General features: G+C 62.8%; 53 protein-coding genes (1 of these 53 only partly in view). 37 read left to right on the top strand and 16 right to left on the bottom strand.

The window, feature by feature from the left end; genetic code table 11:
- From AC0ZT5_RS09200 to AC0ZT5_RS09215, 4 genes are all read left to right on the top strand, one after another.
- Positions 1 to 1,339 carry the 3' portion of an ABC transporter substrate-binding protein gene (locus AC0ZT5_RS09200; protein ID WP_488496193.1) on the top strand. Its footprint begins 314 nt before the window's first position, so the window shows 1,339 of its 1,653 coding nt (coding positions 315–1,653); its start codon lies off the left edge, out of view; the stop codon is at positions 1,337 to 1,339.
- Positions 1,340 to 1,565: 226 nt separating this feature from the next.
- Positions 1,566 to 2,600 (top strand): ABC transporter permease, encoded by a 1,035-nt coding sequence (locus tag AC0ZT5_RS09205; protein WP_477226940.1) that lies wholly within the window; start codon positions 1,566 to 1,568, stop codon positions 2,598 to 2,600.
- Between the two features lie 12 nt (positions 2,601 to 2,612).
- Positions 2,613 to 3,770: an ABC transporter permease gene (locus tag AC0ZT5_RS09210; protein WP_184874997.1), complete on the top strand. Its 1,158-nt coding sequence runs from the start codon at positions 2,613 to 2,615 to the stop codon at positions 3,768 to 3,770.
- Between the two features lie 60 nt (positions 3,771 to 3,830).
- The gene (locus tag AC0ZT5_RS09215) at positions 3,831 to 6,023 is read left to right on the top strand and encodes a dipeptide ABC transporter ATP-binding protein (RefSeq protein ID WP_488496194.1); all 2,193 of its coding nucleotides are present in this window, start codon (positions 3,831 to 3,833) and stop codon (positions 6,021 to 6,023) included.
- 36 nt (positions 6,024 to 6,059) lie between these two features.
- Here AC0ZT5_RS09215 and AC0ZT5_RS09220 read toward each other — a convergent pair whose 3' ends face one another.
- Together AC0ZT5_RS09220 and AC0ZT5_RS09225 are read right to left on the bottom strand one after the other, a co-directional pair.
- On the bottom strand, positions 6,060 to 6,521 hold the full coding sequence (locus AC0ZT5_RS09220) for a T6SS immunity protein Tdi1 domain-containing protein (protein WP_488496195.1): 462 nt from the start codon (positions 6,519 to 6,521) through the stop codon (positions 6,060 to 6,062).
- Between the two features lie 75 nt (positions 6,522 to 6,596).
- Complete coding sequence (locus tag AC0ZT5_RS09225; RefSeq protein WP_477286740.1) at positions 6,597 to 7,187, bottom strand: transglycosylase SLT domain-containing protein; 591 nt, start codon at positions 7,185 to 7,187, stop codon at positions 6,597 to 6,599.
- 217 nt (positions 7,188 to 7,404) lie between these two features.
- Here AC0ZT5_RS09225 and AC0ZT5_RS09230 point away from each other — a divergent pair, with 217 nt between their 5' ends.
- Together AC0ZT5_RS09230 and AC0ZT5_RS09235 are read left to right on the top strand one after the other, a co-directional pair.
- Complete coding sequence (locus tag AC0ZT5_RS09230; RefSeq protein ID WP_488496196.1) at positions 7,405 to 8,943, top strand: trimethylamine methyltransferase family protein; 1,539 nt, start codon at positions 7,405 to 7,407, stop codon at positions 8,941 to 8,943.
- Positions 8,944 to 9,000: 57 nt separating this feature from the next.
- A complete protein-coding gene (locus tag AC0ZT5_RS09235; RefSeq protein WP_488496197.1) occupies positions 9,001 to 11,427 on the top strand; it encodes a GcvT family protein in 2,427 nt (808 codons plus the stop codon).
- 102 nt (positions 11,428 to 11,529) lie between these two features.
- On the opposite strand, the gene AC0ZT5_RS09240 is transcribed toward AC0ZT5_RS09235, so the two are convergent.
- A complete protein-coding gene (locus tag AC0ZT5_RS09240; protein ID WP_477227089.1) occupies positions 11,530 to 11,922 on the bottom strand; it encodes a DoxX family protein in 393 nt (130 codons plus the stop codon).
- A 204-nt stretch (positions 11,923 to 12,126) separates the two neighbouring features.
- On the opposite strand from AC0ZT5_RS09240, the gene AC0ZT5_RS09245 reads away from it, so the two are divergent.
- Positions 12,127 to 12,615 (top strand): hypothetical protein, encoded by a 489-nt coding sequence (locus AC0ZT5_RS09245; RefSeq protein ID WP_488496440.1) that lies wholly within the window; start codon positions 12,127 to 12,129, stop codon positions 12,613 to 12,615.
- An 85-nt stretch (positions 12,616 to 12,700) separates the two neighbouring features.
- Here the strand turns inward: AC0ZT5_RS09245 and AC0ZT5_RS09250 are convergent, their stop codons facing one another.
- Complete coding sequence (locus AC0ZT5_RS09250; RefSeq protein ID WP_488496198.1) at positions 12,701 to 13,477, bottom strand: VOC family protein; 777 nt, start codon at positions 13,475 to 13,477, stop codon at positions 12,701 to 12,703.
- Positions 13,478 to 13,645: 168 nt separating this feature from the next.
- On the opposite strand from AC0ZT5_RS09250, the gene AC0ZT5_RS09255 reads away from it, so the two are divergent.
- From AC0ZT5_RS09255 to otsB, 12 genes are all read left to right on the top strand, one after another.
- Positions 13,646 to 14,371, top strand: a complete 726-nt coding sequence (locus AC0ZT5_RS09255; protein WP_488496199.1) for a gamma-glutamylcyclotransferase — start codon at positions 13,646 to 13,648, stop codon at positions 14,369 to 14,371.
- A gap of 119 nt (positions 14,372 to 14,490) precedes the next feature.
- The gene (locus tag AC0ZT5_RS09260) at positions 14,491 to 15,846 is read left to right on the top strand and encodes an NAD(P)-dependent oxidoreductase (RefSeq protein WP_488496200.1); all 1,356 of its coding nucleotides are present in this window, start codon (positions 14,491 to 14,493) and stop codon (positions 15,844 to 15,846) included.
- Between the two features lie 4 nt (positions 15,847 to 15,850).
- Positions 15,851 to 16,693 carry a class I SAM-dependent methyltransferase gene (locus AC0ZT5_RS09265; protein ID WP_488496201.1) on the top strand — a complete coding sequence of 281 codons (843 nt, stop codon included), beginning with the start codon at positions 15,851 to 15,853 and terminating at the stop codon, positions 16,691 to 16,693.
- 12 nt (positions 16,694 to 16,705) lie between these two features.
- The gene (gene preA, locus AC0ZT5_RS09270) at positions 16,706 to 18,019 is read left to right on the top strand and encodes an NAD-dependent dihydropyrimidine dehydrogenase subunit PreA (RefSeq protein WP_457151189.1); all 1,314 of its coding nucleotides are present in this window, start codon (positions 16,706 to 16,708) and stop codon (positions 18,017 to 18,019) included.
- A gap of 113 nt (positions 18,020 to 18,132) precedes the next feature.
- Complete coding sequence (locus AC0ZT5_RS09275; protein WP_488496202.1) at positions 18,133 to 18,651, top strand: RrF2 family transcriptional regulator; 519 nt, start codon at positions 18,133 to 18,135, stop codon at positions 18,649 to 18,651.
- 11 nt (positions 18,652 to 18,662) lie between these two features.
- A complete protein-coding gene (locus tag AC0ZT5_RS09280; protein WP_488496203.1) occupies positions 18,663 to 19,121 on the top strand; it encodes a carboxymuconolactone decarboxylase family protein in 459 nt (152 codons plus the stop codon).
- A 70-nt stretch (positions 19,122 to 19,191) separates the two neighbouring features.
- Positions 19,192 to 19,569 (top strand): DoxX family protein, encoded by a 378-nt coding sequence (locus AC0ZT5_RS09285; protein ID WP_488496204.1) that lies wholly within the window; start codon positions 19,192 to 19,194, stop codon positions 19,567 to 19,569.
- Positions 19,570 to 19,779: 210 nt separating this feature from the next.
- Positions 19,780 to 20,604, top strand: coding sequence for a GNAT family N-acetyltransferase (locus tag AC0ZT5_RS09290; RefSeq protein ID WP_488496205.1), 825 nt, complete (start codon positions 19,780 to 19,782; stop codon positions 20,602 to 20,604).
- A 135-nt stretch (positions 20,605 to 20,739) separates the two neighbouring features.
- Positions 20,740 to 21,801 (top strand): glycosyltransferase family 4 protein, encoded by a 1,062-nt coding sequence (locus AC0ZT5_RS09295; RefSeq protein ID WP_488496206.1) that lies wholly within the window; start codon positions 20,740 to 20,742, stop codon positions 21,799 to 21,801.
- A 47-nt stretch (positions 21,802 to 21,848) separates the two neighbouring features.
- Complete coding sequence (locus tag AC0ZT5_RS09300) at positions 21,849 to 24,011, top strand: amylo-alpha-1,6-glucosidase (RefSeq protein ID WP_488496207.1); 2,163 nt, start codon at positions 21,849 to 21,851, stop codon at positions 24,009 to 24,011.
- Between the two features lie 145 nt (positions 24,012 to 24,156).
- Positions 24,157 to 25,941 (top strand): alpha,alpha-trehalose-phosphate synthase (UDP-forming), encoded by a 1,785-nt coding sequence (locus tag AC0ZT5_RS09305; protein WP_488496208.1) that lies wholly within the window; start codon positions 24,157 to 24,159, stop codon positions 25,939 to 25,941.
- Positions 25,941 to 26,702, top strand: coding sequence for a trehalose-phosphatase (otsB, locus tag AC0ZT5_RS09310; RefSeq protein WP_488496209.1), 762 nt, complete (start codon positions 25,941 to 25,943; stop codon positions 26,700 to 26,702). The genes AC0ZT5_RS09305 and otsB overlap by 1 nt, the downstream gene beginning before the upstream one ends.
- Before the next feature lie 41 nt (positions 26,703 to 26,743).
- Here the strand turns inward: otsB and AC0ZT5_RS09315 are convergent, their stop codons facing one another.
- Both AC0ZT5_RS09315 and AC0ZT5_RS09320 read right to left on the bottom strand, forming a co-directional pair.
- Positions 26,744 to 27,466 carry an SDR family oxidoreductase gene (locus AC0ZT5_RS09315; RefSeq protein ID WP_488496210.1) on the bottom strand — a complete coding sequence of 241 codons (723 nt, stop codon included), beginning with the start codon at positions 27,464 to 27,466 and terminating at the stop codon, positions 26,744 to 26,746.
- Positions 27,463 to 28,308, bottom strand: coding sequence for an SDR family NAD(P)-dependent oxidoreductase (locus AC0ZT5_RS09320; protein ID WP_488496211.1), 846 nt, complete (start codon positions 28,306 to 28,308; stop codon positions 27,463 to 27,465). Before AC0ZT5_RS09320 ends, AC0ZT5_RS09315 begins: the two co-directional genes overlap by 4 nt.
- A 103-nt stretch (positions 28,309 to 28,411) precedes the next feature.
- On the opposite strand from AC0ZT5_RS09320, the gene AC0ZT5_RS09325 reads away from it, so the two are divergent.
- Entirely contained in the window at positions 28,412 to 29,314 is a 903-nt protein-coding gene (locus AC0ZT5_RS09325; RefSeq protein WP_488496212.1) for a helix-turn-helix transcriptional regulator, read from the top strand.
- Between the two features lie 13 nt (positions 29,315 to 29,327).
- Here AC0ZT5_RS09325 and AC0ZT5_RS09330 read toward each other — a convergent pair whose 3' ends face one another.
- A complete protein-coding gene (locus AC0ZT5_RS09330; protein WP_478350126.1) occupies positions 29,328 to 29,963 on the bottom strand; it encodes a TetR family transcriptional regulator C-terminal domain-containing protein in 636 nt (211 codons plus the stop codon).
- Between the two features lie 242 nt (positions 29,964 to 30,205).
- On the opposite strand from AC0ZT5_RS09330, the gene aptA reads away from it, so the two are divergent.
- The 5 genes from aptA to AC0ZT5_RS09355 all read left to right on the top strand — a co-directional run bounded on the left by aptA (position 30,206) and on the right by AC0ZT5_RS09355 (position 35,145).
- On the top strand, positions 30,206 to 31,534 hold the full coding sequence (gene aptA, locus AC0ZT5_RS09335) for an omega-aminotransferase AptA (protein ID WP_488496213.1): 1,329 nt from the start codon (positions 30,206 to 30,208) through the stop codon (positions 31,532 to 31,534).
- Positions 31,535 to 31,604: 70 nt separating this feature from the next.
- A complete protein-coding gene (locus AC0ZT5_RS09340) occupies positions 31,605 to 32,855 on the top strand; it encodes a Zn-dependent hydrolase (RefSeq protein ID WP_488496214.1) in 1,251 nt (416 codons plus the stop codon).
- A 64-nt stretch (positions 32,856 to 32,919) separates the two neighbouring features.
- The gene (hydA, locus tag AC0ZT5_RS09345) at positions 32,920 to 34,371 is read left to right on the top strand and encodes a dihydropyrimidinase (RefSeq protein ID WP_488496215.1); all 1,452 of its coding nucleotides are present in this window, start codon (positions 32,920 to 32,922) and stop codon (positions 34,369 to 34,371) included.
- Between the two features lie 2 nt (positions 34,372 to 34,373).
- Positions 34,374 to 34,745, top strand: a complete 372-nt coding sequence (locus tag AC0ZT5_RS09350; protein WP_488496216.1) for a hypothetical protein — start codon at positions 34,374 to 34,376, stop codon at positions 34,743 to 34,745.
- 22 nt (positions 34,746 to 34,767) lie between these two features.
- On the top strand, positions 34,768 to 35,145 hold the full coding sequence (locus tag AC0ZT5_RS09355; RefSeq protein ID WP_488496217.1) for a hypothetical protein: 378 nt from the start codon (positions 34,768 to 34,770) through the stop codon (positions 35,143 to 35,145).
- Positions 35,146 to 35,165: 20 nt separating this feature from the next.
- On the opposite strand, the gene AC0ZT5_RS09360 is transcribed toward AC0ZT5_RS09355, so the two are convergent.
- Positions 35,166 to 35,564, bottom strand: coding sequence for a cupin domain-containing protein (locus tag AC0ZT5_RS09360; RefSeq protein ID WP_488496218.1), 399 nt, complete (start codon positions 35,562 to 35,564; stop codon positions 35,166 to 35,168).
- A gap of 146 nt (positions 35,565 to 35,710) precedes the next feature.
- Here AC0ZT5_RS09360 and AC0ZT5_RS09365 point away from each other — a divergent pair, with 146 nt between their 5' ends.
- From AC0ZT5_RS09365 to AC0ZT5_RS09380, 4 genes are read left to right on the top strand one after another with little or no spacing between them, the layout of a single operon-like run.
- Complete coding sequence (locus AC0ZT5_RS09365) at positions 35,711 to 36,502, top strand: ABC transporter ATP-binding protein (RefSeq protein WP_488496219.1); 792 nt, start codon at positions 35,711 to 35,713, stop codon at positions 36,500 to 36,502.
- Positions 36,503 to 36,515: 13 nt separating this feature from the next.
- On the top strand, positions 36,516 to 37,394 hold the full coding sequence (locus AC0ZT5_RS09370) for an ABC transporter permease (protein WP_488496220.1): 879 nt from the start codon (positions 36,516 to 36,518) through the stop codon (positions 37,392 to 37,394).
- Positions 37,391 to 38,545, top strand: coding sequence for an ABC transporter permease (locus AC0ZT5_RS09375; RefSeq protein ID WP_488496221.1), 1,155 nt, complete (start codon positions 37,391 to 37,393; stop codon positions 38,543 to 38,545). Before AC0ZT5_RS09370 ends, AC0ZT5_RS09375 begins: the two co-directional genes overlap by 4 nt.
- A gap of 41 nt (positions 38,546 to 38,586) precedes the next feature.
- The gene (locus AC0ZT5_RS09380; RefSeq protein ID WP_457152356.1) at positions 38,587 to 39,558 is read left to right on the top strand and encodes an ABC transporter substrate-binding protein; all 972 of its coding nucleotides are present in this window, start codon (positions 38,587 to 38,589) and stop codon (positions 39,556 to 39,558) included.
- A 43-nt stretch (positions 39,559 to 39,601) separates the two neighbouring features.
- Here the strand turns inward: AC0ZT5_RS09380 and AC0ZT5_RS09385 are convergent, their stop codons facing one another.
- Positions 39,602 to 40,060 (bottom strand): Lrp/AsnC family transcriptional regulator, encoded by a 459-nt coding sequence (locus tag AC0ZT5_RS09385; RefSeq protein ID WP_457152357.1) that lies wholly within the window; start codon positions 40,058 to 40,060, stop codon positions 39,602 to 39,604.
- A 124-nt stretch (positions 40,061 to 40,184) separates the two neighbouring features.
- Here AC0ZT5_RS09385 and AC0ZT5_RS09390 point away from each other — a divergent pair, with 124 nt between their 5' ends.
- Positions 40,185 to 41,468, top strand: a complete 1,284-nt coding sequence (locus AC0ZT5_RS09390; protein ID WP_488496222.1) for a cystathionine gamma-synthase family protein — start codon at positions 40,185 to 40,187, stop codon at positions 41,466 to 41,468.
- A 207-nt stretch (positions 41,469 to 41,675) separates the two neighbouring features.
- Positions 41,676 to 42,116 carry a CHRD domain-containing protein gene (locus tag AC0ZT5_RS09395; RefSeq protein WP_488496223.1) on the top strand — a complete coding sequence of 147 codons (441 nt, stop codon included), beginning with the start codon at positions 41,676 to 41,678 and terminating at the stop codon, positions 42,114 to 42,116.
- 105 nt (positions 42,117 to 42,221) lie between these two features.
- On the opposite strand, the gene AC0ZT5_RS09400 is transcribed toward AC0ZT5_RS09395, so the two are convergent.
- The 3 genes from AC0ZT5_RS09400 to AC0ZT5_RS09410 all read right to left on the bottom strand — a co-directional run bounded on the left by AC0ZT5_RS09400 (position 42,222) and on the right by AC0ZT5_RS09410 (position 46,110).
- Positions 42,222 to 43,871 carry a thiamine pyrophosphate-binding protein gene (locus tag AC0ZT5_RS09400; protein WP_488496224.1) on the bottom strand — a complete coding sequence of 550 codons (1,650 nt, stop codon included), beginning with the start codon at positions 43,869 to 43,871 and terminating at the stop codon, positions 42,222 to 42,224.
- Complete coding sequence (locus AC0ZT5_RS09405; protein WP_488496225.1) at positions 43,868 to 45,043, bottom strand: CaiB/BaiF CoA transferase family protein; 1,176 nt, start codon at positions 45,041 to 45,043, stop codon at positions 43,868 to 43,870. The genes AC0ZT5_RS09400 and AC0ZT5_RS09405 overlap by 4 nt, the downstream gene beginning before the upstream one ends.
- A gap of 134 nt (positions 45,044 to 45,177) precedes the next feature.
- Positions 45,178 to 46,110 (bottom strand): alpha/beta fold hydrolase, encoded by a 933-nt coding sequence (locus tag AC0ZT5_RS09410; protein WP_488496226.1) that lies wholly within the window; start codon positions 46,108 to 46,110, stop codon positions 45,178 to 45,180.
- Between the two features lie 188 nt (positions 46,111 to 46,298).
- On the opposite strand from AC0ZT5_RS09410, the gene AC0ZT5_RS09415 reads away from it, so the two are divergent.
- Positions 46,299 to 47,306, top strand: coding sequence for a ribonuclease T2 family protein (locus tag AC0ZT5_RS09415; protein WP_488496227.1), 1,008 nt, complete (start codon positions 46,299 to 46,301; stop codon positions 47,304 to 47,306).
- Between the two features lie 86 nt (positions 47,307 to 47,392).
- The gene (locus AC0ZT5_RS09420; protein WP_488496228.1) at positions 47,393 to 48,007 is read left to right on the top strand and encodes a hypothetical protein; all 615 of its coding nucleotides are present in this window, start codon (positions 47,393 to 47,395) and stop codon (positions 48,005 to 48,007) included.
- A 9-nt stretch (positions 48,008 to 48,016) separates the two neighbouring features.
- On the opposite strand, the gene AC0ZT5_RS09425 is transcribed toward AC0ZT5_RS09420, so the two are convergent.
- The gene (locus AC0ZT5_RS09425) at positions 48,017 to 49,303 is read right to left on the bottom strand and encodes a GGDEF domain-containing protein (RefSeq protein WP_488496441.1); all 1,287 of its coding nucleotides are present in this window, start codon (positions 49,301 to 49,303) and stop codon (positions 48,017 to 48,019) included.
- A gap of 272 nt (positions 49,304 to 49,575) precedes the next feature.
- Between AC0ZT5_RS09425 and ettA the strand changes: the two genes are divergently transcribed.
- The 4 genes from ettA (at position 49,576) to AC0ZT5_RS09445 (ending at position 53,957) form a co-directional block, all read left to right on the top strand.
- Positions 49,576 to 51,225, top strand: a complete 1,650-nt coding sequence (gene ettA / locus AC0ZT5_RS09430) for an energy-dependent translational throttle protein EttA (protein WP_477286806.1) — start codon at positions 49,576 to 49,578, stop codon at positions 51,223 to 51,225.
- Positions 51,226 to 51,270: 45 nt separating this feature from the next.
- A complete protein-coding gene (gene tam / locus AC0ZT5_RS09435) occupies positions 51,271 to 52,038 on the top strand; it encodes a trans-aconitate 2-methyltransferase (protein ID WP_488496229.1) in 768 nt (255 codons plus the stop codon).
- 136 nt (positions 52,039 to 52,174) lie between these two features.
- Positions 52,175 to 53,296 (top strand): beta-ketoacyl-ACP synthase III, encoded by a 1,122-nt coding sequence (locus tag AC0ZT5_RS09440; protein WP_488496230.1) that lies wholly within the window; start codon positions 52,175 to 52,177, stop codon positions 53,294 to 53,296.
- A 244-nt stretch (positions 53,297 to 53,540) separates the two neighbouring features.
- A complete protein-coding gene (locus tag AC0ZT5_RS09445; protein ID WP_488496231.1) occupies positions 53,541 to 53,957 on the top strand; it encodes a GFA family protein in 417 nt (138 codons plus the stop codon).
- A gap of 8 nt (positions 53,958 to 53,965) precedes the next feature.
- On the opposite strand, the gene AC0ZT5_RS09450 is transcribed toward AC0ZT5_RS09445, so the two are convergent.
- From AC0ZT5_RS09450 to AC0ZT5_RS09460, 3 genes are all read right to left on the bottom strand, one after another.
- The gene (locus AC0ZT5_RS09450) at positions 53,966 to 54,544 is read right to left on the bottom strand and encodes a methyltransferase family protein (RefSeq protein ID WP_488496232.1); all 579 of its coding nucleotides are present in this window, start codon (positions 54,542 to 54,544) and stop codon (positions 53,966 to 53,968) included.
- A gap of 114 nt (positions 54,545 to 54,658) precedes the next feature.
- Entirely contained in the window at positions 54,659 to 55,057 is a 399-nt protein-coding gene (locus AC0ZT5_RS09455) for a VOC family protein (RefSeq protein WP_488496442.1), read from the bottom strand.
- Positions 55,058 to 55,088: 31 nt separating this feature from the next.
- On the bottom strand, positions 55,089 to 55,511 hold the full coding sequence (locus AC0ZT5_RS09460; protein WP_488496233.1) for a tautomerase family protein: 423 nt from the start codon (positions 55,509 to 55,511) through the stop codon (positions 55,089 to 55,091).
- Between the last annotated feature and the right edge of the window lie 58 nt (positions 55,512 to 55,569).

A 55,569-nucleotide genomic window follows, 5' to 3' on the forward strand; every position in this document is an offset into this window, starting at 1 on the left:
CACATCCGAATATACGTTCCGCCCCTATCTGCTGGAAAGCTGGGACGTGAACGACGACGCCACGCAGTACACGCTGCATGTGCGCAAGGGCGTCACCTGGTCGAATGGCGACCCCTTCACCGCCGATGACGTCATCTTCAACCTCAAGCGCTGGGCCGACAAGAAAGCCGAAGGCAATTCCATGCCCGGCCGTCTCGGCTCGCTGGTCAAGGACGACAAGCTCGACGAAAGCGCCGTCTCCAAGTCAGACGATCACACGGTCGTGCTGAAGCTCGCCAAGCCTGACATCGCGCTGATCCCGAACATGTGCGACTATCCCGGTCTCATCGTTCACAAGAGCTTCGATGAGAAGGGCGGCGATTTCAAATCCTGCCCGATCGGCACCGGCCCGTTCGAACTCGTCTCCTATGATGTCGGCCAGAAAGTGGTCTACAAGCGCCGCACCGACGACAAGTGGTGGGACGGCGAAGTGTTCCTCGACGGCCTGGAATTCATCGACTACGGCACCGATCCGGCAGCCATGGTCAGCGCTTTCGAAGCCGGCGAAGTCCACACCAACTTCGAGACCTCGGCCGACTATGTGTCGATCCTCGACGGCATGGACCTGGTCAAGTCGGAAATCGTCACGGCGTCGACCATCGTTTGCCGCACCAATGTCAACAACAAGCCCTATGGCGATCAGAAGGTGCGCAACGCGTTGCAGCTTGCGGTCGATAACAATGTCGTTCTTCAGCTCGGCTACGGCAATGCCGGCACCGTTGCCGAAAACCACCATGTCTGCCAGATTCACCCGGAATATTACGAGCTTGCGAAGGTCGCCCGCGATCCGGCCAAGGCAAAGGCGTTGATGGCGGAGGCGGGCCAGGCCGACTTCGAGCACGAGCTGATCACCGTCGACGAGGACTGGCACAAGAACACCGGCGATGCGATCGCCGCCCAGATGCGCGACGCCGGCCTCAAGGTGAAGCGCACCGTGCTGCCTGGCTCGACGTTCTGGAACGATTGGACCAAGTATCCGCTGTCGATGACCAACTGGAACATGCGGCCGCTTGGCGTCCAGGTGCTTGCCATCGGCTATCGCACAGGCGAGGCCTGGAACGAGACGGCCTGGTCGAACCCCGACTGGGACGCCAAGCTCAATGCAGCGCTCGCCGTTGCCGACGCCGCCAAGCGCAAGGAAATGATGAAGGACATCGAGCAGATCTTGCAGGATTCCGGCATCTTGATCCAGCCATACTGGCGCAAGCTCTACAGCCACTCGGTCAAGGCGGTGCAGAACTACAAGATGCATCCGACCTTCGAGCGCGACTACGGCAAGGTCTGGCTCGACCAGGCCTGATCGCACGGATCGGGAAAGGGACGTCAGTCCCTTTCCCCTGCTCTTTGCATCATCGGTGCCTGTTGGTCCGCGCTTCTCAAAAAATGTTGCCGACTCCCAGGCAAGGTCATGCAACAAAAACAGGTTGATCGCATCCGAAGGCCTGCCTGACAGCCAGCCCCGCCGGTCACGGCAGGGTTGGCTTTCATAGCCGGCTCAAACCCCAACCCATCGGCAGGGGACCGCCATGCTTTCTTTCGTTATCAGGCGTCTTGGCACCATGGCATTGACGATGCTGTGCCTGACCATGATCGTCTTCTTCCTGATCAACCTTGAACCCAATCTGAAGAAGCTGGCGATCAGCCAGACCGAAATGCATACATCTGCCGAGCAGCTCGAGAGCTGGCTGGTCAACCATGGCTATCGGCAGAACTTCTTCGTCCGCTATGGACAGTGGCTGGGCGTCGTGCCCAAGCAGCCGGTGACCGACCCGGCGACCGGCAAGCCAGCGCAGCGTTTCTCCTTCTGCAACGATCCAGTCGTGCCGACCTTCGCTGGCGTTCTCGAGGGCGATTTCGGCTGCTCTACCAAGTTCAAGGCCAGCGTCGCCTCGAAACTGTTTCCCGCCCTTGGCGCGACCGGCACCCTGATGCTCTGCGTGCTGGCGGTGATGGTGCCAATCTCACTGCTGATCGGCATTCTGGCCGGCATGCGCGAGGGGTCGCGAACCGACCGCGTGCTATCGGTGGCCTCGATCGCCTCGACGGCGACACCCGAATATGTGTCGGGTGTCATCTTCACCGTCATCTTCGCCTCATGGCTTGGCTGGCTGAACGGCTCGGCGGCTTCGGCCAGCCAGGGCATAACCTTCTACAATTTCACTTTGCCGGTGATGACGCTGGCGATCTACGGCATCGGCTACATCGCCCGCATGACGCGGGCTTCGATGGTCGAGGTGATGACGCAGCAATATATCCGGACCGCCCGATTGAAGGGCCTCTCCTTCGGCAGCGTGGTGGTCAAACATGCGTTGCGCAACGCTCTGATCGCGCCGTTCACCGTCATCATGCTGCAGTTTCCCTGGCTGCTCACCGGCGTCGTCATCGTCGAGGTGATGTTCCGCTATCAGGGCTTCGGCTACACGCTGGTCGAAGCGGCTGGCAACAACGACATCGACCTGCTGCTCGGCTGCTCGCTGGTTTCGGTGTTCATCGTCTTGATCACGCAGCTCATTTCCGATGTCGGCTACGCGTTTCTCAACCCGCGTATCAGAGTTCAGTAGGGAGCGAAGCGGATGCCGGTCCAATACATCAGTGCCTTCACCGTCGTTCTCGAAGTGCTGTCGCGCTTCTGGCCGGTCTGGATCGCGCTTCTCATCGTCATGGGAGCGAGCTTCGCCTACAAGAAGAAGCTGGCGCTCTACGGCCAGCTGTTCGACAGCGGCGTCGGCATCGTCGGCGTCGGCATCTGCCTGTTCTGGCTGTTCACGGCGATCTTCGCCGCGACCATCTCGCCCTTCGATCCGCTTGCCCAGGTCCCCATCATGAAGGACGTGCTGCCCGGGGCCATCGAGCCACAATCGGGGCTGACCTATCTGTTCGGCGGCGACAAGCTGGCGCGCGACGTGTTTTCGCGGATGGTCTACGGCAGCCAGATCGTGCTGATCATCGCGCCTGCCGCGACGGGCTTCGCGCTGATGGTCGGCATCACACTCGGCTTGCCGGCCGGCTATTATGGCGGCAAGATCGACACTGTGCTGTCGTTCCTGGCCAATCTGGTGTTGGCCTTCCCGGTGATCCTGCTGTTCTACCTGCTGGTGACGCCGGGCATCATGGACACGCCTATCCCCTATGCGATGGCCGGGGTGTTCTTCCTGTTTCCGATCATCTTCTTCAGCGTGCTGTTCTGGACGCGCTACAAGAACCGGCCCGACCGGCTCTACATCCTGCTCGGCATCACCTTGATCGTCGGCGGCTGGATCTATGCCGGCCTGGTGTTCGACGCCGATCCGCTGAAAATCGTGCACATCGACCCCAACCAGCTCAACATCTTCGTGGCGGTGGTGTTCGCCTCCAGCCCAGGCGTGTTCCGCATCGTGCGTGGCCTGGTGATGGACATCAAGACGCGTGACTATGTGGCGGCGGCGCAGACGCGCGGTGAATCGCCCTGGTACATCATGCTCTGGGAGATTCTGCCCAATGCGCGCGGGCCGCTGATCGTCGATGCCTGCTTGCGCATCGGCTACACCACCATCCTGCTCGGCACGCTCGGTTATTTCGGCCTTGGCCTGGCGCCGGAAAGCCCGGACTGGGGTACCGCGATCAAGGACGCCAGCCGGCTGCTGCGCTCCTTCATCCATCCGGCGCTACCGCCGACGATCGCACTGATGTCGTTCGTGCTGGGCCTCAATTTGCTCGCCGATTCGCTGCGCGAACAATCGATGAAAGACTGATGGACGGATCTTCAACCCCAAGAGCGAAGAGTCGGCCTGAAACAAGGATTGGAGCGACCCATGAATGAGGCAGTTCGAAATCCCGCTAAGCCGGCCAATGGGCCGATCATCGAGATCGAGAACCTGTCGATCTCCTTCTTCACTCGCAAGGGCGAGATCCCGGCCGTCATGGATTTTTCCTGCACGGTCATGCCGGGCGAGGCGATGGGCATCGTCGGTGAATCCGGCTGCGGCAAGTCGACCGTGTCGCTCGGCATCATGCGCGACCTCTCCAACATCGGGAAGATCGTCGGCGGCAAGATCAAGTTCCAGGGCAAGGACATGGGCGAGCTGTCCGACGAGGAGCTGCGCGCCATCCGCGGCAACAAGATCGCCATGATCTACCAGGAGCCGATGGCGAGCCTCAATCCGGCGATGAAGGTCGGCCAGCAGCTGATGGAAGTGCCGCTGATCCACGACAAGGTGTCGAAGGAAGAGGCTTACAAACGGGCGCTCGAAATGGTGCGCTCGGTCAAGCTGCCCGACCCCGAGCGCATGATGCGCTCCTATCCGCACCAGCTTTCCGGCGGCCAGCAGCAGCGCATCGTCATCGCCATGGCGCTGCTGTCGAAGCCGGCACTGCTTTTGCTCGATGAGCCGACGACGGCGCTCGACGTGACGGTGGAGGCGGGCATCGTCGATCTGGTCAAGGGGCTGGGCGAGAAGTTCGGCACCTCGATGATCTTCGTGTCGCACAATCTCGGCCTGATCCTGGAGACTTGCGACCGCATCACGGTGATGTATTCGGGCGAGGCCGTGGAGACCGGCAAGATCAAGGACGTGTTCGACCGCATGCGACATCCCTACACGCAAGGGCTGTTCCGCTCGATCCCGCTGCCCGGCGCCGACAAGAACTCGCGGCCACTGATCTCCATTCCAGGGCAATTGCCGCTGCCGCATGAGCGGCCCAAGGGCTGCAATTTCGGCCCGCGCTGCCACCATTTCGTCGAGGGCGTCTGCAACGCCGCCGAAATCCCGATGATCGAGGTCGCGGGCCACGAAGGCCATTTCTCGCGCTGCGTGCGTTTCAACGAGATCGACTGGGAGACGCTGCCGCCCGGCGCCAAGAAGGTCAATGAGCGCGTCGTGCCCGGCGCGCCGGTGCTCAAGATCGAGGATCTGAGAAAATACTACAAGGTCGGCGGCAGCGAGGTGTTCGGCTCGAGCGAGGGCCGCGTCGTCAAGGCCAACGAGACGATCTCGTTCATGGCGCGTGAATCCGAGACGGTCGCCATCGTCGGCGAATCCGGCTGCGGAAAGTCGACATTGGCCAAGGTGCTGCTTGGGCTGGAGACGGCAAGTGCCGGCACGGTGACGCTGGGCAACAAGGAAATCCAGTCGACCGGCATCGAGAACCGTAGTGTCGAAACCGTGTCGTCGATCCAGATGGTGTTCCAGAACCCGTTCGACACGCTCAATCCAAGCCACTCGGTCGGTTCGCAGATCATCCGTACGCTGGAGAAGTTCAATGTCGGCAAGACGGTTGCCGACCGCCGCAAGCGGATGCTGGAACTGCTCGACCTGGTGAAGCTGCCGCGGGCGTTTGAGACCCGCAAGCCGCGCCAGCTCTCGGGCGGCCAGAAGCAACGCATCGGCGTGGCGCGCGCCTTTGCCGGCGACGCCAAGGTGGTGGTGGCCGACGAGCCGGTGTCGGCACTCGACGTGTCCGTGCAGGCGGCGGTGACCGAACTCTTGATGGATATCCAGCGCAAGAACAAGACGACGATGCTGTTCATCAGCCATGATCTGTCGGTGGTGCGCTACATCGCCGACCGCGTCGTCGTCATGTACCTCGGCTATATCGTCGAGCAAGGCACGACCGACCAGATCTTCGCGCCGCCCTATCACCCCTACACCGAGGCGCTGCTGTCGGCGATCCCGATCGCTGACACCAGCGTGGTGAAGCGGCACATCGTTCTAGAGGGCGATATCCCATCGGCGATGAACCCGCCGTCGGGATGTCCGTTCCAGACGCGCTGCGGCTACAAAAAGCTGGTGCCGGACAATCTGTGCGAGACCAAGGTGCCGCCGGTCAAGCATCTCGGCGACGGCCATATGAGCCTGTGTTGGCTGGCCGACGACGTGCTGGCCAAGATGGAGCCGGTGATCAAGTTCGACAAGGAACACGCCGCGCATGAGGGCGTGCCGGAAGATGCGCCGCATGTTTCGGAGGCGCCCACACCCAAGCCTCCACGCGGCAGAAAGCCGAACTGACGGTCATCCGGCTTGCTCTGGCCCAGCCGGCGAGCCTTAATCGGCGACGCTGATCGAAACAATTGATCCGTTCGGCAAATCCTTGGTCTGTGAGTACATTGAGGCTGTGAAGCTGACCCATTCCCTCCACGAGCACGTCCAGATGTTGCAGACCTTGTACTCACCACCAAACAGGGGAAGTGTCGTGAAAGCGTAGCACTGGGAGGGAGTGAGGTTTATTCCTGCCGACCGGCATTGATCCACCAATGGACGCAACAACCAACCATTTTCATCGTCAACGCAACGCAGGCGGAACTCCTCTTCAGAAGCAGCGATCGCGGTAATCGAGGCGGCGGACACTTCCAGCATGTAAACCGTTCCAGCGGCATCGGCCAAGAACACGTCGGCAAACAGGTTGGCTCCCAAGATGCGACAGCGCGCGGGGAGGATGTCCGCCCACGCGTCGAGGTCGATGAGGGTCACCTCATCGGAAAGTAAGTCCGAACGGTCCTGTTCCATTCCGCGATTGTGAAGGATCGGCTATTTGGCGACAAGCTACCACATTTCAGGCTGGGCTGTTTATCAGTTCATTGCCTAGTTGCCGCACTGGCTCAGCTGCTGCGCATAGTCCCGCGCCATCTTGTCGGTGGCCCGCGCGTAGCCCTGCACGCCGGCATCGCCGCGGTTGCCGCGGCCATAGGCGGTCCAGCCGAGATAGTAGGCGAGATAGAGATTGTAAGTGTCGTTGCGGGCGACGCCATAGCTGTCCGCTGTCTTGGAGTGATACCAGCCGACGAAATCGACGGCATCGGCGAATTTGGTCCGCCGCGCCGCCCAATTGCCGGTCTCCCTCTGATATTGCGACCAAGTGCCGTCCAATGCCTGCGAGAAGCCGGTGGCCGACGAGACGTGTTTCCACGGAATGAAGCCGAGCAGCTTGGTGCGCGGCGGCCGGGCATTGCTCTTGAAGCCGGATTCCTTGCGCACCGTCGCCATCAGCACGGGAACCGGCACGCCGTATTTCTCCTGCGTGCGCTCGGCGGCCGACTGCCAGTTGTCGAACCAGCCGTCATTCTGGTCGAAGACGGCGCAGACATTGTTGATATGACTGGGCGCCGTCGCGCAGGCCGAAAGCGCCAGCAGCACGCAAACCGCACCAATTTTACTAAAACTCGAACTACGCATTGGAGGAGCAATAGTCCGAAAACATAAAAGGAATCTTGCGCCGTTCGTTAATGCCTCATCGGCGCAGCCGCTCGATGACATCCAGTACTGATAAAGCGACGTATTTGGTCGTTTTTCTTAAAGGGAGATCGCAGAAATGCCGCCGTGGCTAAAATCGCGCCCGCAAACGGCGCATTTCTGACAGCTTGTCTGGTTTGCCGGGGCTTTGATATCAGGCATGAACGAACCAAGACGCAAACGCGGCGCCGAGCGCACCAGCAACAGGGGGCCGTCGGCCATCCCGCAACTGCCGCTCCGGCGCGTGACCAATCCCTATCCGCCAATGGCGATGCTCTCGCCCGACCAGATCGAGCAGATCCATCAGGCGTCGATGCACATATTGGAGAATTTCGGCATCGAGGTGATGAGCCCGCGCGCGTTATCGCTGTTCGAGAAGGCCGGCGCCACGGTCGATCATGCCTCGGCGAATGTCCGCATCGATCGCGGTCTGGTCGCCGAGGCGCTGAAGACCACGCAGTCCAGCTATGCGTTGACGCCGCGCAATCCGGCCAACGCCGTTCATCTTGGCGGCAACACCATCAACTTCACCCTCGTCGCTGGGCCGCCCAATGTGCATGACATGGAGCGCGGCCGCCGCGCCGGCAATTTGCGCGATTATTCGGATCTCACCCGGCTGGCGCAGCATTTCAATTGCATCCACATGCTCGGCAACCAGGTCTGCGCGCCGGTGGAGTTGCCGGCGAATTCCCGCCATCTTGACACCTATTTCACCAATCTGACGCTGACAGACAAGAGTTTCCATGTCTCGGCAATCGGCCGGGGCAGGGCGCTGGACGGCATCGAGATGATGGCGATTGCGCGCGGGCTGACGCTGGACCAGATGCGCGACGATCCCGGGATCACCACCATCATCTCGGTCAACTCGCCGCGTCGCTTCGACGAGATGATGGCCGAGGGGCTGATGACCATGGCCGAATTCGGCCAGTCGGTGGCGGTGACGCCGTTCACGCTGATGGGGGCGATGAGCCCGGTAACGCTGGCCGGCGCGCTTGCGCAGCAGAATGCAGAGGCGCTGTTCGGCGTAGTGTTGACGCAGTTGGTCCGTCCCGGCGCGCCGGTCATGTACGGCGCCTTCACCTCCAATGTCGACATGAAGTCGGGCGCGCCGGCCTTCGGCACGCCAGAGAATACCAAGGCCAACATCGCCTCGGGGCAATTGGCGCGGCGCTACAATCTGCCCTACCGCACCACGCCGGGTTCGGCCTCCAACGCCGCCGATGCGCAGGGTGCGTATGAGACGCTGATGGCGCTGTGGGGCGCGGTGCTCGGCCATGGCAATCTCGTCTATCATGCCGCCGGCTGGCAGGAGGGCGGACTGACGGCGTCGTTCGAGAAGCTCATCATCGATGTCGAGATGATCCAGCACATGATGGAGTTCCTGCGCCCGATCGAGGTCAACGAGGCGGAGCTTGCCGTCGAGGCTTTGGGCGCGGTGCCGACCGGCGGCCATTTCTTCGGCGAGCCGCATACGCTCGAGCGTTACGCCACCGCCTTCTACCAACCGATGCTGTCCAATTGGCAGAATTACGAAGCCTGGCAGGAGGCCGGTGGCCTCGACGCCACGGCGCGCGCGACGCGGCTGTGGAAGAAGGCGCTTGAGGACTATGTCGAGCCGGTGATGGATATCGCCGTGCGCGAAGCACTGGAGGCCTACATGGCCAAGCGGCGCGAAACGATCGGGCAAGGCGAACCGTGATGTCTCCCGTTTCGATTCATCTCACCCATCCAACTCACTGATATCAGAGAAAAATCCATGAAATCGCATGCAAAGGTCGTGGTCATTGGCGGCGGCGTCGTCGGGTGCTCCGTGCTGTTCCATCTGGCCCGCCATGGCTGGACCGACGTCGTGCTTCTGGAGCGTGACGAGCTGACCTCGGGCTCGACCTGGCACGCGGCCGGCGGCATGCACACGATCAATGGCGACCCCAACGTCGCCAAGCTGCAGAAATACACCATCAACCTCTACAAGGAGATCGAGGAGCTTTCCGGCCAGGCGACCGGCGTGCACCTGACCGGCGGTGTGCTTCTGGCGGCGACCGAGGCGCGGCTGGACTGGCTGCGCGGCGTCGTCGCCAAGGGCCGTTATCTCGGCATCGAGCTTGAGGAGATCTCGCCCAGCGAGGCGGCCGAACTGATGCCGCTGCTCGATCCCAAGCAGTTCGTCGGCGCTGTCAGAAACAAGGAGGACGGCCATCTCGATCCGTCGGGGGTGACTCACGCCTATGCCAAGGCGGCGCGCAAACTCGGCGCCGAGGTCGAGCGCTTTACCAAGGTCGAGGACATCGTGCGGCGAGCCGATGGGATGTGGCGCGTCATTACCAACAAGGGCGAGGTGGTGGCCGAGCATGTCGTCAATGCCGGCGGTCTGTGGGCGCGCGAGGTCGGCCGCATGGTCGGGCTCGAACTGCCGGTGCTGGCGATGGAGCACATGTACCTGATTACCGAGGATATGCCTGAGGTCGCCGCATGGAACGCCAAGACCGGCACGGAGATCATCCACGCGGTCGATTTCGATGGCGAGCTTTATCTGCGCCAGGAGCGCGGCGGCATGCTGATGGGTACCTACGAGAAGGCCAACAAGCCGTGGTCCGAGTTCCAGACGCCGTGGAATTTCGGCCATGAATTGCTGGCGCCGGACATAGACCGCATCGCGCCGTCGCTCGAGGTCGGCTTCCGGCATTTCCCGGCGTTCCAGAACACTGGCATCAAGCAGATCATCAACGGCCCCTTCACCTTCGCGCCGGACGGCAACCCGCTGGTCGGCCCGGTGCGCGGTCTGCCGGGTTTCTGGGTTGCTTGTGGAGTCATGGCCGGCTTCAGCCAAGGGGGCGGCGTCGGCCTGGCGCTGTCCAACTGGATGATCGAGGGCGATCCCGGCGCCGATATCTGGGCGATGGATGTCGCGCGCTATGGCGACTGGGCGACGATGGCCTACACCAACGCCAAGGTGCGCGAGAACTATTCCAGGCGCTTTTCGATCCGCTTCCCAAATGAGGAACTGCCCGCCGGGCGGCCACTGAAGACGACGCCGGTCTATGATCTGCTGTCGGCCAAGGGCGCGCAATGGGGAGTCGCCTATGGGCTGGAGGTGCCGCTGTGGTATGCGCCCGAAGGCGTCAAGGACGAGTTCTCGTGGCGCCGCTCGAGCGATTTCACCCAGGTCGCCAGGGAGGTCGCGACCGTTCGCGACGGCGTCGGCCTGTCCGAGATTTCGAGCTTCGCCAAATACAAGGTGGCGGGCGAGGGGGCGGCCGCCTGGCTCGACCGGATGCTCGCCTGCAAGCTGCCCAGGCCCGGCCGCATGACGCTGGCGCCGATGCTGAAGGAAGACGGCAAGTTGATCGGCGACTTTACGCTGGCCAATCTGGATAGCGAAGGCTGGTTCCTCGCCGGCTCAGGCATCGCCGAGCAATACCATATGCGCTGGTTCGAACGGCATCTGCCTGCCGATGGTTCGGTCCGCATCGAGGCGCTGGGATCGAAACTCAACGGCCTGGCGATCGCCGGGCCGAGAGCGCGGGAAGTGCTGGCCAAGGTTAGCCGCGCGGATGTCTCCAACGCCGCGTTTCCCTTCATGGCGGTTGCAACAATGGACATCGGGATGGCGCCTTGCCTGGTCGGCCGCGTCAGCTACACGGGCGACCTCGGCTACGAGATCTGGGTAGCGCCGGAGTACCAGCGCGCCGCTTTCCAGGCCCTGATGGCAGCCGGCGAGGAATTCGGCATCGGCCTGTTCGGCTCGCGGGCGCTGAACGCGCTGCGGCTGGAGAAGAACTACGGTTCATGGGCGCGCGAGTACCGGCCGATCTATGGGCCGCTGGAAGCCGGTCTCGACCGCTTCGTTGCCTACAGCAAGGATGCGGACTTCATCGGCAAGACCGCGGCACTGGCCGAGCGCAAGCAGGGCGGCAAGCTGCGCCTGCGCGCCTTCATCGTCGATGCCGGCGACGCCGATGTCATCGGCGACGAGCCGATCTGGTTCGACGGCGCGGTGCGTGGCTGGGTGACTTCGGGTGGCTACGCGCATCATTCGAAACAATCCGTCGCCGTCGGCTATGTGCCGAAGGAGATCGCCGACGAGAGCGACGGCTTCGAGATCGAGCTTTTGGGCAAGCGGCATGCGGCGCGCGTGCAGGCGGCGCCACTGTTCGATGCCAATTTCGAGCGCATGCGCGCCTGAAGCGCTTCGGCTTCGCCGCTACGCTTCAGATTCTATTTTATGCATGTCGTCATCCCAAAACCGCTGGGCGTGGGCGACATGCATCGGGCGGCTGGTTGAGCGTCAGGCGCTACGGCGGTTGTCCAGCGCAAAAGCGCCGGCGCCGGCAAACACCAGATAGAGGAAGATGAAGCAGAACGAGATCGCCAAATCTCCGCCGTTGTTGACGGGGAAGAAGTCGCGCGGCATGTGCGCCATGAAATAGGCGATCGCCATTTCGCCGGCCAGCAGGAACGCGACCGGGCGGGTGAACAGACCCAGCGCCAGCAGGATGCCGCCGGCGAATTCGAGAATTCCAGCGGCGAGTGTCAGCCCGGTAAGGGTATGGGGTTGGTCGCTTATGGGAAAATTGAACAATTTCTGGCTGCCGTGCTCGATGAACTGCAGCGCCGTCATGATGCGCAGCACCCCCAAGGCCTGCGGCTGATACTTGGCGAGGCTTTCGAAAAGCTTCATAAATGGCTCCATTTGTCGCTTCCCGACCGGCCATAGATCGTCGCTGGGTAACGGACCATTCACTTCCCATGGCATGCCATCAACAATCGGTGATTGGAAATGCTCCCCGGTTTGACCTTTCATATTGTTCTCGTGGGGGTTGTATTTGTAACGCTATGGTTGTATCCTAATATGGACATTCCGAACAGCTGGGTTCCCTTGGTCATGAAAAAAGTCGTCGTCAGCCTATTCGCAATCCTTGCAGGGACCAGCTTTGCCAAGGCCGAGGATGCCGGCTGCGAGGCCTTCAAATGGCCGGTGACGCGGGAACAGGCGCTGTTTGCCGCAGCGCCTGCGACGCCGTCCGGAGCGACCTTGGTGGTGGGTGCTGCCGCGGATCTGGCACTGGTGCCGGCGGAGAAAGCCGGTTTCGCGCTGCCGCCCGAACGCGCGCCCGCATCAGGCACGTTCGGTGCCGTCGCCAGCGTGGAGGTGCCGGCCGAGGGGGCCATTCAGATAAGTCTGTCAGGCGAGGCCTGGATCGATGTCATTCAGGACGGCCACGCCATGAAGTCAGTGGGCTATAGCGGCGTGAAAACCTGCCCCGGCATCCGCAAGAGCGTGCGTTTCAAGCTCGCCGCCGGACCCGCCACCGTCCAGTTCAGCGGCGCGAAAAAGGCAGACCTGAAGGTCGCGGTGCTGGTGCCGGAATAGGTCGGCGCCAGGACCGAGGAATACGGCCTTTCATCGGTGGTGCGATGAAAGGCCGTCTCTGTGCGCCAGATGGCGCTGATCGCCGTCAGCGCACCGGCGCCATCAGTGCGAAATGGGCGCCTTGCGGGTCCTGGCATTGGACGATCCAGCTGCCGCCGGGGACCTCCATCGGGCCCATCAGGATCGTGCCGCCATTGTCGGTCACGCGTTTCGCCGCCGCGTCGATGGCCGCAACGTTGAAGTAGAACTGCCAGACCGGGACTGGGATCTGCTGTGGCTTGTTCATGATGCCGCCGCCGGATTCGGGGCCGGCCGTGAAGGTCTGGTAGGTGCCCATCGGGCCCATGTCGAAATCGCCGGCATTGGCCCAGCCAAACTGGTCGGAATAGAAATCGAACGCGGCCTTCCAGTCCGATGTGTAAAGCTCGTGCCAGCCGATATGACCCGGTGTGCTGGCCGGCACGATGGGCTGGTCCGGGCCGTTCGGCTGCAGGAACATGAAGGTCGCGCCTTGCGGATCGGCGACGACGGCAAAGCGGCCGACGCCTGGAATGTCGTCGGGCTTGCGGTGAACCGCACCGCCGGCTTTCTCCAGCGACGCCGTCGCGGCATCGACATCCTTTGTATGGATGTAGCCGAGCCAGGCGGGCGGCATGCCCATCTTGGTTGCGTCCTCGGGCATCGTCATCAGCCCGCTGACGCCGCGCTCGCCGACATTCATGACGATGTAGCGCGGCATGCCAGGGGCCTTGTCGAAAGGCTGCGCAGTCCAGCCCACCACCTTGGTGTAGAACGCCTCCGCGGCGTCCAGATCTGTGGTCATCAATTCGTACCAGAAAAAGGGCATCGGGGTTTTTGGCATGGTCGGTCTCCTCACCGGTTATGCATCGATCGTCGGTCGATCTATCCTAGGACGATCTTCACGACGGAAATCCGACAATCGCCCAAACAAGAATGTCGATCCAAGCGTTCCCGGGTTGCGCGCCCACCGGTTTTCGATTTCTCTGCGGTGGAGAGGGGATGTCGTTTCATGCGCCGGATGTCGCTCACGCCTGAGCTTGTCGCACTGTGCCATCGGGAGGAGGCCGATCCTGGCCCTGACCCGAGTTGGACGGAGTTGAAGGACGAGGATTTCCGGCCTCTTGCCTTGCGGCTGTCCGATGAAGCCGACGAGGGGCCGCTTTGGGTATTCGCCTATGGATCGCTAATCTGGAAGCCGGAGTTCGAGTCGGTCGAGCAGCGGCTCGCCACGGCCTTTGGCTGGCACCGCTCCTTCTGCCTCGACATGGTGCGGTGGCGCGGCAGCGCCGAGCAGCCGGGGCTGATGATGGCGCTCGAACGGGGTGGACGGTGCAATGGCGTCATCTATCGCTTGCCGGAGGGCGAAAAACCGGCCCAGATCGAAAGGCTGCTGCGGCGCGAGATCAGCGACCACGAAAGTATTGACACGGTCAGGTGGCTGCCGGTGCATACGGCACAAGGGTCGCTGCGCGCGCTTGGCTTCTGGGTCGGCGTGAAGGGCAGGGGAACGTCGCTGAAGCAGCCGCTGGACAAGGTGGCGAGCGTGCTGGCCAGAGCCTGTGGGCATATCGGATCCGGCGCCGAATATCTCTACAACACGGTCAGTCACCTCGAAGCGTTCGGCATCCACGACCGCAATCTGTGGCGGTTGCAGGAACTGGTTGCGGACGAGGTCCGGGCTATCCATGGCCATGCTGTCGAGCCCAGCCATTCGCTGGCACTGCAAACGCCATAACATGAGTAAAAATATCATGTTTTATCCAGCCTTTTCAGGGCCTTGCGCCGAAAATTGACCAATTGATAAAAAAATAAAACGTGCTAGCCTTCCCCAAAACAAAACATGGGGAACTGACGATGCCAGAAGGCCAGTTCAAGGAAGGCATTGCCGGCGGCCGGCTCCAAGCCGACCAGTATGCGGACAATTTTTCCGACCTGCACCCGCCGCTCGATCACCACGAGGCGCTGGTCGAATCCGACCGCTGCTATTTCTGCTACGACGCGCCGTGCATGAATGCATGCCCGACCTCGATCGACATTCCGCTGTTCATCCGCCAGATATCGACCGGCAACCCGATTGGTTCTGCCAAGACGATCTTCGACCAGAACATTCTGGGCGGCATGTGCGCCCGCGTCTGTCCGACCGAGACACTGTGCGAGGAGGTCTGCGTGCGCGAGGTGGCGGAAGGCAAGCCGGTGCAGATCGGGCGCCTGCAGCGCTATGCCACCGACGTCGCGATGAGCGAGAACAAGCAGTTTTACCAACGCGCCGCTGCCACCGGCAAGACGGTCGCCGTGGTCGGCGCAGGGCCGGCCGGCCTCGCCGCCGCACACCGGCTCGCCCGCCATGGCCATGACGTGACCATTCTTGAGGCGCGGCCGAAGGCCGGCGGGCTCAACGAATACGGCATCGCCGCCTACAAGAGCGTCGATAATTTCGCCCAGGCCGAAGTCGACTACGTCAGCGCCATCGGCGGCATCGACATCCAGAACGGCAAGGCGCTTGGCCGCGACTACCAGCTGTCCGACCTGATGCGCAACTACGATGCCGTGTTCCTCGGCATTGGGCTAGGCGGCGTCAATGCGCTGCGCGCCGATGGCGAGGATGCCGACGGCGTCACCAATGCGGTAGAGTTCATTGCCGAACTGCGCCAGGCCAGTGATCTCGCCAGCCTGCCGGTCGGCCGGCGTGTCGTCGTCATCGGCGGCGGCATGACGGCGATCGACGCGGCGGTCCAGTCGAAGCTGCTCGGCGCCGAGGAAGTGACGATCTGCTACCGGCGTGGCCAGGAGCAGATGAACGCTTCCGGGTTCGAACAGGATCTGGCCGCGGCCAACGGCGTCACCATCCGCCACTGGCTGCAGCCGAAGCGGGTGATTGCCGAAGGCGGCAGGGTGTCGGCCATCGAACTCGAATACACCGCCATGGACGGCGACAGGCTTGCCGGCACCGGCGAGAGGCTGACACTGGTCGCCGACCAGGTGTTCAAGGCCATCGGCCAGAGTTTCGTGCCAGCCTCGCTTAACGGCAGCGGTGCCGAGATCGAGCTCGAAGGCGGCCGCATCAAGGTCGATGCGGAAGGGCGCACCTCGCTCGCCAAGGTCTGGGCCGGCGGCGACTGCATCTTCGGTGGCGACGACCTCACTGTTTCTGCCGTGGCGCAAGGCCGCGACGCGGCGGAGAGCATCCACAGGAGCCTCGCTCAGGGATAGGATCATGGCCACGGTGGAACCGGGCATCGCCCGTCACTACGACATATCGGGCCTGGAGGAGCGGATCATTGCCGCGCTCGCCGATAGCGGCGTGGACGTTGCCAATCTGCGTGCAAGCGATCTCGAAGCGGTCGACGAATTTCACATTGGCGGCGTGGCCGCCACCAAGGCACTCGTCGGGCAGATGGGGCTGAAGCCGGGGACAATGCTTCTCGACATCGGGTCGGGCGTCGGCGGGCCGGCCCGCTTTGTCGCCAACAATGTTGGCGCCGATGTTACCGGCATCGACCTCACGCAAAGCTATGTCGATATCGCGGCCAGCCTATCCGAGCGAACCGGCATGGCGGGCAAGACGCGATTCGTGCAAGGCAGTGCGCTGGACATGCCATTCGCGGATGCCAGCTTCGATGCGGCGATCATCCTGCATGTCGGCATGAACCTCCCGGACAAGCCGGGACTGATGAGCGAGGCCGCCCGCGTGCTGCGGCCGGGCGGCGTTTTCGCCGTTTACGATGTGATGCGGCTGAAGGACGGCGCGCTGACCTATCCGCTACCATGGGCGTCTGATGAAGCCATGTCCTTCGTTGCCACCCCGGACGACTATCGCTCGGCGGCCGTCGCCGCGGGGTTCTCGGTGATCGCCGAGCGGCCGCGCGGCGCCTTTGCCATCGAGTTCTTTGCCACGATGCGTGCGCGCCTGGCAGCCGCGCAAGCGGACGGCAGCAAGCCGCCGCCCGGCGTCGGCCTCGTCATGGGCGAGGACGCCCGCACCAAGATCGCCAATCTCACCGCCGCACTTGAAGGCGGTATTCTTGCACCAGTCGAACTGCTCCTTCGTCTCGGTTGAAAGGGACCTGTCATGGCAGACATCCGCAATAATTTCGTCGGCATCAAATCGCCCAATCCGTTCTGGCTGGCCTCGGCGCCGCCCACTGACAAGGCTTACAACGTCATCCGCGCCTTCAAGGCCGGCTGGGGCGGCGTTGTCTGGAAGACACTTGGCGAGGAAGGCCCGCCGGTGGTCAACGTCAACGGCCCGCGCTACGGCGCGATCTGGGGCGCCGACCGTCGATTGCTCGGCCTCAACAACATCGAGCTGATCACCGACCGCGACCTGCAGGTCAACCTGCGCGAGATCAAGCAGGTCAAGAAGGACTGGCCCGACCGCGCCATCGTCGTCTCGCTGATGGTGCCGTGCGTCGAGGAAAGCTGGAAGGCGATTCTGCCGGTGGTCGAGGAGACGGAGGCCGACGGCATCGAGCTCAATTTCGGCTGCCCGCACGGCATGTCGGAGCGCGGCATGGGTGCCGCCGTCGGCCAGGTGCCGGAATACATCGAAATGGTGGTGCGCTGGTGCAAGGCCAACACCCGCATGCCGGTCATCACCAAGCTGACGCCCAACATCACCGATGTGCGCAAGCCGGCGCGCGCCGCGCTTGCCGGCGGCACCGACGCGGTGTCGCTGATCAACACCATCAATTCGATCACAGGCGTCGACCTCGACAGTTTCGCGCCGCAGCCGACCATCGACGGCAAGGGTTCGCATGGCGGCTATTGCGGCCCGGCGGTGAAGCCCATCGCCATGAACATGGTGGCCGAGATCGCGCGCGATCCCGAAACCCACGGCTTGCCGATCTCCGGCATCGGCGGCATCACCACCTGGCGTGACGCGGCCGAGTTCATGGCGCTCGGGGCCGGCAATGTGCAGGTCTGCACGGCGGCGATGACCTACGGCTTCAAGATCGTGCAGGAGATGATCGCCGGCCTGGAAAACTGGATGGACGAGAAGGGCCATGCCTCGCTCGACGACATCGTCGGCCGCGCCACGCCAAACGTCACCGACTGGCAGTACCTCAACCTCAATTATGTCGCCAAGGCCCGTATCGACCAGGACGCCTGCATCCAATGCGGCCGCTGCCACATTGCTTGCGAGGACACTTCTCACCAGGCGATCACCAGCATGGTCGACGGCAAGCGGCATTTCGAGGTGATCGAGGCCGAGTGCGTCGGCTGCAATCTGTGCGTCAATGTCTGTCCGGTCGAGAACTGCATCACCATGGAGCCGCTCGCGGCAGGCGCGATGGACCAGCGTACCGGCAAGCCAGTGTCGCCGATCTATGCCAACTGGACGACGCACCCGAACAACCCGATGGCCAAGGTGGCGGCGGAGTAAAGGGCAGCCATTCGTCGAAAAAAGCGGCGCCTTCGGGCGCCGCTTTTCATTTTTCCTATTGCAGATATAAATCATCCACGATAAAAATTATCCATGAATTGGAGATCAACACAATGAAGCTGGGCGAGGGCGTCGAGGCGGCCATCCACTGCGCCGCAATGCTGGCCGGCGTCGAGGGCGAAGCGACCATGCCGGGCGCCGCGCTGGCGGAGGCCTTTGGCTTGTCGCCGAGCTATCTCCTGAAGCATCTCAACATGCTGAGCGCTGCGCGAATCCTGGAATCGGTGCCGGGACCGGCCGGCGGCTACCGCCTGGCGCGGCCAGCCGAGCGCATAACGCTGCTCGATATCGTGCTGGCGGTCGAAGGACGTGAACCGGCCTTCCGGTGCGGCGAAATCCGCCGCAACGGTCCGGCCAGGTTCGATGTCTCGGCCTATGTCAAACCCTGCGGCATCAATACCGCGATGCTGAAGGCCGAGAAGGCCTACCGAGCCGCACTCGCCGAAGCAAAGCTGTCCGACATCGTGGCGGAATACGTGACCGATGCCGATCCGCGTTCGGTTGCTGCCGGCTGTGCCTTCGTGGCGCGCCATCAGCGGCCGCAGAAATCCAGTTCAACCAAGCAAGCGTAAAGGACATCAAGATGAAACAGAGGCTGCAATTTTTCGCCAAGGCGCCGGAGATCATGAAGGCGGTGTCGGCGCTCAACAAGGCGGTCGACGAATGCGGGCTCGAGGTGAGCCTGCTGCACCTGATCAAGCTCAGGGCATCGCAGATCAATGGCTGCTCGTTCTGCGTCGAGATGCACAGCCGCGAGGCCAGGCGCGACGGCGAGACCGAGCAACGGCTCTATCTGGTTTCGGCCTGGAAGGAATCGCCGCTGTTTTCCGAGCGTGAGCGCGCCGCCTTAGCCTGGACCGAGGCCGTCACGCTGATCGCCAACAATGGCGTGTCGGACGAACTCTATGCAAAGTCGCTCCAGCATTTCTCGGAAGAGGAACTGGTCAAGCTGTCGGTCGCGCTCGGCATGATCAACACCTGGAACCGGCTCTGCATCCCGTTCCACGCCATCCATCCAGTGGCGACGGCCAAAGCTGCCTGATTGACAGGCTTTGACTTGGGGCGTCGTCGAGGAGGCGGCGCTCCAACTGGTTTTTGAGAGGGAGAGTTTGATGCCTGTCGATTTGCCTTCGACCCTGTTGTTTCTCGGCCGCCTGTTGCTCGGCGGCGCCTTCATCTTCGCCGGCCTGCGCAACATCCAGAACGCGGCCTTCCTGACCCAGCTGTTGGCCGCGCGCGGCGTGCCGCAGGCGCGGTTGTCGCTATGGGCCGGCATTGTGCTCCAGATCGTCGCCGGCGCCTTGCTGATGGCAGGCCTCCGGATGGCAATTGCCTCTACGGTGCTGGTGCTGTTCCTGATCGTCGCCACGCCAATGTTCCACAATTTCTGGGATCATCAGGGCCCGGATCGGGCATCGCGCGTCAACAGCTTCGTCGGCAATGTCGCACTGGGCGGCGGTTTTCTGACGCTGATCGCGCAGTCGCTTTAGGCGAAGAGCAAGCCGATCGGGTTTTCCGCACGGACGATCGACCGATCACGAGGATAGCAGGCGGCGGCGCTGTTTGACTTCGGTACTGGACGCTCTAACCTGGGCCGGCGGCTTCTTGTCAAGGAGTGGCCCATCTCAGTCGTCTATCGACCTGCCAACGCGCAAGATCTGAAACGAGCTGACGAGCTTGTCGTTGCCAGCATCAACGATTTGACCGAGCGCCATGGCTTTGGCCCCATGGCCGTGCCGCGCCCGACCGATTTTCAATTGTTTTCTTTGAACGATGACGCTGCTGGCTTGTGGGTGGCGGAAGACGCCGGTGAAATCCTCGGCTTTGCCTGGAGTTGGGTCTGCGGCGATTTGTGGTTTCTCGCGCAGCTGTTCGTGTCTTCCGGACATCAGGGCAGCGGGATCGGCAACGAACTGCTGAAACGAACGCTGGAGCATGCGCGGCAATCGGGGGCGAGGAGCAAGGCGTTGATCACCTTCAGCTTCAACACCGTGTCGCAAGGTCTCTACATCAGGCGCGGACTGTTCCCGCGATTTCCGATCTACAATCTCAGCGTCGCGCAGGATGTCTTGAAAGGTCGATTGAAGGCCGCTCCGCTCCGCAGCGTGCCTCTGAAGGAAACAGCTTCGCACCTGCATAGCCTTGCCGGCATTGACAATCGGGCCCTGGGCGTATCGCGCGAAAAGCACCATCGGTATTTGATCAACGACGAGCAGACGAGAGGTGTCGTTCTCTATGCCGGGGAGGAGTGCGTCGGCTACGTCTACATAGGCACCAACGGCCACATCGGGCCACTTGCGGTCGCGCAGCCCTATCAGCTTGACGCTGCCTTCAGGACGGCACTGAACCTGGCCGCTGAGATTGGTTCTTCGCAGGTGTCGGCGTTTCTGCCTGGCACGACGCAAACAGCTCTGAGCACAGCCGTCGAGCATGGGATGCGCATCACGCTTCCCATGGTTCTGATGTCGACGCGGGATCTTGGCGATTGGTCTCAGTATCTGCCCCGTAATCCTGGTTTCATGTGATCGCAGCCACTGCTTGCGTGGCATGGCATTCGACCCGCAGCCGCTCGGCGCCCCCGACGGCATCGATCTTAAACCGGAACCAATCGAGCCGTTGATGCATTTCGCACCTGTATGCCGAGCATCCCGGGATGAAATATGAAAATTGCCCATGTCGCGCCGCTTTATGAATCGGTGCCACCCAGACTTTATGGCGGCACGGAACGCATCGTCTCGTATCTGACCGAAGCGCTGGTCGACCTCGGTCATGAGGTGACCCTGTTTGCCAGCGGCGACAGCCAGACCTCCGCAAAGCTGGTCGCCGGCCGGGAATGCGCGCTTCGCCTCGATCCGCGTCCGCTCAAATCCGAGATTGCGGCGCATCTTTCGATGCTTGCGCAGGTGCGGGAACGGGCGCGCGAGTTTGACGTCATCCACTTCCACCTCAGCCACTTCCTGCACTTTTCCTTCTTCGAGGACATGGCGGAGCGGACGGTGACGACCCCGCATGGCAGGCTGGACTATGTCGACCTGGCGCCGGCCTATAAGCATTTCCCGCGCTTTCCGATGATTTCCATTTCGCACAGCCAGAAGGCAGGCCTTGCCAGGGCCAACTGGTTGGCGACGATCCACCACGGACTGCCGACCGGTATCTATGAACCGACTTTCGAGACGAAGGCGCAGGAACCCTATCTTGCCTTCCTCGGCCGGTTTTCACGCGACAAGCGCCCGGATCGCGCCATCGAAATCGCCTTGCGCTCGGGGCTCAGGCTGAAGCTTGCGGCAAAGATCGGCGACGACGATCGCGCCTATTTCCACGAGATGGTCGAGCCGTTGATCGACGGCGATCGTATCGACTATGTCGGCGAGATCGAGGAGCACCAGAAGACGGAATTTCTCGGCAACGCGGCCGGCCTGCTGTTCCCGATCGACTGGCCGGAGCCGTTTGGCCTTGCCGCCATCGAGGCAATGGCCTGCGGCACGCCGGTGATCGCCTGGAATTGCGGCGCACTGCCGGAGATCATCGATCAAGGCGTTACCGGCTTTATCGCGGATTCGATGGATGGCGCGGTCGCCACAGTGCCGGACTTGCTGAAGCTCGACAGGCGAAAGGTGAGGGGCGTCTTCGAAAAGCGGTTTTCCGCCAGAAGAATGGCCGGCGACTACCTGGCCGCCTATGCGCGCCTGATCGGTGTCCCGGCGGAAGCGAAGGCGTCGTGAGCAGCGCGCTCGAGCGGCGGGAACGAAACGACAGGGATTTATGACGAATGGCCCAACTTGATGAGCGCCAGCTCGATCCGGCCGTCGCGCTTGCCTCGCTCGACGCCACCGCGCCTCGTGAGCCGCACCGGCTGTTTGCGCTCAAGCAGGGTGACTGCTTTGCGGTTGCCGATGCCTATGGCGACATACGCGGCGCCGGCGACGGTTTCTTCCGCGACGACACACGGGTGCTCTCGGAGTTCCGGCTGACCGTCGGCGGCAGGCAGACATCGCTGCTTGGCGCCTCGCTCAGCCAGGACAATGTGCTGTTCACCACCAACCTGACCAACCTGCCGATGCTCAGCGCCAGCGGTCGCGATATTCCGCAGGGAGCCATTCATGTCGAACGCGTCCGGCTGCTCTGGCAGGACAGGCTGTTCGAACGCATCACCCTTTCCAACTACAGTCGGGAAACCTCGACAATCGGCGTTTCCCTGCACTTTGCCGCTGATTTCCGTGACATGTTCGAAGTGCGCGGCTCGACTCGGCTGCGGCGCGGCATGACCCATATGGCCGAGATGGATGCGACATTCGTCCTGTTGCGCTACGACGGGCTGGACGGGCTGGCGCGCGCGTCGGCGATCTCGTTCTCGCAACCACCCGATCAACTGACAGCCGACCGCGCCGATTTCCTGCTCGCGGTGACCAAGCGCAGCAGCAAGGTGCTCTATGTCGAGGTCGGTTCCGAGGTGGCGGATGCGCCCGATCGCGACCGTTTCCGCGCCGCCGCCGCCCGGGCCCGCTTTGGCATGCGGGCCAAGCGGCGCCATGGCGCGACGGTGCACAGTTCCGGTCGCGTCTTCAACGACTGGGTCGAGCGCGCCCGCGCCGATGTCGCGCTGCTGACCACCGAGCTTGCGACCGGACCCTATCCCTATGCCGGCATCCCCTGGTTCTCGACGGCGTTCGGCCGTGACGGCGTCATCTCGGCGCTGCAGATGCTCTGGCTCAATCCAGGCCTGGCGCGGGGCGTGCTGGCCTTCCTGGCCCAGCATCAGGCCACGGAGACGTCGCCGTTCAGCGATTCCCAACCGGGCAAGATCATGCACGAGACCCGCAAGGGCGAGATGGCGGCGCTGCGGGAGCTTCCGTTCGGCCGCTACTATGGCGGCGTCGATACGACGCCGCTCTACATCCATCTCGCCTGTGCCTATGCCGATCGCACCGGCGACATGGCGTTCATCGACAGCCTGTGGCCGTCGCTGTGCGCGGCGGCCGATTGGACGGAGGAGGCGGGCCGCGAGACCGGGTTCGTGACCTACCAGCGGGCTGCCGAGTCCGGCCTCGCCAACCAAGGCTGGAAGGACAGCTTCGATTCCGTCTTTCATGCCGATGGCCGCATCCCCAAGGGTCCGATCGCGCTGGTCGAGGTGCAAGGCTATGTCTTTGCCGCCTTCCGGGGGCTGGCGGCGCTTGCCCGTCGCCGTGGCGAGGACGAGAGAGCCGATCACTGGGACAGCCTCGCCGAGGCGATGCGCGTGGCGGTGGAACGCGATTTCTGGCTCGACGACCTTGGCTTCTATGCCCTGGCGATCGACGGTGCCGGCGAGCCCTGCAAGGTGCGGACCTCGAATGCGGGCCATCTCCTCCTTGTCGGGCTTCCGGAGCCGGCGCGGGCGCAGATGGTCGCCGATCAGCTACTTTCGGCCTCCTTCCATTCCGGCTGGGGGCTGAGAACGCTTGCCGACGATGCCGTGTTCTTCAACCCAATGTCGTACCACAATGGCTCGATCTGGCCGCATGATACCGCCATATGCGGCGCGGGCCTGGCGCGCTATGGCGAGCGCGACAGCGTGGTGCGCCTGATGAGCGGCACGTTCGAATCCGCTGTCCATTTCAACATGCGGTTGCCGGAACTGTTCTGCGGGTTTACCCGCGCGCCGGGCGAAGCACCGATCGCCTATCCCGTCGCTTGCCTGCCGCAGGCGTGGTCGGCGGGGTCCGCCTTCATGCTGATGCAGGCCTGCCTCGGCCTTGAAATCGATGGCTGGGATGGCGAAATCCGCGTCACCCGTCCGAGGCTGCCAATCGGCATCGACACACTCACGCTGCGACATCTGGGCGTCGGCGAAAGAGTGGTCGATCTCACGTTCCAGCGCGTCGGCGACCGGGTCGTCGCCTTCCTCGCCGACCGGCATGAAGGCCTGGTGCCGCTCATCGTCAGAACATGATCCGAGCCAGATTGGCTGGAACCGATCGCCGCCTTGTGCGTTGCAAAATACAGGTTCGGACGGCGACTAGGTCGCCGCGGACAGTTTCAAATCGGAAACACGAACAAAAAGGCCGCCGAACGGCCTGAGGTGAGTTGGCATTCCAATGACAGATTATGGTGCGGGCCTGCTTTGGGTCCTGATCCTCGCGAGCCTCGGTCTTTCCGCTCTTGCCGTTTTCTTCTCCATATCGCGGCAACGCCGCAGTCTGCCGCCAACGGCAGTACATCCAGCCGGCGAGGACGTGACCGCGGAAGCGGCGCGCAAGATCATACGGGAGTTCGAAAAGAACGGCCAGAATGGCCAATCGGCCGATGCCGCCCTGGTGACATGGTCGCCCGAAACATTGCGCAAGATCCTGGCCGATGACCTACCCGATGCGCAGGTTATCGTGGTCTCCAACCGCGAACCATATATCCACAACGTCCGGGGTAACGGCGTCGAACTGCTTGTGCCGGCAAGCGGGCTGGTTTCGGCGCTGGAACCGATCACGCGCGCCTGCGCTGGGACCTGGATCGCCTATGGCGGCGGAACCGCGGACCGTCTCATGGTCGACAAGGACGACCGGGTACAGGTGCCGCCCGGCAATCCGTCCTACACGCTGCGCCGGGTCTGGCTGACGGAGGAAGAACATCAGGGCTACTATCTCGGCTTCGCCAATGAGGGCCTGTGGCCGCTTTGCCATATCGCCTTCACCCGGCCGATCTTTCGTGCCTCGGACTGGGAAGCCTATGAAGCCGTCAACCGGAAGTTCGCCGAAACGGTGGTGGCCGAGGCGCGCAACGAGCGACCGATCGTGCTGGTCCAGGACTACCACTTCGCGCTGCTGCCGCGGATGATCCGCGAGCGCCTGCCCGACGCGATCGTCATCACCTTCTGGCACATCCCGTGGCCGAACTCGGAAGTGTACAGCATCTGTCCATGGCGTGAGCGCATCCTTGAGGGGCTGCTGGGCAGCTCGATCATCGGTTTCCACACCCAGTTCCACGCCAACAATTTCACCGAAAGCGTCGATCGCTTCCTGGAAAGCCGCATCGAGCGGGCGGATGCGGCCATCTCCTATGGCGGGCAGACGACGCTGGTGCACGCCTATCCCATCTCAATAGAGTGGCCGGCGGACCTCCTGGCAAGATTGCCTGATGTCGACGACTGCCGCGCCCGCCTGCGTGACAGGTTCGGGCTGAAAGCGGATGTGAAGCTTGGCGTCGGCGTCGAGCGTCTCGACTACACCAAGGGCATTCTGGATCGGTTTCAGGCGCTCGACGAATTGTTCAAGCGATACCCGGAATGGATCGGAAAACTGGTTTTCCTGCAGATCGCTGCACCCAGCCGCGGCACGCTCCCGGCTTACAAGCTGCTCCACGACGACTGTCACCGCTACGCCGAAGAGCTCAACGAGCGTTACGGCAGCGAAGGCTACAAGCCGGTAATCATGGTGGCCGAACATCACTCGCAGGAACAGGTCTATGAGATCTACCGCGCCGCCGACATATGCATGGTCACCAGCCTGCATGACGGCATGAACCTGGTCGCCAAGGAATTCGTTGCGGCGCGCGACGACGAGCAGGGCATCTTGATGCTCAGCACGTTCGCTGGTGCCTCGCGCGAATTGCTGGAGGCGCTGATCGTCAACCCTTACGATGCCGCCATGATGAGCGAGGCGCTGCTGCAGGCGCTGACCATGACGCCCGACGAACAGCGCGAGCGCATGCGGCCGATGCGGCAGATGGTCCGCGACAACAATGTCTATCGCTGGGCCGGCAGCATGCTTCTGGATGCGGCGCGGTTGCGCAAGCGCGGCGACCTCGATCGGGTGACCGGTGCCGGCGACCGGCCGCCAGGCATGGACAATGTCGTTTCCATGTTCGAGCGCAAACGGGTGGCAATGTGATGAGCGAGACCCTGGAAAATGTGAGCGAGACCCTGCAGAAGCCACAGGCCTTGCTGACTGGCGAATGGGCGTTGTTCCTCGACATTGACGGCACTCTGCTTGAGCATGCGGAACACCCGGACGCGGTCTCGGTCAGCGACGAACTTCGCTCCTTGCTGCAAGGCCTGGATCACAAGCTAAACGGGGCATTGGCCGTTATCACGGGCCGCTCGGTTGCGGCCGTTGATCAGCTTTTTCAGCCTTTGAAGTTGCGCGCGGCCGGGCTTTATGGCCTGGAACACAGACTTCTGCCGGACGACGATGTGGAAGTCGCGGGAGAGCCGGCGGATATTGCTGCTCTTGCTGATGAGATCGAGGCTGAACTCGGCCGTGGGCAGGCCAATATCGAGCGCAAAGGCCGGGTTCTCGCCATCCACACGCGCGCTGCCCCGCACCTGCTTCCGCGCGCAACGCAGCTTGTCGAACAGGCGCTGGCCAGCCTGCCCGAGGGCTACCGCGTGGTTGCCGGCAATGCCGGCGTTGAGCTGCTGCCGCTAGAGGCGGCCAAGGGTGCTGCAATCCGGCGGTTCATGCGTATCGCGCCCTTTGCAGGCCGCCGCCCGGTCTTCCTGGGCGACGACACGCCGGACGAAAACGGCTTCGAAGCCGTCAACGATGCCGGCGGCATATCGATACGGGTCAAACCACCCGCGCATACCGCCGCACGGTACGGCCTTGACGGCGTTGCCGAAACGCTCGCCTGGCTGAGGGGTCAACTTTAGATCCAGCCGGGGGGCGCAACCGGGGCTGGGGGCGATGTGGATCAAGCCGCAAATCGCAGGCCGCCGTCGCAGGTCAGCACCTGACCGGTCATGAAGCCGTTGGAGACGAGAAAGGCAATTGCGTCGGCGACGTCGTCGGCGCGGCCGATGCGGCCGACCGGGGTCTTGCCGGCATATTCGGCAAAGATCGCTTGCCGCTGCTCCTCGGCGAGAAAATCCCACCAGGGCGTGTCGATGACGCCAGGCGCCACGACATTGACGCGCAGCGGCCTCAACTCCACGGCCAGGATCGGCACCACGGTCAGAAGCATGCCGTTGATGGCGGCGATGCCGGCGACGCCCGGCGTCGCAAGCTGAGCCGATACTGCCGAGATGAAGGTGGCCGATCCGCTCTTGTTCAGCGTCGGCAAGGCGGCCTGCAGGCATGACAGTTGCGGGCGGACTTTCTCGTCGACGCCGCTGCCGATGTCGGTCAGGTCAAGCGTCTGGAAGGGGCCAAGGCCCTTGCCGCCGCTGGCTGCCAGGACCAGATGGTCGAAGGGGCCGAGGCGTTCGAAGAACTGGCTGACTTCGTCCGGCTTCGAGGCATCGAACGCAGCCTTCCCGACGGCCCCGCCGAGGCTCTTCCACGCGCCGTTGAGCCGATCCTGGTTGCGCCCGGTGATGGTCACCTTCATGCCGGGGCCAAGTAGTTTGCGCGCCGTCGCCAGACCGATGCCGGACGAGCCGCCGATGACGACGGTGTGCTGGATTGTCGTGGTCATGAATGCTGTTCCTTCGATGTTGGTGAGGCGAGGCCGACGAGGTCGAAGCTCAAGGCTCGCAACTGTTGTCTTGCCTTGGCGTCGTAGGCCTGGGCGTCGGCGCGGGATTCCCGCAGGCCGTCGAAATAGAGGCCGCTGCGTCCATCCAGCGCCGATGAGGTCGCGAGGTTGAGGATGGCGTCGGCTCCGGTTTCGACCGAACTCCATGGCGTGACGCCTGCCTGGCGGACCATGGTGGTGTTCATGTAGCTGGCCGGATGCAGCGCGTTGACCGTAACGCCTGTCCCTCTCAGCTCCTGCGCAAGGTCGACGGTGAACAGGATCTGCGCCAGCTTGCTCTGGCAGTAGGCGCGCACGCCGTCGTAGCTGCGGGTCAGCATGACATCGCCGAAGTCGATCGCCTGCTGTCCCGCCGAGGCGACGTTGACGATGCGCGCCGGCGCGCTCGACTTGAGCAACGGCAAAAGTTCCGATGTCAGCAGGAAAGCGGCGAGATAGTTGACCGCGAAACGCAGTTCGTAGCCGTCGGCGCTGACCTGCCGCTTGGCGCCTTGGCCTGCGGTGCCGATGCCGGCATTGTTGATGAGGATGTCGAGCCGGTCCGTCCTGGCGCGCACGGCTTCGGCGAGGCGGCGCACCTCGGCCAGTGAAGAGAGGTCGGCGACCAGCAGCTCGGCCTTGCCGCCGGCGGCTTCGATCTCAGTGACGGTCGCCTTGCCGCGTGTCGCATCGCGGCCATGCACCAGCACACGGGCGCCACCAGCGCCAAGCCGTCGCGCGACGACGCGGCCGACGCCGTCGGTCGACCCGGTGACGAGGATTGTCTTATCTTTGAGTTCCATGTTCAGAGCCTCCGTTCTGTTGCTCTGAGCGGAAGATGGGACAGGCGGCGCGCGTCAAACAGTTCAAACTTTATCCTGGTATCAATACTGCTATATTAGCCTCATGGAATCCCAATCTCACTCTGCCCTCACTCGCTCTGCTCCCACGCACTCCGCCGAAGACAGCCGCCGGCGCGAGCTGGGCGCTTTCCTACGCTCGCGCCGCGAAAGGCTGACGCCAGCGGCCACTGGCATTACCACCGGCCTCAGACGGCGCACGCCTGGGCTGCGGCGCGAGGAGGTGGCGATGATCGCCGGCGTCGGCACCACCTGGTACACATGGCTGGAGCAGGGGCGGGAGGTCAGGCCTTCGGTCGAGGTGCTGACGGCGCTTGCCGAGGCGCTGCGCCTCGACGCCGCCGAAAAGCAGCATCTGTTCATCCTCGCCGGCCGCCAGCAGCCGGAGGGTCGCACCGTGGCGCCGGAAAAGGTCGACGGCCCCTTGCTGCACATGCTGCAAAGCCTGGTGCTGCAGCCGGCCTATGTCGTCGGTCGGCGCTGGGACGTGCTGGCCTGGAACCCGGCGGCGGTGGCCGTGTTCGGCGACTATGGTCTGCTGGAAGGTGATGCCCGCAACATCGTCCACATGGTCTTCACCAATCCGCACCACCGGCGGCTGCTGGTCGACTGGGAGCAACTGGCGCGTATCGTGCTGGCCTCGTTCCGGGCCGCAAGCGCCAGATATGTCGGCGATCCGGATTTCGAGCGGCTGATCGACTTGATGACGCGGTCGAGCCCGGAGTTTCGCGCGTGGTGGCCGCAGCGCGACGTGGCGCACCGATTGTCGGGGGTGAAGCATGTCCGGCACCCGAGCGCTGGCGCCATGACGTTCGAGCATATGAGTTTGTCGGTCGGCGACGGCTCCGACATGAAGCTGATCGTCTACACGCCACTTGCCGAGCAGAACTCGGTCGCCAAGCTGCAGACATTGCTGGACGCGCTGCCAGCCGAGCGGCGTAGCGCCTAATAACTGCCGAAAGTTAGTTCTTCGGCTTCAGCCCGTCGAGGAACAATTGCTCCAGAAAACGGGCGGCATCCTCGAAACGGCCATCGCCGCCGCGGTCTGGGCCGAGCACGGCGCGGACCTGGACGTCGAAATCGGCATAATGCTGCGTCGTTGCCCAGATCGAGAAGATCAGGTGCCAGGGGTCGGTCCTGGCGATTTTGCCGGCGCGCATCCAGCTCTTGATGACGGCGGCCTTTTCATCGACCAGCGTTTTCAGTTCACCCGCCAGCAGCGGCATGATGCGCGGCGCCCCTTGCAGGATCTCGTTGGCGAACAGCCGGCTCTCGCGCGGAAAATCGCGTGCCATTTCGAGCTTGCGCCTGATGTAGTTGCGCAATTCGGTCATCGGATCGCCGATGTCGTCCAGCTCTCGCAGCGGCGCCAGCCAGGTGTCGAGCAGGCGCTGCATCAGCGTCTCGTGGATGTCCTCCTTGCGGCGGAAATAATAAAGCAGGTTCGGCTTCGACATGCCGGCGGCTTCGGCGATCTGGTCGATGGTCGAGCCGCGAAAGCCGTTGGTGGAGAAAACCTCGAGCGCCGCCTCCAGGATGAGTTCGCGCTTTTCCTGCTGGATGCGGGTGCGGCGAGGGGCGTTCGTGCTGGTGGTCACCGTTGCCAGCCCTCGCTTTGCCAAACCTCGCGTTCAAGGTCATCTGGACCAATTCTCTGGACCAGTTTTTCCTTGGCCTGTGGAACGCACTTCAGGTGCCGCATTTCCGCTAGTAATCCCTTGACCGCCGACAGGGCGGTGCTAACGTTTGTCCAATCGGTCAAAAATTTGCGTAGCACGAAATCGCAACGAAGACCAAGCGTTGGGCACACCGAAACAAGTTACAAGGGGAAGTCTTGGTCATGTCCAACCGGCTGAAAGTCACGCCGAACGATCTCAGTGCATTCTGGATGCCGTTCACGGCAAACCGGCAGTTCAAGCAGGCACCGCGCATGATGGTGTCCGCGAAGGACATGCATTACACCACAAGCGATGGCCGCAAGGTGCTGGACGGCACCGCGGGTTTGTGGTGCGTCAACGCCGGCCATTGCCGGCCGAAGATCACCGAGGCAATCCAGCATCAGGCCGCCGAGCTCGACTATGCGCCGGCCTTCCAGATGGGCCATCCGATCGTCTTCGAACTGGCTAACCGCCTGGTCGACCTCGCGCCCAAGGGCATGGACCATGTCTTCTTCACCAATTCCGGTTCGGAATCGGTCGAAACGGCGCTGAAGATGGCGATTGCCTATCACCGCGCCAAGGGTGAGGGCTCACGCACTCGCCTAATCGGCCGCGAGCGCGGCTATCACGGCGTCAATTTCGGCGGCATTTCGGTCGGCGGTATTGTCTCCAATCGCAAGATGTTTGGCACGCTGCTCGGCGGCGTCGACCACATGGCGCACACGCATCTGCCCGAGAAGAACGCCTTCACCAAAGGCGTGCCGGAGCATGGCGTGGAACTGGCCAACGAGCTTGAGCGCATCGTCGCCCTGCATGACGCCTCGACCATCGCTGCCGTCATTGTCGAGCCGGTCGCCGGTTCCACCGGTGTCATCCTGCCGCCCAAGGGCTATCTGCAGAAGCTGCGCGAAATCTGCACCAAGCACGGCATCCTTTTAATCTTCGACGAGGTCATCACCGGCTTCGGCCGTCTGGGCACCCCGTTCGCCGCCGACTATTTCGGCGTCACGCCCGACATCATGACTACCGCCAAGGGCGTCTCCAACGGCGTCATCCCGATGGGCGCGGTGTTCGTGAAGAAGGAAATCCACGACGCCTTCATGACCGGCCCCGAGCACATGATCGAGTTCTTCCACGGCTACACCTATTCGGGCAATCCGATCGCCTGCGCGGCGGCCCTGGGCACGCTCGATACCTACAAGGAAGAGGGCCTGCTGACCCGTGGCGAGGAACTGGCGCCCTATTGGGAAGACGCACTGCATTCGCTGAAGGGCGAGCCGAACGTCATCGATATCAGAAACATCGGCCTGATCGGCGCGATCGAACTGGCGCCGATCGCCGGCCAGCCGACCAAGCGGGCCTTCTCGGCCTTCGTCAAGGCGTTCGAGCGCGGCGCGCTGATCCGCACCACCGGAGACATCATTGCGCTGTCGCCGCCGCTGATCATCACCAAGGGCCAGATCAACGAATTGATCGACCACGTGCGGGATGTTCTGCGGTCGATAGACTAATCTGCCTATACTTGGACGGGTGGCGACGGGAACCGCCGCCCGGCCAGGACATGAACTGAGAGGACTTGGAATGGCCGCACCCGGCGAGAATCTGCGAATCAATTCAGACCGTTTGTGGGATTCGATAATGGAGATGGCGAAGATCGGCCCCGGCATTGCCGGCGGCAACAATCGCCAGACCGTGACCGATGAGGACGGCGAGGGCCGGCATCTGTTCAAGCGCTGGTGCGATGCGGCCGGGCTCGACATGGGCGTCGATGAGATGGGCACGATGTTTGCCCGCCGCGAAGGCGCCGATCCCAGCCTGCCGCCGGTCTATGTCGGCAGCCATCTCGATACGCAGCCGACCGGCGGCAAATATGACGGCGTGCTCGGCGTGCTGGGCGGGCTTGAAGTGGTGCGCTCGCTCAACGATCTCGGCATCAAGACCAAACATCCGATCGTCGTCACCAACTGGACCAATGAGGAAGGCGCACGCTTTGCCCCGGCAATGATGGCATCCGGCGTGTTTGCCGGTGTACTCGACCAGGTCGATGTCTATGAGCATGTCGACAAGCAAGGCAAGAAATTCGGCGAGGAGCTTGAACGCATCGGCTGGAAGGGCACCGAGAAGGTCGGCGACCGCAAGATCCATGCCTTCTTCGAACTGCATATCGAGCAGGGACCGATCCTCGAGGACGAGGGCATCGACATCGGTGTCGTCACCCACGGGCAAGGGCTGAAGTGGCTGCAGGTGACGCTGACCGGCAAGGAGGCGCACACCGGTTCGACGCCGATGCCGAAGCGCCGCAATGCCGGGCTCGGCATGGCGCGTGTGATCGAACTGGTGCACGAGATCGCCATGGACTACCAGCCCGACGCCGTCGGCGCGGTCGGCCATATGGAGGTGTTTCCCAACTCGCGCAACATCATCGCCGGCCGCACCGTCTTCACCATCGACATCCGCTCGCCCGAGAAGGAGGTGCTGGATGCGATGGACGGCCGCATCCGCGAAGGCATCGACACGATCTGCGAGGCGCTCGACATCCAGTACAAGATCGAACAGGTCGGCGCGTTCGACCCGGTCACCTTCGACGCCGGCTGCGTCAAGGCGATCCGCGACGCCGCCGAACGCCTCGGCTATTCGCACCGCAACATCGTTTCAGGCGCCGGCCATGACGCCTGCTGGATCAATCGCGTCGCGCCGACCGCGATGGTGATGTGCCCTTGCGTCGACGGGCTCAGCCACAACGAGGCCGAGGAAATCTCCAAGGAATGGGCGTCGGCCGGTGCCGACGTGCTGTTCCACGCCGTGGTGGAGACGGCTGTCATCGTGGAGTGAACTTACAAATCCGCATTCCAAACGCCGCTCGCAAAGAAGCGCGAAGAGAACAAGGGAACAAGACATGACCAAAGTTATCAAGAACGGCACCATCGTCACCGCCGATCGCACGTGGAAGGCCGATGTGCTGTTCAAGCACGGCAAGATCGTCGCCATCGGTTCGGACCTGCATGGCGACCACGAATTCGACGCCACAGGCTGCTATGTGATGCCGGGCGGCATTGATCCGCACACCCATCTCGAAATGCCGTTCATGGGCACCTATTCGGCCGACGATTTCGAATCCGGAACGCGAGCGGCGCTTGCTGGCGGCACCACGATGGTGGTCGATTTCTGCCTGCCGGCGCCGCAGCAGTCGCTGCTGGAAGCCTTGCAGATGTGGGACAACAAGACTTCGAAAGCATCCTGCGACTATTCCTTCCACATGGCGATCACCTGGTGGGGCAAGCAGGTGTTCGACGAGATGGCCACCGTCGTCGACAAGGGTATCACCTCGTTCAAGCACTTCATGGCCTACAAGGGCGCGCTGATGGTCGACGACGACGAGATGTATGCGTCGTTCCAGCGTTGCGCCGACCTTGGCGCGCTGCCGCTGGTGCATGCCGAGAATGGCGATGTGGTTGCAGCCCTGTCACAGAAGTTGCTTGCTGCCGGCAACAATGGCCCCGAGGGTCATGCCTATTCGCGGCCGCCGGAAGTGGAAGGCGAGGCGACCAACCGCGCTATCATGATCGCCGACATGGCGGGCGTGCCGCTCTATGTCGTGCATGTCTCCTGCGAGCAGAGCCACGAGGCGATCCGCCGGGCGCGGCAGAAGGGCATGCGTGTGTTCGGCGAGCCGCTGATCCAGCACCTGACGCTCGACGAGAGCGAGTATTTCAACAAGGACTGGGACCATGCGGCGCGCCGCGTCATGAGCCCACCTTTCCGCAACAAATTGCACCAGGATTCGCTGTGGGCCGGCCTGCAGGCGGGTTCGCTGCAGGTGGTGGCGACCGACCATTGCGCCTTCACCACCAAGCAGAAGCGCAACGGCGTCGGTGATTTCACCAAGATCCCGAACGGCACAGGCGGGCTTGAGGACCGCTTGCCGGTGCTGTGGACCACCGGCGTCAACACCGGCCGGCTGACGATGAACGAGTTCGTCGCGGTGACCTCGACCAACATCGCCAAGATCCTCAACATGTATCCGAAGAAGGGCGCTATCGTCGAAGGTGCTGACGCCGACATCGTCGTCTGGGATCCGAAGCGCAAGAAGAAGATCTCGTCGAAGAAGCAGCAATCTGTGATCGACTACAATGTCTTCGAAGGGTTCGAGGTGACCGGCCTGCCGCGCTTCGTGTTCTCGCGCGGCGAATTGTCGATCCAGGAGGCTGAGGTCAAGGCCAAGCCGGGGCACGGCGAGTTCGTGGCCCGCGAGCCGAACGCGGCGGTCAACCGGGCGCTTTCGACGTGGAAGGAAATTTCCGCGCCGCGCAAGGTCGAACGCACCGGCATCCCGGCGACCGGGGTTTGAGCTTGGCGCGCTCGGCCGCGCTCATCTCGTTGGTCCTGGCGGCAGTTGTCGCTGGCCCGGCAGCAGCGAGCGGCGTGCTCGCCGGCTCCTGGGGCAATGATGTCGGCTGCGCCGGTGTCAAGGCCGGCTATCAGGACAGCGATGCCTATATCGTGCTGACCGCCGAAGGCATCGAGACTTATGGCAGCGGCTGCCGATTCGCGCAGCAATTGACGTCGGTGCTGGGTGCCCAATCGCTGACTTCGACCTGTTCCGCCGAGGGCGAGGCGGGGACGACGATCGAAACAGTTGTGGTCACCAACAAGGGTGAGGATGGTTTCTTCGTCACCATTCCCGGCCTTGAGGAAATGGGACCGCTGCAATCATGTTCGTGACGTGGGGCCTTGGGGGATGAGCATGCGTGGTTTTCGCCTGTCAGTTGCGATGGTTCTCGTGTTAGCTGCCGGTCAGGCTTCGGCGGCAGGCATCGATCTGTCCAAGCCCTACGGCAACAAGTCCGGCTGCATCAACAAGAACGGCCAGGAAGTCTATGCCGAGGACATGCTGCTGCTGACGGACACGGATCTGGTCACTGTGGCCAGCGCCTGCACCTTCACCGACAAGCAGGCGAAATCGGACGGTTCGATGACCATCAAGGCGCAATGCGAGGCGGAAGGCGAGGATGGGCAGTCGCCGGCAGAGTTCACCGTCAAGCAAAGCCCCAAGAGCGCCAAGAAGCTGGTGATCACCGATGCGGACGGCAATGTCATGGGGGAAGTCTCCCGGTGCCGATGACGATCACGTTCCCATCGGCTTCAAGCGACCAGCGCATCCAGTTCCGGCAGCAGGACGACGCTTTCCTGTTCGTTGGGATCGGTACGGGCAATGACGGCCGAAGACGGGGCGGCGCTGAGATTGGCCGGCAGATGCGGCACGCCGGCCGGAATGTAGAAGAGGTCGCCGGCCTTGACGACGATATGGTGCTCCAGCCGGTCGCCGTACCAGGTATGGACCTCGCCGGAGAGCACATAGATCGCCGTTTCATGGCTCTCGTGCATATGCGCCTTGGCGCGGGCGCCGGGCGGCATGGTCAGCATATGCATGCAGATGCCGGACGAGCCGACGGTTTCCGCGGCGATGCCGGCGAAATAGGTCAATCCCTGCTTGCCTTCATAAGTGGTTTCAGGGCGGATAAGATGACAAGTGGGCGACATCAGGAAACTCCGGGCGTCGATTGAGTGGGACAAGGTTAGTGGGACTGGGGGCCAATGGGACAGGGGCGAGTGGAAAACAACATCGCGATAAAAGCAATCGGATTCCAGCCGGCGCCTCAATGGCGGGATCTGGCAGGCAGCAAGCGATGACAGGGATTTCGCCAGCCGTCGTCGCGGCAAGCAAACTCGAACTGACCTTCCAGACCAATGACGGGGCGGTGCAGGCGCTGTCCAATGTCGACCTGACCATCGGCAAGGGTGAGTTCGTCTCCTTCATCGGGCCGTCGGGCTGTGGCAAGACGACCTTGCTGCGCGTCATCGCCGATCTGGAGAAGCCGACCTCGGGGACGATTTCGGTCAACGGCATGACTCCCGAACAGGCGCGCGAGAAACGCGCCTATGGCTATGTCTTCCAGGCCGCGGCCCTGTTTCCGTGGCGCACCATCGAGCGCAATGTGGGGCTGCCGCTGGAGATCATGGGCTTGTCCAAGGCGAAGCAGGCGGAGCGCATCAATCGCACGCTCGACCTCGTCAACCTCTCAGGTTTCGAGAAGAAATATCCCTGGCAGCTTTCGGGCGGCATGCAGCAGCGCGCGTCAATCGCCCGTGCGCTGGCCTTCGACGCCGACCTTCTCTTGATGGACGAGCCATTCGGCGCGCTGGACGAGATCGTGCGCGACCACCTCAACAAGCAATTGCTGGAACTGTGGGGACGCACCAACAAGACCATCTGCTTCGTCACCCACTCCATTCCGGAAGCCGTTTATCTATCGACGCGCATCGTCGTCATGTCGCCACGCCCGGGCCGCGTCACTGATGTCATCGAATCGACGCTGCCGAAGGAGCGGCCGCTCCACATCCGCGAGACGCCGGAATTCCTGGCGATCGCCGCGCGCGTCCGCGATGGTCTGCACGCAGGGCACAGCTATGAAGATTGAGTTGGTGCGCTAGATGGACAGCTTCCGCGACAAGCTCATCCCGGTGACCTCGATCCTCGCTGGCGTGGTCGTGCTTTGGTACGTTTTCGCCGTCATCCTCAACACGCCGTTCCAGCGCGATCTCGACCGCCGCGCCGGGGAAACGCCCGCCTTGAGCGAGTTCATTGGCAAGACGCTGTCGCAGCCGAAGCCGACGCTGCCGGCGCCGCATCAGGTGGCGGTGAATTTCTTCGAAAACACGTTCCTGCGCCCCATCACCTCGAACCGTAGCCTCGTCTACAACGCCTGGGTGACGCTGTCGTCGACACTGCTTGGCTTTGCTTTCGGCACGGCGCTCGGCATCATCATCGCTGTCGGCATCGTGCATGTGGCGACGCTCGACCGCAGCCTGATGCCGTGGATCATCGCCTCGCAGACCATTCCCATCCTGGCAGTGGCGCCGATGATCATTGTCGTTCTGGCGGCAATCGGCATCACCGGCCTGGTGCCGAAGGCGATGATCTCGACCTATCTGTCGTTCTTCCCGGTGACAGTCGGCATGGTGAAGGGCCTGCGCTCGCCCGAGATCATGCACCTCGACCTGATGCACACCTACAATGCCAGCGCCTCGCAGACCTTCTGGAAGTTGCGCGTGCCGGCCTCGGTGCCGTTCCTGTTCACATCGATGAAGGTGGCCGTGGCGGCGAGCCTGGTCGGTGCCATCGTCGGCGAACTGCCGACAGGTGCTGTCGCGGGGATCGGCGCCAAGCTTCTGGCCGGCGCCTATTACAGCCAGTCCATCGACATCTGGTCGACGCTGGTTGCCGGTTCGGTGGTGGCCGCACTACTGGTCATGGTGGTTGGCATTGCCGGGCGCATCGTCGATCGCGCCATGGGCGGGAGGCCGGCATGAACTGGCTGAAACCCTCATGGCAAGCGGTGCTCGCCATCGTGCTTTGCCTGATCGCGGTGGCGCTCGGCGCGATGTCGAAGCCGGAAGCGGCAGCACTTGCCGACCCGGCAGTCAGCTTCAACTACCCCTACCTCGGGACGAAAGGCTTGATGTTCGGTCTGGCCCTGCTGGCGGCGCTGATCTCGATGACCAGGATTCCGGCACTTGCAGAGGCGGTCGTGCTGTTTGTCGGCGCCCACCTTGTCGCCTGGCTACTGATATCGGGCATACCCGGTTTTGAAGGTACGGCACTGGCGCCGTACTTCTTGCTGCTTACGGCTGCCTGGCTGCTCGGCTGGCGCTGCGTTGCCGTCCTGTCGGGACTTCGCCCGATGGCGAACTGGGCCCGGAGCGCGCTGCGCCTGATCATCCCCGCCATCTTCGGCGCCTGGATCCTGATCATCTGGGAAGCGGTGACCCGGGGCGCCGGCATTCCCTTCATCCTTTTGCCGCCGCCAAGCGCCATCGGCGCGCGCATCGCCAGTTCTCTGCCGGTGCTCGGCGCCGATGTCCGGCAGACGATTTTCAAGGCGGTGATCTTTGGCTACGTCGTGGGCAGCGGCGCCGGCTTCATCACCGCGATCCTCGCCGATCGCGTGCCGTTCCTGCGCCGCGGGCTCTTGCCGATCGGCAACATGGTCTCGGCGCTGCCGATCATCGGCGTCGCCCCGATCATGGTCATGTGGTTCGGCTTCGACTGGCAGTCCAAGGCGGCCGTCGTCATCATCATGACGTTCTTCCCGATGCTGGTGAACACGGTCGCCGGGCTCGCCGCCTCCGGCCATATGGAGCGCGACCTGATGCGCACCTACGCGTCGGGCTACTGGCAGACGCTGCTGAAGCTCCGGCTGCCGGCAGCCGCGCCTTTCATCTTCAACGCGCTGAAGATCAACTCGACGCTGGCGTTGATCGGCGCCATCGTCGCCGAGTTCTTCGGTACGCCTGTCGTCGGCATGGGTTTCCGCATCTCGACCGAGGTCGGGCGGATGAACATCGACATGGTCTGGGCCGAAATCGCAGTTGCAGCACTTGCGGGTTCGGTCTTTTATGGCGTGGTCGCTCTTGTCGAAAGAGCCGTCACGTTTTGGCATCCCTCTGTCCGTGGTGGATAGGGGCGGTGGGTCTAAGGGTCCTAACTTCAGAGGGTAAAAAGATGAAAAGACTGATTATTCCTGTCCTGGCCGGCGCGATGTCGCTAGCCGCGTTCCAGGCAATGGCCGCCGACAAGGTGACGTTGCAGCTGAAATGGGTCACGCAGGCCCAGTTTGCCGGCTATTATGTTGCCAAGGCCAAGGGTTTCTATGAGGCCGAAGGTCTCGACGTCGACATCAAGCCGGGCGGCCCCGATATCGCTCCGGAGCAGGTGATCGCCGGCGGTGGCGCTGATGTCATCGTCGACTGGATGGGCGGTGCGCTGGCTGCCCGCGAAAAGGGCGTGCCGCTGGTCAACATCGCACAGCCGTTCAAGAAGGCCGGCATGGAGCTGGTCTGCCCGAAGGACGGCCCCATCAAGACCGAAGCCGACTTCAAGGGCCACACGCTCGGCGTCTGGTTCTTCGGCAATGAATATCCGTTCTACGCCTGGATGAACAAGCTCGGCCTGAAGACCGAAGGCGGCCCGGATGGCGTCACCGTTCTGAAGCAGAGCTTTGACGTGCAGCCGCTGATCCAGAAGCAGGCCGACTGCATCTCGGTCATGACCTACAACGAGTACTGGCAGCTGATCGACGCCGGTTACAAGCCGGAACAGCTGACCGTGTTCAACTATTCGGCGATGGGCAACGACCTGCTCGAGGACGGGCTCTATGCGTCGGAAGACAAGCTCAAGGATCCGGCGTTCGAGGACAAGATGGTGCGTTTCGTGCGCGCCTCGATGAAGGGCTGGAAATACGCCATCGACAACAATGACGAGGCCGCAGGCATCGTCATGGACGGTGGCGGCCAGGACGAGAACCACCAGAAGCGGATGATGAGCGAAGTCGCCAAGCTGATCGACAATGCCGACGGCAAGCTCGATCCGGCGACCTACGAGCGCACCGCCAAGGCGCTGCTCGACCAGAAGATCATCACCAAGGAGCCGAAAGGCGCCTACACCACCGCCATCACTGACAAGGCGGTCAAGTAAGCCTAGCCGGCACCATCTTGATATTGAGAAAACGGCGCCTCTGTCAGAGGCGCCGTTCCTTTATGGTGTTCATGACGAAGCTGGTCTCGATCGAGGCGACGCATTTCAGCCGCGCGATCTTTTCCTTTATGAAGCGCTCGTACTGTTCGAGGCTGCCCGTGACCACCTTCAGCACATAGTCGCGCGAGCCGGTGACGAGGTGGCATTCCAGCACCTCTTCCCAGCCGCGGATCGCGTCCTCGAACATGACGATCTCGTCCTCGTTCTGACGGCTGAGCCGGACGGTGGCGATGGCGACCATGCTCCAGCCGAAGGCGGCCGGATCGACCAGCGTGGTGTAGCCTCTGATGACGCCGGTCTCCTCCAGCCGCCGCACCCGCCTCAGGCAAGGCGACGGCGACAGGCCGATCCGCTCGGCAAGCTCGTTGTTGGTGATGCGGGCGTCGGCCTGCAGTTCTTGCAGAATCCTGCGATCGAAATCATCGGCTATCTTTTGCTGCACTTTCGACCTCTCCAGGCAATTTGTTGCGAGGATGCAGCCATGCGCGCCCAAAAATAGCAAGGACTGCGCGATCGGGATCGCATAAATTGCCGTGCGACACTCCTCGAAGAAGCAGGAACAAGCTATGCCCGCGCCACGCCCGTCGAAAACCCATATCGGCAATCACAAGCTCCATCCGGAGACGCTGATGTTGAGCTATGGCTTCGATCCGCAGCTTTCGGAGGGCGCGGTCAAGCCACCGGTGTTCCTGACCTCGACATTCGTGTTCAAGTCGGCGGAAGAGGGACGCGACTTCTTCGACTACACGTCCGGCCGCAAGGAGCCGCCGAGCGGCACGGCGTCCGGCCTGGTCTATTCGCGCTTCAACCATCCCAACAGCGAGATCGTCGAGGACCGGCTCGCGATCTATGAGGGGACGGATGCCTGCATCCTGTTTTCCTCAGGGATGTCGGCGATCGCAACGACACTTCTCGCCTATGCCCGTCCGGGCGACGTCATCCTGCATTCGCAACCACTCTATGGCGGCACCGAGACGCTTTTGACGCGCACGCTTTCCGGCTTCGGTATCGGTGCTGTCGGCTTCGCCGATGGCGTCGACGAGACGGCGGTGCGCGCGGCGGCCGAAGCTGCAGTCAAAAAAGGCCGTGTCTCGGTCATCCTGATCGAGACGCCGTCAAATCCGACCAACAGCCTGGTCGACATCGCGCTGATGCGCAAAATCGCCGACGAAATCGGCGCGAACCAAGGGTCGGCGCCGATCGTCGTCTGTGACAACACGCTGCTCGGTCCGGTCTTCCAGAGGCCCATCGAACACGGCGCCGATGTGTCCGTCTATTCGCTGACCAAATATGTCGGCGGCCATTCCGACCTGATTGCGGGCGCCGCCATGGGCAGCAAGGCCGTCACCAAGCCGATCAAGGCGTTGCGCGGCGCGATCGGCACGCAGCTCGACCCGCATTCCTGCTGGATGCTTGGCCGCTCACTGGAAACGCTGTCGATCCGCATGGAGCGGGCGAACGACAATGCGCGCCTGGTCGCCGAATTCCTGCGCGATCATGCCAAGGTCGAGAAGGTGCATTACCTGCCGTTCATGGGCGAGGACACGCCGGCGGGCCGAGCCTACCGGGCACAATGCAGCGGCGCCGGCTCGACCTTCTCCTTCGACATACGCGGCGGGCAAAAGGCGGCTTTCGCCTTTCTCAACGGCCTGCAGATCTTCAAGCTGGCGGTGAGCCTCGGCGGAACGGAATCGCTGGCCAGCCACCCCGCGGCCATGACCCATTCGGGCATTCCCTTCGACGTGCGCCAACGTATCGGGGTGCTGGAGACCACGGTCAGGCTGTCGATCGGTGTCGAGCACCCGGACGATTTGATCGCCGACCTGACGCAGGCGCTGGCAGCGGTCTGACCGTCTCCGGGGCGCCTCGGCAGCGAGGCGGAGGCGCCGTCGCGGCTTTGAGATTGGATAATCCCAGGAGAGGCGGGTAACCGCCTCTCTTTTCATCGGTCATCACATATGCGTGCGCCCAGGATACTTTTGGCCGGTAGATCGTTGTGTTGATGTATCCATGCGCTGGGGGGCCGCAGGGTGTTGCATCCAACGGAGGTTTCTAAAATGCGCATGCTGTCGTTTTCGCCGATCGTTTCGGCACTTGCCGTCACTGTTTCTATCTTCCTTGTCTCGCCGGCCTTGGCCGATATGGAAAAGTTCACTGCCACGCTCGATGGCGGCCAGCAGAGCCCGCCCGTCACCACAAAGGGCAAAGGTACGGCCACTCTCACGTTCGACACGGCCAAGAAGAAGCTCAGCTGGAACGTCAAATATTCCGGTCTCAGCGGGCCAGCGACCGCCGCGCATATTCACGGTCCGGCGGCGATGGGTGAAAACGCTGGACCCGTCATTCCGTTCAAAAAGCTCAAGAGCCCGATCAAGGGATCGGAGACGCTGACCGATGCGCAGGCCGCTGATCTCGAGGCCGGCAAATATTACGTCAACGTCCACACCGCCGCCAACAAGGACGGCGAGATCCGCGGCCAGATCGAAAAGGCGAAGTAGCGTAACGTCCCCGGGGTGACTTACCCCGAAGTTAGTGGGACATCGCCCCCCTCTGTCCGGCAGGATGGAGGGGGCGCGAATGTATTCGGCCTATGCCGTTGGTGCTCAGGCCTTGTCGCGGATCTGGGTCATCGTCCGGGTCGGCGTGATCGCCTCGGGGTCAAGCCTGATCTCGACGATCGCCGGCTTGCCGCTGGCGCGGGCACGCTCGAAGGCGGAAGCGAAATCCGCGGTCTTCTCCACCGTTTCGCCATGGCCGCCATAGGCACGGGCCAAGGCCGCAAAGTCGGGATTCTTGAGATCCGTGGCAACGACTCGGCCGGGATATTCGCGCTCCTGATGCATGCGTATGGTGCCGTAGATGCCGTTGTTGACGACGACGACGATGATCGGCAGGTCATACTGGACGGCGGTGGCGAACTCCTGCCCGTTCATCAGGAAGCAGCCGTCGCCGGCAAAGGCAACCACCATGCGATCCGGAAACAGCCCTTTGGCGGCGACCGCGGCCGGCGTGCCATAGCCCATCGAGCCTGACGTCGGGGCTGCTTGCGTGGCGAAACGGCGGGACCGGTGGAAGCGATGCACCCAGGTAGCGTAATTGCCGGCACCGTTGGTGAGGATGGCGTCGTCGGGCAACACCTTTTCGAGATAGTTCATGATCGGCCCCATCTGGACCGGGCCGGGGCCGCTTTCGGGCGGCGTCGACCAGTCGAGATAGGCGGCATGCAGTTTTGGCGTCTCGGCTACCCAGATCGGTGCTGAGGCCGGCCTGCGCTTGGCGAAGGCCTGAACGAAGGCTGATGGCGAGGCGTTGATCGCCAGCGTCGGCCGGTAGACGCGGCCGAGTTCGCCGGCATCGGCATGGACATGGACCAGTGTCTGGTCGGGGTAGGGGCTCTTCAAGAGCGTGTAGTCGGACGACGGCATTTCGCCCATGCGGCCGCCGATCAGCAGCACGAGATCGGCCTGCTTGATCGCCGTGGCCAGCTTCGGATTGATGCCGATGCCGACATCGCCGGCATAGTTCGGATGCAGATGGTCGAACAGCATCTGGCGGCGGAAGGAACAGCCGACCGGCAGCGACCACGCTTCGGCGATCGTGCGCATCTGCGCCACAGCCTCGGTATCCCAGCGCGTGCCGCCGAGGATGACGAATGGCCGCTTGGCCTTGGCCAGCAATTCCTCCAGGGCGTCGAGTTCGGCTTCACCCGGCCGGGTTTCGACCGGTGTGCGCGGCAAGGCGATGGGCGCTTCGACGACACTGGTCAGCATGTCTTCCGGCAGCGAGATGACCACCGGGCCGGGACGGCCCGATGTCGCCACCGCGAAGGCGCGGGTGACGAATTCCGGGATGCGGGAGGCATCATCGATCTCGACCACCCATTTGGCGATGTCGCCAAAGAAACGCTTGTAGTCGACTTCCTGGAAGGCCTCGCGCTCCTTGGCGTGGCTGGCGACCTGGCCGATGAAAAGGATGACGGGAATAGAATCCTGCATGGCGATGTGGATGCCGGCGGACGCATTGGTGGCGCCGGGTCCGCGGGTGACGAAGCAGATGCCGGGTTTGCCGGTCAGGCGGCCGTGGCAATCGGCCATCATGGCGGCGCCGCCTTCCTGGCGGCAGACGATGGTGCGGATCGCCGAATCATGCAGCGCGTCGAGCACAGCCAGGTAGGATTCGCCAGGCACGCAATAGATGCGGTCGGTGCCGTTGGCTTCGAGCGCGTCGACGATCAGTTGTCCGCCAGTCTTCATTGTCCAGACTTCTCCAGTTCGGCAAGGATTTCTTGCGTGTGCTCACCAAGGCGCGGCGAGGGGCGTTCATAGACAAGCGGCGTGCCGGACATCACCATCGGTGCGCGCACCGAAGGCAGAAGATTGCCATGGCCGTCGTCAAGGTCTAGCCGCATGCCGCGGGCGATCGTCTGCGGGTCGGCAAACATCTGGCCGATCGTGTTGATCGGGCTCGCCGGCACGCTGGCCGCTTCCAGCTTCGCCAGCAGCGGGTCGCGATCAAAAATCTTCAACGCTTCGATCATGTGTTCGCGCAGCTTGACCCGGTTGGCGACCCGCGCGGGGTTGGTGGCGAAGTCGGGATTTGCGGGCAAATCGTCCAGCCCGACGGCGGTACAGAATTTGGCGAACTGGCCGTCATTGCCGACCGCCAATATGATATGGCCATCCCTGACCGGAACCACCTCGTAAGGTGCAATGTTCATATGCGCGTTGCCCATCTGCACCGGCGACTTACCGGAGACGAGATAGTTCAGGTTCTGGTTGCCGAGCGCCGAGATCTGGGTGTCGAAAAGCGCCATATCGATGTGCTGGCCGTTGCCGGTCTGTTCGGCATGGCGCAATGCCGCCTGGATGGCGATGACCGAATAAAGGCCGGTGAAGATGTCGGAGATGGCGACGCCGGCCTTTTGCGGCTCGCGGCCGACCTCGCCGGTGATCGACATCATGCCGGCCATGGCCTGGATGATGAAATCATACCCGGCGCGCGGCGCGTAGGGCCCATCCTGGCCGAAGCCGGTGATCGAGCAGTAGACGAGGCGAGGGTTGATCGTCTTCAGGCTGTCGTAGTCGAGGCCGTATTTCTTGAGGCCGCCGAGCTTGAAGTTCTCGATCAGCACATCCGACGTCGCGACCAACCGGCGCACGGTCTCGGCACCCTCCGGCGTCGAGAAGTCGATGGCAATGGAACGCTTGCCGCGATTGCAGGAATGGTAATAGGCGGCCGACAGGTTCTCACCGTCCTTGCCCATGACGAAGGGCGGGCCCCACTTGCGGGTGTCGTCGCCGCCATCGGGGCTCTCGACCTTAATGACATCGGCGCCGAGATCGGCCAGCAATTGCCCGGCCCAGGGTCCGGCAAGGATGCGGGCAAGTTCGACGACGCGGACGCCTTTCAGCGGGGGTTCGGCCATAAATCACCGTGGTTGCTGCAATCACTTTGATTGCTGCGAAAGCAGAGCCTCTATCAAGCCCGGCGGTGGCTGTCACGGCCCTTGCAATGGGCCAAGGTGCCAGTTCGACGCGGATTCGCGCCGCTTTGGCCGGGTTATGATCCCAGCACACCGTCGGCCCAGGCCGCGAAATCGTTCATGATGACGTCGCGGTTGACCTCGTTCAGGCTTTCGTGGCGGGTGTCGGCGTAAACCTTTGAAACCAGATTCGAAAACCCCATCTTGCGCATGCGATTGGCAAGGTGGGTGATCCCTTTGCCGTGGTCCGAGGCGGGATCCTTCTCGCCACCGACGATGCTGACGGGCAGGTCGCGCCTGATGCCGGCAAAGCCGGCGTCCCTGCCGCCATTCAGCGCCATGCCGACAACGTCGCGCCACATCGACACCGACGCATCCCAACCGCAGAGCGGATCGGCAATGTATTTCGCCACCTCAGCCGCGTCGCGCGACAGCCAGTCGAACAGCGTGCGGTGATTGGGCACTGCCTTGCCCCAGGCCTGGAAGGTGAGTTTCGGCAGCAGGGGCGAGGGGACATCCGAGCCCAGCCGCATGCGTTCCCAGCCAAGAATACCCAGGGCCAGTTGGCCGAGCAGGCCAGCTGAGAAGTTGCCGTTCCAGATCGCGGCCGCATGAACGCGTGGCGAGTGGCTCAATAGGAAGTTCAGCGCCACGGACGCACCCATCGAATGGCCAAAAAGGATGACCGGCAGGTTCGGCTGTTCGCCCGCGATGACATCATGGACGGCGCCTACATCGGCGATCACCTTGGCGGCGCCATCCTTGTCGGCGAATTTGCCGAGTGGCGCATCGGGCGCCTTGGTCGCGCCATGGCCGCGATGGTCGTGGACATAGACGTGGTAGCCGCGCGGGCCAAGAAAATCGGCGAAGCGGGCATAGCGCGCGGCGTGCTCGGCCAGCCCGTGATTGATCTGCACGACTGCACGCGGCCTGCCATCGGCCTGCCTGACGAAGAGATTGAGGTCGGCACCCGTCGGCGAGCGAACCACGCGCTGCTGGCTGAATGGCATGCCGCTCGGTCTCCGGGTCTGGCCGCCATCGTGGCGCCGGCTTTGTTTGCGCCAGCACCCGTTTTGCGTCAATCACCGTGCCTGCTTTTTCCGCGACGATGTTTCTTGCGTCTGGCCAGCAAAATATCGCAATTCTGACATGGAGACAGGTTCAGCCTGTCGCCCACTTCTTCAGCCGGGGATTCCCTATGCGCATTGGTGTTGTTTTCGGATTGGCCATGCTGGCGGCCTCGCTGGCCGGTGCGGCGCGTGCCGATGTCAAGATGAGAGGCACCTTCGTTGCCGATGCGGCCTGTCCGGCAACGCAAGCCATCAAGAACGGCAAGAATCCCGGTAATGTCTCGACAGATGCCGGACAGAGCTACCAGCTGCTTGCCGGCAACAAGGATGCACCGACGCATTATCTCATCCTCGTACCGGGCGCCGATCCGGAGCGCCGCTGGGTGAAGGTCAGCTGCGGCCATGTCTCCGGCAGCAGCGCCGCGACGATGCCGGCAGCACCTGGCGGGCAAGGCAAGCCGGCGGCGTCGGGCAAGCCTGAATATGTCTTCGCGCTGAGCTGGCAGCCGGCTTTTTGCGAGACCAAGTCGAGCAAGACCGAATGCAAGGCGCAGAGCGGCAGCGATTTCGACGCCACGCATTTCACCTTGCACGGCCTGTGGCCGCAGCCGAACGGCAATTTCTATTGCCAGGCGACAGCGAGCGACAAAGCCAACGACAATCCGGCCCACTGGAAGGACCTGCCGCCGGTCAATTTGGACGCCAGCACCCGCACGGAACTCGACCAGGTGATGCCAGGTACGGCTTCCCATCTCGAGCGGCATGAATGGATCAAGCACGGCACCTGCTACGGCAAGAGCCAGCAGGACTATTTCTCCGACGCGCTCAATCTGATGCGCGCGGTGAACAGCTCGCCGGTGCGCGATCTCTTTGCCAAGAACATCGGCGGCAAGCTGACGGCGGACCAGATCCGCGGCGCCTTCGACAGCGCCTTTGGCGCTGGGGCCGGGGACCGGGTGCGTGTCTCCTGCGTCATCGATCCGTCGAGCGGCAGGCGGCTGATCGGCGAACTGACGCTCGGCCTTGCCGGCCCGATTGGTCCCGACAGCTCGCTGAAGGACCTCCTGCTGGCTTCGGTGCCCACCAACAAGGCCGGCTGCCCGACTGGCACCGTCGACGCGATAGGGTTCCAGTAACCACTGGCTGAACGCCGACGCCGGACTGTCGCCTTGCCGCGTCGTGGTGCTATGCTGCACCGAGCATCATTCGCGCGGGGGTCGCAATGGATGGCATGACGAGCAGCGCGCTGGCGCGGCTGGCCTTCTGGGCCAAGGGCATGGTCGCGATCAGCGACGGGCGCATGGAATGGCCAGGTTTTTCCTATGCCGACTCCGAATGGGCGCGCATGCGGACGCTCTCCGAACCGATCGGCGCCGGCACCTACCAGCTGTTCACCATCGTCAATGCAGTGATCTTCATCACGATTGCGGCGCTCGGCATTGTCGGCGTCTTCCTGCCGCTGGTGACAGTGTTGTTTCCCATATCGGCCGAGACGAGCGCGCTTAAGTTTTCGCTGCTGCTGGCCGCCTGCGCGTTCCTCATCATCGGCCTTGGCCTGCCGATTTCGATGCGACTTTCGGCGGTGCTGGTGGCCAGCAGGGCGGTGCGTGCGGCGCTTATCGCCGCGCCCGGCGACGAGGCGTTGGCCTCAAAAGTGTCCTGGCAGATCAACCGCATCATGCTGATCATGTGCGGCCTGCTGGTGCCAGGCATCCTGCTGTTCATCGCCTATGACATCGAGGCCGGACCTATCATCACCGCGCTGAAATGGCTGGCGATTGCCCTGATGGCGGTCTCTACTGTGGCGGCCATCCGGCGACAGAAAAAGTCGCAGTAAGCGTCACGACTAGATTTGCGCGGATTTGGTCCATGCAACGGCGGCGTCGGCCTCGTGGCCGTCCGGCTCGCCAACGACGCGATCGCGTCCGGTCGACTTGGCCTTGTAGAGACGCTGGTCGGCAAGCGCGAACAGATCGGCAAGGCAGCGCGTCGTTTCGCCGACGCTGGAGACGCCGGCGCTGACGGTCAGGTCAAAGCGGCTGGTGTTGGCGGAGGCCTTGACCGCATATCGGATGCTCTCGCCGAACAGCCTGGCGACCGGGTGCGGACGCGAACTGAGGATGGCGAATTCCTCGCCGCCGATCCGGAACACCTGGTCTTCCGCACTTGCCGCCCCGCCAAGCAGGGCCGCAACGGCTTTCAGCACCTTGTCGCCTTCGGCATGGCCGAAACGGTCGTTGATCGACTTGAAATGGTCGACATCGATGATCAGCAGGCTGAGTGGCTTCGCCGTTCGCAGACTGACCTGGACGGCGGCTTCACCATCGCTGTCGAAGCGGCCCCTGTGCAGCAGGCCGGTCAGGCCGTCACGGCCGACATGTTCGATCAGCGCTTCGTAGCGCTCGCGATAGGTCAGCGTGTCGAATATGTCGGTCAGTCCGCGCGGCAGCGCGATCTGGCGTTCTTCGAACCATCTGAGATAGGCCACGAGCATGGTGCTGTAGGTCAGCGCGGCGACCATCTTGGCAAACCAACCGCCGAAAAACACCGCGATCGGCGCGCCGGCGACGAAATGCAGCGCGGTGAAGAATCCCGCCTGGTCGAAGGTGAGCACGCAGGCGACCGAAATCAGGATGCGCGCGAACTGTGCCTTGCGCAGGTATCGCCCGAGCTTTTCATAAAGCAGGATGATCAGGATGGCGTCGACGAACAGCAGCGTCGTGCCCCACACCATCAGCCAGCCCATTTCGTCGATGAAGCCGATGTCGGGGAGCCTGCCATCGGGAAGCGGGGCGATGGCATGCAGGCGCAACAGCAGCACCAGCCCGATCATCAGCGCATTGCCGAGCAGCAGACCATAGATCGGCTGACGGACGGTGGCGGCGTCCTCCTTCATGTAGAGCAGCAAAAGCATGACCAGTTTGCCGGAAAACAGCACCGCCGAGCCCGGCGAGACCATGCCGAACGGCAAGGCGACATAGAACACGCTGGCGAGATAGGTCTCGAGGAAGTGCATGACGCCGAGCGCGCAGACAAAGACGCCCAGGCCGATGCGTTTCCTGCAGCGGAAAAGCGTCACCATGACGCTGAAGTAGACGACCGCTTCGGCAAGGAGCAGGAAACTGTTCAGCAATGCCGTCGATCCGATCTTTCTCCTGAATCGCGACAAGCCGGCGATTCCACCCGATCCTGTTTTGACGCCGAAGGGTTAACCGGAGCTTTCATCGCGCTCGGCGGCCGGCGGAAAACGTCAGGGTTGGCGGACACTTCCGCGTGTGACCGGCCAGAAGCGGCAAAAGCGATTGCCGTTCGCCGCCGCATCGCCTACATAGCGGCCAACCTCCATTCAATTTGACAAATCCAGTCAGTTTCTCTGGGCCAGTCAGTTTTTCAGGGAAAGCGCGCGTGGCACGCCAGTTCATCTATCACATGGCCGGCCTCAACAAGGCCTATGGCACCAAGAAGGTGCTCGAGAACATCCATCTGTCCTTCTATCCGGATGCCAAGATCGGCATTCTCGGCCCCAACGGCGCCGGCAAGTCGACGATCCTCAAGATCATGGCCGGGCTCGACAAGGAGTGGAACGGCGAGGCGTGGCTCGCCGAAGGCGCCACCGTCGGCTATCTGGCGCAGGAGCCGGCGCTCGATGCGAAGAAGACCGTGTTCGAGAACATCATGGAAGGCGTCGCCGCCAAGACCGCCATCATCGAACGCTACAACGAACTGATGATGAACTATTCCGACGAGACGGCCGACGAGTCGGCCAAGCTCCAGGACGAGATGGACCGGCTCAATTTGTGGGACCTCGAACAGCAGGTCGAGATGGCGATGGAAGCGCTGGGCTGTCCGCCCAAGGAGGCCGACGTCACCAAGCTGTCGGGCGGCGAACGCCGCCGCGTCGCGCTCTGCCAGCTGCTGCTGCGCCAGCCCGACCTGCTGCTGCTCGACGAACCGACCAACCATCTCGACGCCGAGACCACTGCGTGGCTGGAAAAGCATCTGCGCGCCTATCCGGGCGCGGTGATGATCATCACCCACGATCGCTACTTCCTCGACAATGTCACCGGCTGGATCCTCGAACTCGATCGCGGTCGCGGCATCCCCTATGAGGGCAACTACACCAAATACCTCGAAGCCAAGGCCAAGCGGCTCAAGCAGGAAGGTCGCGAAGACGATGCCCGCCAGCGCGCCATCGGCCGCGAGCGCGAGTGGATCCAGTCGAGCCCCAAGGCCCGCCAGACCAAGTCCAAGGCGCGTATCCAGGCGTTCCAGGATCTGTTGGACGCAGCCGACAAGCGGCGACCGACAGACACGCAGATTGTCATCCCGCATGGCGAGCGGCTCGGCAATGTAGTGATCGAGGTCGACGGCTTGTCGAAGGGCTTTGGCGACACGCTGCTGATCGACGGCCTGGAATTCAAGCTGCCGCCCGGCGGCATCGTCGGTGTCATCGGCCCGAACGGCGCCGGCAAGACGACGCTGTTTCGCATGATCACCGGCCAGGAAAAGCCGGATGCCGGCACGGTCCGCGTCGGCGAGACGGTCAAGCTCGGCTATGTCGACCAAAGCCGAGATGCGCTCGATCCGTCAAAGACGGTTTGGGAAGAGATTTCCGGCGGCGCCGAAGTTGTCAAGCTCGGCAAGTTCGAGGCGAACACGCGCGCCTATTGCGCGTCGTTCAACTTCCGTGGCGGCGACCAGCAGCAGAAGGTCGGCAATCTCTCCGGCGGCCAGCGCAACCGCGTGCACCTGGCGAAGATGCTGAAGACCGGCGGCAACGTGCTGCTGCTCGACGAACCGACCAACGACCTCGATACGGAAACGCTGGCGGCGCTCGAAGACGCGCTGGAAAATTTTGGCGGCTGCGCGGTTATCATCTCGCACGATCGTATGTTCCTCGACCGCCTGGCGACACACATCCTCGCCTTCGAGGGCGACAGCCATGTCGAATGGTTCGAGGGCAATTTCGAGGATTACGAGCAAGACAAGATCCGCCGCCTCGGGCCGGATGCCGTCAACCCGCACCGCATGACCTACAAGAGGCTGACGCGATAAGGGTTTTTTGGGCGGCGAATTCTCAAAACGACATGAGGAGCTCACATGGCTGATTGGTCCGCCGCCCAATATCTGAAATTCGAGGACGAGCGCACGCGTCCGGCGCGCGATCTCGCAGCACAGGTGCCGGTGGATTTCCCGCGCCGAGTCGTCGACATCGGCTGTGGACCGGGCAACTCGACCGAGTTGCTTGTCGAGCGCTGGCCGGATGCGCAGGTGAGCGGCTTCGACACGTCGCCCGACATGATCGAGAAGGCGAGGGCGCGCCTGCCTGACGTCAACTTCGATCTTGCGGATGCTTCCAAGTGGCAGCCGGCGGAGCCGGTCGACGTGATCTTCGCCAATGCGGTGTTCCAGTGGCTGCCGCAACATCCGGTGGTCTTCCAGCGGCTGATGGGTTTTTTGGCCCCAGGCGGCGCGCTCGCCATCCAGATGCCGGACAATCTTCTTGAACCGTCGCATCAGGTGATGCGGGAAACCGCGGCTGAAATGCCTTTTGCCGCGAAGATGAAAGACGCGGCGCGCGGTCCGTTGCCACCAGTGTCGTTCTACTATGACTTGCTCTCGCCATTGTCCGCCCGGCTGGATATCTGGCACACGGCCTACAATCATCCACTGGCCGACGCAGAGGCGATCGTTGAATGGGTGAAATCGACCGGGTTGAAACCGTTCCTCGATCCGCTCGAGGCGCACGAGCGCAAAATGTTCCTCGACAGCTACACGGCCAAGATCGCCAAGGCCTATCCGAAGACGGTGAACGGCAAGGTGCTTTTGCGGTTTCCACGCATCTTCATCGTCGCCAAGCGGGCCTGATTGTCCACACCAAGCTGTGCGCCTGGTGAAGTCAGGCTTAAGTCGGCGTAAACCGCCTCAGTGAGAAAAGTGTTGCGCCGGAGCGTTCCGGCGCCCACATGAAGCCCGCAACGCCTGCGGATGGGACGGACTGGACATGCATCGCGTCATCATCAGCGGCATTGGCGTTGAAATCCCCGAACCCACGATCACCAATGAAGAACTGGTCGCCAGCTTCAATGCCTGGGTCGACATGGAGAATGCGCGCCGCCAGGGTACCGACGAGCCACCACTGGCGAAATCGGACAGCGACTTCATTGTCCACGCCTCAGGCGTGCGCACTCGCCATGTGATCGAGCGCGAAGGCATTCTCGACCCGACCCGCATGGCGCCGCGCATGCCGGCGCGGCCCGATGACGCGCTATCGCTGGAGGCCGAGTTCGGCATCGCCTCGGCGCGAAAAGCCCTCGACCATGCCGGGCTGAAGCCGTCCGATATCGACCTGATCATCTGCTCGGCCTCGCACCACCAGCGGCCTTATCCGGCGATCGCCATCGAAATGCAGGAGGCGCTGGGCACAAGGGGCGCCGGCTTCGACATGGGGCTTGGCTGTTCGTCCGCCGCGGCGGCCCTTCACATGGCGGTCAATCTGGTGCGCTCGGGTGCACACAAGCGCATTCTGGTGACGACGCCCGAGATCATCACCGGCCATCTCAATTTCCGCGACCGGCAGACGCATTTCATCTTCGGCGACGCCTCGGTGTCGATGGTGGTGGAGGGACTTGCTCAGGGCGACAAACGGCCGGGGCGTTTCGAGGTGCTGGACACACGCATCTGGACGCAGATGTCGAACAACATCCGCACCAATCTGGGCTATCATACCCGCACCGCCCAGGAGGATCCCTACATGATCAACCTGGAAGGCAATCTGATCAAGCAGGTCGGTAACAAGGTGTTCAAGGAAGTCACCGTCGCCGGGCAGAAGTTCATCGTCGAGTTCCTGGCCGAGCACGGGTTGACGCCGCAGGCAGTCCGGCGCTTCTGGCTGCATCAGGCCAATGCGCGCATGAATGCCATGATCCTGAAGCTGTCGTTCGGCCACGAGGTCGACCACGACCGCGCGCCGATGGTCCTGGAAAGGCTGGGCAACACGGCGGGCGCTGGCGCCATCGTGGCACTGTCGGAGAACCATGCCGACATGAAACCCGGCGATTTCGGCTTGATCTGCGCCTTTGGCGCGGGCTATTCCATAGGCGGCGCGCTTCTCAGAATGCTCTAGACGCTTCTCAGAGTGCTCTAGACTCGGGTATTCGCTACTCAACTGGCCTGCGAAGGCAGTCTCTTGCGCATCCGGTGCTCACGCACCCAAAAGTGCGCCTGGTTCCGGCTCCCGGAACCCACCATTCCATTCGCTTCGCACCCGCCTTCTACTCCCCCTCAGCCTGACTTCGATCTCAACAGCTCCCGGCGTTCGGGAGTGTCTCGGTTTGAAATCAACGCTTCTGAAGATGGAGGTTTTTCCAATGAGTGACGCCCGATGCAGTTGCGGTGCTCTGACGCTCTCGCTTCCAGGACCATCGAAACTGGTCGTCGCCTGCCATTGTCTTGACTGCCAACGCAGGACCGGCGCGCCATTTGGGGTCGGCGCCTTTTATCCGGTCGACGCCGTCGCCATCTCCGGAGCTGCGAAAGAGTTCACCCGCGATGCAGCCAGCGGCGACAAGGTCCACACCTACTTTTGTCCGAACTGCGGATCGACGATCTACTGGAAGGCCGACAAGCTACCGTCGCTGATCGGCGTTGCAGTCGGCGCGCTGGCAGACCCAAAATACCCGCCCCCCGTCAGATCGGTTTTCGAGCAGTCGAAACATGATTGGGTTCAAATCGATGGCGCTGTCGAACACTTCCAGCAAAGCAGCGCGACAAAAAATTCAAGCTGAGCTGGCGTTCAACTGCCGTATTGGACCGGCGCGAACGGCACCAGCATCGGAACGCGCCTGGCATAGTGGTCATAGGCGCTGCCCAACTCGCCGCGCAGGAAGCCTTCTTCCAGTCTTGCCTTGGTCACGATGCCGATGATGAGCAACGCGGTTCCGGCAATGCCCCAGACCGTACCCTTGGCCGCCATGGTGGCCAGGATCGCCAGCAGCAGTCCGGTGTAGATCGGATGCCGGACCAGCTCATACGGGCCGGTGTCAACGACGTGGTGCGCGGCCTTGGCGGTGATGGTGCCCGACCACAGCCTGCCGAGATGCAGGCGCGCCCACCAGGCAAAGGCGATGCCGACGGCGATCAGGGCGACACAGATCCATGCCTCGGCGAAGTTCGGCATCCATAACCTGAGCCGGCCTTCGTAGCCGTGCGCGGGAACGAACAGCAACACCGCGCCGACCAGCCAGAGAACCCGATAGCGAGCCTCCGCCCTGAATCCGGCGCGTTTCTGGGCAGGGTCGGCCCAGAGCGCTGCGGCGGCCCAAGTCACCGCCCAGATCAACCAAAGCAGAGTGATTGCCGTCCCGGGTCGCATGGTGAGTCTCCTGAAACTGCCTGGCTGTCACCATGAAACCGGCGCGGCTCGTCAGCAATGCGGCGCCGCTTGGGACTGGTTCCATTTCAGGTAAGAAGATCGTGATCCGCGCCCTCATTCATTGGGGCAGTTGAACATCCACTGCACACCAAAGGCGTCGACCAGCATGCCGAAGCTGGTTCCCCAGTATTGCCGCGCCAGGGGCACGGTGATCCGGCCGCCCGCGGCCATGCGGGTGAAAAGCTCCCGCATCGGCGACAGGCTGCTGAATTCCAGGCAAAGGGCGGAGCCTTTCATCGGCTCCGCATCATCATTGTCCGAGGCATGAAACAGCACGCCCGGGCCATCGAACCGCGCATGCAACACCTTTCCGCGCATGGCTTCAGTGCGCACCGGCATGGTGTTGTCGCCCCAGCGCAGCAGGATCGTTGCCCGGCCAAGGCCGCACTGTTCGTAGAAGGCCAATGCCGACTCGCAATTGGTGGTGAAGAACAGCGAAGGGGAGAGCCGCATCGGTTCGCTCCTGTTCATCGCGGCCGCCAAATCACTGCGCTGCGGCGGTTGCGGCAGCGACAAGTGCCTCGCCTGAATATTGCCGGCTGCCAATGCCCCAGCCGCCGTCGGGCGCATTGATGATGTTGATCCAGGTGTTTTCAGGCCGGTGGCCGGGCACGCAGAGCTCGGCGACAATCCCGGCAGCCGTGGTGATAAAGGCATTTCGGGTTTCGATCGAACCAAGGCCGATGTTCGGCAGCTTCAGCTCGACCATGACGACCGGCCGATTGGCGCCACCGGCATAGATGCGATGCAGCGGCAGGATATGGACAGTGCCGCCGACGATCGCGGTGAAAAACGAATTGCCGGTGGCGCCGGAGGCTTCGATGAGGGCGGCGCTGAGACGCGGCAGGATCTCACGCTCTCCCGCCGGGGTCAGTACGCCTTCCGGCGCGGTCACGGTGATTGGCATTTGGCTCTCCTTTTCTCTGGTTTCCAAGGTCTTGCCGGCGGCTGTATCTTCCGGCTTG

The sequence above is a fragment of the Mesorhizobium sp. CNPSo 4670 genome (assembly GCF_057784235.1).

What these genes read in the sequence shown, in the direction of transcription:
- AC0ZT5_RS09205 (WP_477226940.1), top strand. Translation starts at nt 1,566, where the DNA reads ATGCTTTCTTTCGTTATCAGGCGTCTTGGCACCATGGCATTGACGATG.
- AC0ZT5_RS09210 (WP_184874997.1), top strand. Translation starts at nt 2,613, where the DNA reads ATGCCGGTCCAATACATCAGTGCCTTCACCGTCGTTCTCGAAGTGCTG.
- AC0ZT5_RS09215 (WP_488496194.1), top strand. Translation starts at nt 3,831, where the DNA reads ATGAATGAGGCAGTTCGAAATCCCGCTAAGCCGGCCAATGGGCCGATC.
- AC0ZT5_RS09220 (WP_488496195.1), bottom strand. Translation starts at nt 6,521, where the DNA reads ATGGAACAGGACCGTTCGGACTTACTTTCCGATGAGGTGACCCTCATC.
- AC0ZT5_RS09225 (WP_477286740.1), bottom strand. Translation starts at nt 7,187, where the DNA reads ATGCGTAGTTCGAGTTTTAGTAAAATTGGTGCGGTTTGCGTGCTGCTG.
- AC0ZT5_RS09230 (WP_488496196.1), top strand. Translation starts at nt 7,405, where the DNA reads ATGAACGAACCAAGACGCAAACGCGGCGCCGAGCGCACCAGCAACAGG.
- AC0ZT5_RS09235 (WP_488496197.1), top strand. Translation starts at nt 9,001, where the DNA reads ATGAAATCGCATGCAAAGGTCGTGGTCATTGGCGGCGGCGTCGTCGGG.
- AC0ZT5_RS09240 (WP_477227089.1), bottom strand. Translation starts at nt 11,922, where the DNA reads ATGAAGCTTTTCGAAAGCCTCGCCAAGTATCAGCCGCAGGCCTTGGGG.
- AC0ZT5_RS09245 (WP_488496440.1), top strand. Translation starts at nt 12,127, where the DNA reads ATGAAAAAAGTCGTCGTCAGCCTATTCGCAATCCTTGCAGGGACCAGC.
- AC0ZT5_RS09250 (WP_488496198.1), bottom strand. Translation starts at nt 13,477, where the DNA reads ATGCCAAAAACCCCGATGCCCTTTTTCTGGTACGAATTGATGACCACA.
- AC0ZT5_RS09255 (WP_488496199.1), top strand. Translation starts at nt 13,646, where the DNA reads ATGCGCCGGATGTCGCTCACGCCTGAGCTTGTCGCACTGTGCCATCGG.
- AC0ZT5_RS09260 (WP_488496200.1), top strand. Translation starts at nt 14,491, where the DNA reads ATGCCAGAAGGCCAGTTCAAGGAAGGCATTGCCGGCGGCCGGCTCCAA.
- AC0ZT5_RS09265 (WP_488496201.1), top strand. Translation starts at nt 15,851, where the DNA reads ATGGCCACGGTGGAACCGGGCATCGCCCGTCACTACGACATATCGGGC.
- preA (WP_457151189.1), top strand. Translation starts at nt 16,706, where the DNA reads ATGGCAGACATCCGCAATAATTTCGTCGGCATCAAATCGCCCAATCCG.
- AC0ZT5_RS09275 (WP_488496202.1), top strand. Translation starts at nt 18,133, where the DNA reads ATGAAGCTGGGCGAGGGCGTCGAGGCGGCCATCCACTGCGCCGCAATG.
- AC0ZT5_RS09280 (WP_488496203.1), top strand. Translation starts at nt 18,663, where the DNA reads ATGAAACAGAGGCTGCAATTTTTCGCCAAGGCGCCGGAGATCATGAAG.
- AC0ZT5_RS09285 (WP_488496204.1), top strand. Translation starts at nt 19,192, where the DNA reads ATGCCTGTCGATTTGCCTTCGACCCTGTTGTTTCTCGGCCGCCTGTTG.
- AC0ZT5_RS09295 (WP_488496206.1), top strand. Translation starts at nt 20,740, where the DNA reads ATGAAAATTGCCCATGTCGCGCCGCTTTATGAATCGGTGCCACCCAGA.
- AC0ZT5_RS09300 (WP_488496207.1), top strand. Translation starts at nt 21,849, where the DNA reads ATGGCCCAACTTGATGAGCGCCAGCTCGATCCGGCCGTCGCGCTTGCC.
- AC0ZT5_RS09305 (WP_488496208.1), top strand. Translation starts at nt 24,157, where the DNA reads ATGACAGATTATGGTGCGGGCCTGCTTTGGGTCCTGATCCTCGCGAGC.
- otsB (WP_488496209.1), top strand. Translation starts at nt 25,941, where the DNA reads ATGAGCGAGACCCTGGAAAATGTGAGCGAGACCCTGCAGAAGCCACAG.
- AC0ZT5_RS09315 (WP_488496210.1), bottom strand. Translation starts at nt 27,466, where the DNA reads ATGACCACGACAATCCAGCACACCGTCGTCATCGGCGGCTCGTCCGGC.
- AC0ZT5_RS09320 (WP_488496211.1), bottom strand. Translation starts at nt 28,308, where the DNA reads ATGGAACTCAAAGATAAGACAATCCTCGTCACCGGGTCGACCGACGGC.
- AC0ZT5_RS09325 (WP_488496212.1), top strand. Translation starts at nt 28,412, where the DNA reads ATGGAATCCCAATCTCACTCTGCCCTCACTCGCTCTGCTCCCACGCAC.
- aptA (WP_488496213.1), top strand. Translation starts at nt 30,206, where the DNA reads ATGTCCAACCGGCTGAAAGTCACGCCGAACGATCTCAGTGCATTCTGG.
- AC0ZT5_RS09340 (WP_488496214.1), top strand. Translation starts at nt 31,605, where the DNA reads ATGGCCGCACCCGGCGAGAATCTGCGAATCAATTCAGACCGTTTGTGG.
- hydA (WP_488496215.1), top strand. Translation starts at nt 32,920, where the DNA reads ATGACCAAAGTTATCAAGAACGGCACCATCGTCACCGCCGATCGCACG.
- AC0ZT5_RS09355 (WP_488496217.1), top strand. Translation starts at nt 34,768, where the DNA reads ATGCGTGGTTTTCGCCTGTCAGTTGCGATGGTTCTCGTGTTAGCTGCC.
- AC0ZT5_RS09360 (WP_488496218.1), bottom strand. Translation starts at nt 35,564, where the DNA reads ATGTCGCCCACTTGTCATCTTATCCGCCCTGAAACCACTTATGAAGGC.
- AC0ZT5_RS09365 (WP_488496219.1), top strand. Translation starts at nt 35,711, where the DNA reads ATGACAGGGATTTCGCCAGCCGTCGTCGCGGCAAGCAAACTCGAACTG.
- AC0ZT5_RS09370 (WP_488496220.1), top strand. Translation starts at nt 36,516, where the DNA reads ATGGACAGCTTCCGCGACAAGCTCATCCCGGTGACCTCGATCCTCGCT.
- AC0ZT5_RS09375 (WP_488496221.1), top strand. Translation starts at nt 37,391, where the DNA reads ATGAACTGGCTGAAACCCTCATGGCAAGCGGTGCTCGCCATCGTGCTT.
- AC0ZT5_RS09380 (WP_457152356.1), top strand. Translation starts at nt 38,587, where the DNA reads ATGAAAAGACTGATTATTCCTGTCCTGGCCGGCGCGATGTCGCTAGCC.
- AC0ZT5_RS09390 (WP_488496222.1), top strand. Translation starts at nt 40,185, where the DNA reads ATGCCCGCGCCACGCCCGTCGAAAACCCATATCGGCAATCACAAGCTC.
- AC0ZT5_RS09395 (WP_488496223.1), top strand. Translation starts at nt 41,676, where the DNA reads ATGCGCATGCTGTCGTTTTCGCCGATCGTTTCGGCACTTGCCGTCACT.
- AC0ZT5_RS09400 (WP_488496224.1), bottom strand. Translation starts at nt 43,871, where the DNA reads ATGAAGACTGGCGGACAACTGATCGTCGACGCGCTCGAAGCCAACGGC.
- AC0ZT5_RS09405 (WP_488496225.1), bottom strand. Translation starts at nt 45,043, where the DNA reads ATGGCCGAACCCCCGCTGAAAGGCGTCCGCGTCGTCGAACTTGCCCGC.
- AC0ZT5_RS09410 (WP_488496226.1), bottom strand. Translation starts at nt 46,110, where the DNA reads ATGCCATTCAGCCAGCAGCGCGTGGTTCGCTCGCCGACGGGTGCCGAC.
- AC0ZT5_RS09415 (WP_488496227.1), top strand. Translation starts at nt 46,299, where the DNA reads ATGCGCATTGGTGTTGTTTTCGGATTGGCCATGCTGGCGGCCTCGCTG.
- AC0ZT5_RS09420 (WP_488496228.1), top strand. Translation starts at nt 47,393, where the DNA reads ATGGATGGCATGACGAGCAGCGCGCTGGCGCGGCTGGCCTTCTGGGCC.
- tam (WP_488496229.1), top strand. Translation starts at nt 51,271, where the DNA reads ATGGCTGATTGGTCCGCCGCCCAATATCTGAAATTCGAGGACGAGCGC.
- AC0ZT5_RS09440 (WP_488496230.1), top strand. Translation starts at nt 52,175, where the DNA reads ATGCATCGCGTCATCATCAGCGGCATTGGCGTTGAAATCCCCGAACCC.
- AC0ZT5_RS09445 (WP_488496231.1), top strand. Translation starts at nt 53,541, where the DNA reads ATGAGTGACGCCCGATGCAGTTGCGGTGCTCTGACGCTCTCGCTTCCA.
- AC0ZT5_RS09450 (WP_488496232.1), bottom strand. Translation starts at nt 54,544, where the DNA reads ATGCGACCCGGGACGGCAATCACTCTGCTTTGGTTGATCTGGGCGGTG.
- AC0ZT5_RS09455 (WP_488496442.1), bottom strand. Translation starts at nt 55,057, where the DNA reads ATGCGGCTCTCCCCTTCGCTGTTCTTCACCACCAATTGCGAGTCGGCA.
- AC0ZT5_RS09460 (WP_488496233.1), bottom strand. Translation starts at nt 55,511, where the DNA reads ATGCCAATCACCGTGACCGCGCCGGAAGGCGTACTGACCCCGGCGGGA.